Genomic DNA, 57,671 nt, shown 5'->3' with positions numbered 1-57,671 from the left:
ATTTTGCGATATTGAATTAGACAATAAGATTATGAGTTCAGCAAGAGTCACGTTAGGATTACTGATTGCTAAACTCAGCGCTGCTGCAACAGCAACTTCTTGGTTATGGTTTTTACAAGCATGTTTCAACGCCGCAATGGTTTGTGTGGAAGGGTAGTAAGACAACATGTTTGCGGCATCAATGCGTTCTTTCGTCGTTCCTTTTTTTAATAAAGTGCGCAATTTTTTTTGAAATACTTCATTTTCAAACAGCGGTAATACCGGTTCAAGCTCATTGAACTGTTTTTCAGCAAAAAAAGCGGCAATTAAGTCAACGGAATTTAATGCATATTTCGATATTTTGCTTGCATAAAAGGCGTTTACTTTACTTTTTTGTGCAATCAAATCGATTAATTTTAGTTTTAAATCATTAAATCTTTTCCGATGATATCTTCGGTCAAGATAAATTATTGACGTGATAAAAACAATTATCAGACCAGCAAAAATCATACTGACATTGTAAATATTCATATACCGTATTAAAATGTCCATTTTATACCACATCCTAATGTTTTCTTGTTGTACAAATTACGGTTGCGGTTGGTGTCTTTTCGACCTTCAGCAGTGTAGTTAAATTGAAGACTTAATCTGTCAGAAACATCATACGTTAGACCCACGAAATGTGCTTTCGCCTTGATTAATGAATGATTATAGCGGTTAGAACGATCTGATGTTTCTTGAGCATTTGAGTAACCGATAAATAGATGCAATTTTTCGATTGGTGTTGCGGTTAGCTTAATTAGAAAACCGTTGGTATGATTATTATCCTGATCATAAGTATTGTACCACTTACCGGCAATTGATAATCGGTCATTCAAGAAGTATTGCTCAATCCCTGGCGTAATACTTTTGATATTTCCGTCGTTGTAGTGGTCGAACTTTAAATCCAATGTGATATGAAGGGAATTAAAATATTTATTTGTTGATGATAATAATACATAGTCAGCACCACTTGCTAAAGTATAACGTGCAAAGAATTTTTTCGACGTCGCGGTAAAGCCTGATAAGTAGCCGTAAGCACGATCATTTAGCGTATGCCAAAATGTTGTACCAATTCTTTGATCATTCATATTAAAACGATGAGATTGAGCAACATGACCTGTAATCGTACTTGTTTTAGATAGTTTGTAAGATAGCGCAAACTCCATTTCGTTCCAGTCAGCATAAGATTTTGTTAAATGACTATGAGTACCAGCAACATTGAGTGTCCAGTAATGAATCGATTTTTTGATGTCAGTGATTGTTTTTTTTAATGTTAACAATTGGGTATCATTGGGTGATTGCGTTAAATAGTGATTGAGTAGTAATTCAGCTTCACTTGGATTATCAATATTTTGTGATAACACAACGCTGACCAATCCGTATTGGGCATCGACATAATTGGGGGCTAAGACTAAAGCCTTTTGAAACGCTTGTTTTGCTTGATCTAAGTTTTTCAGTGCATAATAGTTAAATCCAAGTTGGACAAGTATGTCTGAATTAGTTGGTGATAGTACAAGCGCAGATTCTAATTTTTGCGCAGCGAGATTAAAATTTTGCATTTTTTTTGCTTCAATGCTTTCATTTAATAATTGTTCTGCTTTGATTGCGTTATTTCCATAAATTGGGTTTGCTAATATAGTAGAACTGTAGGCAAAAAAACTTAGCATTAAGACTAACTTATAAGACATAAAACCACCTTAATTCAATATATTTCAAAATCTATGTTTTTATTTTTATTTGTGTATGAATCAAAGCACTATTGAAATTATGTAAATTAATCAATGAGTTGTTCTGAATCAGCAAAAAATAGAAATCTTAGGTAATATCACAGGATGATGTAATTTTAATTACATGGTTTAGGTTATCCAAACGCGTGGATTATATAAAATACATATAACAAAGAATAGAAATATTTGGTGTAGTTTTGTTTAGTTTGATAGCTATTGTTTATTTATGTTTTTTTGCCCTTAATTGTTGAATTAAGACTATAATAGTTTTTTAAATGGGAAAATTATATGAATAAGATGAAAATTAAATTGATTATTTTTACTGCGTTAGGATTCATTATTTCCAACTCTTCTAGCGCAATTGATAATAAGCTTGTTCACCCTGTATTATTGGAAAAGGTACAACAAAGTGAACGAGATAAACGTCAATATGAAGTGATTGAGTTACCAAACAAAATGCAGGTGTTACTGGTGTCTGATCCCAATGCAGTCAAATCGCTTGGCTCACTAGCACTACCGGTTGGTTCATTGCAAGATCCAAAAGCACAGCAAGGCTTAGCGCATTATACTGAGCACATGGTACTTATGGGCTCAAAAAAGTATCCTAAACCAGCAAGTTTTTCTAAATTTTTAAGCCGTCACACCGGCAGTTATAATGCAAGTACTGCCGCACATCGTACCGCATTTTATTTTGAAGTTGAAAATAGTGCTTTTGATAAAGCATTGGATTATTTAGCTGATGCCATTGCCGAGCCTATCTTAGATCCTAAATTTGCCGATAAAGAACGCAATGCCGTTAATGCCGAATTGACTATGGCACGATCCAATGATGGTTTTAGAATTGAACAAGTTAATGCTGAAACCATTAATCCCGAACATCCTGCATCACAATTTTCAGGGGGTAACTTAGAAACATTAAGTGATAAGCCAGACAGTAAACTACAAGATGCCTTAGTCAATTTTCATCACGATTATTATTCTGCCAATATTATGGTCGGGGTCATTTACAGTAATCAATCGATAAATAAATTGGCAAAATTAGCCGAAGATACCTATGGAAAGATTCCCAATCGCCATACTATTGCGCCAAAAATTGATAAGCAGGCAATGACGTCGGATACGTTAGGTAAACAAATTTATATGATTCCTGCACAACCTAAAAAGTTGTTGTTATTGCAATTTCCCATTGAAAACAATTTAGCTAAATTTGCCGATAAAAGTGATGAATATATCACTTATTTAATTAGTAACAGTAGCCAAAATACATTATCTGACCAACTTCAAAAACAAGGATTAATCGAAAGTATATCCTCCTCGATTTCACCTAATCGATATGGCAATAGTGGTATTTTTAGTATTAATGTCAGTTTAACCGATGCAGGGCTTAGCCAGAAAGATAAAGTTATTGGCGCTATTTTTAATTATTTGCAGTTAATTCAAAAAGAAGGTGTAACCGAAGCTTATTATGAGGAGTTTAAGAAAGTCTTAGATTTAGGATTTAAATATCAAGATATTGAACGGGATATGTCCTATGTTGAATGGTTATCGGATCAGATGTTGCTATATCCAATTCAAAATGTTCTTAATTCAGATTATATTGCAACGCATTTTGATAAGTCTGCAATTATCGCCCGACTAAAAAGTTTAACTGCCGATAATGCCCGGATATGGACGATTTCACCGAATCAAGCAACCAATAAAACCGCTTATTTTGTTGAAGCGCCTTACAAAATTGATAACATTACTAAAGAAGAAAAATTAAATTGGACAGCGTTAGGTAAAGATTTCTCGTTTACCTTACCAGCGCTCAATCCTTATATCCCCGATGACTTTTCGATTGTAAAGCAAAGTGAAACTCCATTACCAGCCGTTGAGTTTAACAAACGGGGAAATCATATTCATTTAGCTAGTCAATATTTTAAACAAGATCCGAAAGCTGCCATAGTGGTTTCATTGCGCAATAACGAGGCATTTAAAGATGTAAAATCACAGGTCATTTTTTACTTACTTGACTATATTGTCAGTCGAAATTTAGCGCAGTTAGAATTTCAGGCTGGTGTCGCAGGTATGTCTTTATCATGTTCGGGTGATAATGGACTAATGATCACTGCAACAGGCTTTAATCAACATCTGCCAGATATGATAACCGCTGTCTTAAATAGCTATCGAAATGTTAATATTGATGAGCAAAGTTTAGCATTAGCGAAATCCTGGTATCTTCAAAAACTTGATGCCGCCGATCATGCTAATAGTTATTTATTATCGATGCAACCAGTTAAAGCTTTATCTTATATTCCTTACTTCGAACGCAGTGATAAACGCCGAATAACAGTGGATATCAGTGTGAATGATGTATTGGCTTATCGAGATAAGTTACTGTCGAAATCCGTTCCTTATATGATCAGTTTAGGGAATATATCGAACGATAATTCACTCAAACTTTATCAGGAAATACAAAAAACGTTGGATGCGAATATCGAGTTTGAACCAAAACCAACGATAAAAATAACATCGACACAGACAGCAAAAATTACGCAACATGCAACTTCGAGCGACAATGCTTTAATGATTGGATATATTCCAGCGAATTATAGTGAAATCGAGGGACAAGTTTTAAGTTATACGCTAACCAAAATGATTGAACCTTCTTTTTATGAGCAGTTGCGCAGTAACGAGCAGCTTGGTTATGCCGTGTTTACCATTCCGTTTACCATAGGTGAGTCGTCAGGATTAGGATTTTTAATTCAAAGTAATCAGTATGATCCTGATTATTTACTTAAACGCTATCAAGATTTTTATCCTAGCATGTTAAGTAAATTGAAAGAATTATCCGATCAAGATGTTGAGCAATATAAAAAAGGCGTGCTCAATGAATTGACAATGCCGCCACAAACTCTAGAGGAAGAATTAAATCTTTATCTGTCAGATTATCGTTTATCACGCTTTAAATTTGATTCACGTGAGAAAAAAATCAATCAATTGAAAAAAATTACCCAACAAGATTTGATTAACTTTTATACCCATTCTGTTATGGAGCATAAAGGTTTAGTACTAGCGTCGCAGGTACTGGGTAAACCATTAGAAGGTTCCAAAGTACCACAAGCTATTAATGGTAATGAGTTGACGGATTTTGACAATGCTTCAAGTTTACAACATTCTTTGTTAAGTGAAATGACTAAATAATTTTGATGTTAATAAGGTTTGTTAAAACAGAATGTAAAATCACATAACTGAAATAAAAATAAGGTAATTTTCACCGAAATTACCTTATTTTTTTATCTGAATTTTTAGTTAAATTGAATATTAATGGTAATAATCAATAGTATTATCTTCATTATGGTGGTCATTTGAACCCGGTATCGCTCGGGATCGTTCGATTGGCACGTAACTACCACTTGGCGTTTCAACTTGGCATTCACTTAAATAGATTGAGTATTTGGTGTTGGCATGCATACTTTCACCACGAAAATAACAGTGAACCGCACTAAATAAGTGATTTCGACACAATATTGCAATAGCAAGCCAAACCACAAGAATAGCAATAGCCACCCATTTTAAACGCCGCCAAAGAAACGACCAAAATCCTTGTTTACGAAAACGGCAATAAACAAAAATGAGGATAATAACGGCAACAAATCCTAACGCTTCAAATAACCAAAATAGCCACATACCATTTTCTCCTGAATTAGCTATAATTTGTGACTATTTTATACTAAGTTACAACCATGATCCATTGCGAATGATACCCACAGCTATGCCTTCAATAGCAAAATTTTGTTGTTCAAGATCAACCAAAATCGGAGAAAATTCACTATTTTCGGCAATCAAATGTACATATCGACCTTGACGAGATAAGCGTTTAACTGTCACTTCATCTTCAATGCGTGCCACAATAACTTGTCCATTTTTAACATCCTGAGTTTTATGCACCGCCAGTAGATCACCATCCAATATACCGATATCTTTCATTGACATTCCCTGTACACGTAATAAAAAATCGGCATTGGGTTTAAATAAATTGGGATCCACTTGATAATAACTTTCAATATGTTCTTGAGCAAGAATCGGTGAACCGGCTGCTACTTGACCAATAAGCGGTAGACCTTCCGCTTCATTTTTTTCATGATTTTCAAGTAACAGGCGGATACCTCTTGATGAGCCGGCAATCATTTCAATAGCGCCTTTTTTGGCTAAAGCTTTTAAATGCTCTTCTGCTGCATTAGCTGAACGAAAACCTAATATTTTAGCTATTTCTGCTCGTGTTGGTGGCATTCCGGTAGTCTGAATATTATCTTTGATTAAATCATAAATTTGCTGTTGGCGTTCAGTTAATGGTCTCATTCGATTTTCCTGTTTATTTATACAGATATATGTGATTATATACAGCTAAGTTAATAATGCCAACCCTTTCTTTCATTGATTTTTATTTTATTTCTGCTCAACAAGGTTTAATTGTGTTTATTAAGGTGAATGTTATCTGACTTTTGTTACAAAATAACGGAGGTTGAATTTTAACCTGTATATCAACAATAAATGATAATAGTTTAAATATATTCATAATGTTATAAAAAATGATTGTGCGTTTAATTTTGTATATTGGATTGGACTGTTTTACGATGTGTTTTCCTTGTTTTGTTTCAGAGATTAAGGTTATATAATGAAAGTCAGTAGTATGATATACTACGCAAAATTGTTTTTTTGATTGGAATTGTCTCATGCCTTATGTTGTTGCACTCAGTGGTGGAATTGCCAGTGGTAAAAGTACCATTGCACATCTATTTGCTGATTTAGGGGTTCCAATTATTGATGCTGATATTATTGCTCGCCAAATTGTAAAAAGTGGCACCTTAGCATTTTCTCAAATTGTTAAACATTTTAGTCAAGAAATTGTCTTACCTAACGGTGAATTGGATCGTCGTCAATTAAGAGAAATTATTTTTAATAATGACCATGAACGTCTTTGGTTGAACAGTTTATTACATCCGATTATACAGCAAGAAACCCAAGCTCAAATTGAAAAGCAAACTGCTGATTATGTCATTTGGGTGGTACCATTACTTGTTGAAAATAATTTACATCATTTTGCTGATCGCGTATTAATGATAGATATACCTGAATCATTGCAATTAGAACGTCTTATGAATCGTGATCATATTGTTGAGTCATTAGCCCGAAAAATGATATTTTCACAGGTTTGTTCTGGCAAACGTTTGTCGTATGCTGATGATATTATTATTAACAATGATGATTTAGATTCATTAAAACAGCAAGTTTGTAAATTACATCAACAATATTTAAAAAATTCAAAAATTAAGAATGGATAAGTATGAATAATATTATTTTTGAACATCCTTTAAATGAAAAAATGCGTACTTGGTTACGATTAGAATTTTTATTAAAACAAATTAATACGCATTGTCATTTGAATGAAAATAATGCGCTGCTCTTTTTCCATGCCTTATCTGAACTTCTTGAGATAATAGAACGTAGTGATGTCAGAGGGGAACTCATTAAAGAAATTGAATCACAAAAACAAAAACTGATTTCATGGATGAATATTGATGGTGTTGATAAGGATCTAATCAGTGATTTAATCCTCCGATTCGATTCGTTTTTAGTCAAATTTAATGCAACCGCTCGTTTAGGGCAGTCATTAAAAGACGACCGTTTTATTACGTCAATAAGGCAACGTTTAACCATTCCGGGTGGGTGTTGTAGTTTTGATCTGCCTTTCTTTTATTTATGGTTGAAACTGTCTCAAGAAACACGAAACCTTCAGGTAAGAAATTGGCTGCAACAGTTGTCTTTATTAGATGAGGCATTATCTTCTTGTATGCAACTTATAAGACAGCTGGGCGAGTTTAAAAAATATCATTGTAGTAACAATTTTTTTCAAGAAACTAACGGAGAAATTAACTTAATTCGTGTTCGTGTTTCATTAGATAAAAATGTTTATCCTCAAGTATCGGGGCATATGTCACGGTATAGTATCCGTTTTTTACCCCTTGAAACTTGCGAAAACACAACACATGATTCGATTGAATTTGAACTAGCTTGTTGTTAGTTATGGTAAAGTCTATTTTTGAAGAAACTGAAATGAGTAATCAAACACACACTTTTGTAAATTGTCCGACTTGTCAAAAACAAGTTGAATGGTCAGACGTTAGTCCTTATCGACCTTTTTGTAGTAAACGTTGCCAACTTATTGATCTCGGTGACTGGGCAACGGAAGAACACCGTATTGCTGATAAAGAGATAAGCGAACAAGATCGTTGGAGCGAAGATGATAAATTCAATTCTTCAGGTAATCAGTAATGAAAATTTTGGGTATTGAAACATCTTGCGATGAAACAGGGGTGGCGATTTATGATGATCAACATGGATTGCTTGCCAATCAACTTTATTCACAAGTCAAGTTACATGCTGATTATGGTGGAGTGGTACCGGAACTTGCATCTCGTGATCACATTCGTAAAACCGTACCACTGATTCAAGCGGCCTTAAAAGAAGCTAATTTAACTTCGCGCGATATTGATGGTGTGGCTTATACGGCTGGGCCCGGATTAATTGGAGCATTAATGGTGGGAGCCTCGATTGGGCGATCACTCGCTTATGCGTGGAATGTGCCTGCGATTGCCGTCAATCATATGGAAGGTCATTTACTTGCTCCCATGCTTGAAGATAATCCGCCAGCGTTTCCTTTTGTGGCTTTATTAGTTTCAGGGGGACACACTCAACTTTTCAGTGTGACTGGAGTAGGGGAATATCAGTTACTTGGTGAATCCATTGATGATGCAGCAGGTGAAGCATTTGATAAAACTGCTAAATTACTAGGGATTGATTATCCTGGAGGAGCGAAATTATCAAAATTAGCTGAGCAAGGCTTATCTTCTCGATTCCATTTTCCTCGACCGATGACAGATAGACCAGGTTTTGATTTTAGTTTTTCTGGTCTTAAAACAGCCACAGCCAATACCATTCATCAGCATAGTCAAAATAATGCGATTGATGAACAAACCAAAGCCGATATTGCTCGTGCTTTCGAAGATGCGTTAGTCGATACTTTGGTCATTAAATCCCGACGAGCACTTGATCATACGGGATTTAACCGTTTAGTCATTGCTGGTGGTGTGAGTGCCAATAAGCCTTTGCGTGACAAATTAACACAATTAATGCAACAGCGAAAAGGACAAGTTTTTTACCCTAGAGTTGCGTTTTGTACCGATAATGGTGCGATGATAGCTTATGCTGGTATGATTCATTTGCAATCTAAAGAAGGTAATGAACTGGCTATTGAGGTAAATCCTCGATGGGCTTTAAATATATCCAACAGTTAGTGTTGGATATATTTAGTTGGTTTAGAAAAGAGCATGTTTAATTATCTGAATTAGTGAGTTTATTGGTGTTTTCAGATTGCATTGCAACGAGTTTTTCTAGATTTCTATTGATGCTAAAAGTCACACAGATTAATTCGAAGCCAATACGTGTAACAATAGCCCCGCTAATTAAACAGAACAATCCATAAAAAAAATTACCTTGGAATATATTGAATAAACAACTCAGAACGACGCAAGCTAACGATAACCAGTACAGAATGGTTAATATACTTGGCATGATTAAACGATTAAAGAAAAGTAAATCTATAGGTTTAAAATCTTTCATATCTTTCCCCAATGTAGTTTCACATAAATTTAGGTTATTAAAGCATATAAAAAGCTAAACTATAGGATGATTATCTAAAATAATCGTTGTATATTAGAGTACATTTTTTAGAGGAAATCAATGCAATTAAAGATTAAATATTTATGAAAACTTATATTACTGGCAAAGATGCCGCCCTTGAAGATTCAATCCACTATTTCCATCAACAATTAGCTAAATATCAATTAGACGTTAAAGAGGCGTCTTGGCTTAATCCCGTTGCTAATGTTTGGTCAGTTCATATACAAAATACCCAATGTCCTTTATGCTTTGCTAATGGTAAAGGCGCAAGTAAAAAAGCCGCACTTGCATCGGCTTTAGGTGAATATTTTGAACGGTTATCAACTAATTATTTCTTTTCCGATTTTTATTTGGGAAAACAAGCAGCAACGGCTAATTTTGTTCACTATCCAACGGAAAAATGGTTTGCAGTGCCTGAGGATAATACTTTGCCAGAAGGCCTGTTATCGGAAAAATTATTACAATTTTATGATCCAGAACAAGAATTAAACGCAACCGATCTCATCGATTTACAGTCAAGTAATCGTGAACGTGGTATTTGTGCTTTACCATTTGTTTCTCAAACAGATCAAACAATTGTTTATGTTCCAGTAAACTTGATTGCTAATTTATATGCTTCAAATGGTATGTCAGCCGGTAATACACGTAATGAAGCCAGAGTGCAAGGTTTATCTGAAATTTTTGAACGCTACGTTAAAAATAAAATTATTGCTGAAGCAATTAGTTTACCGACAATTCCAAAAGAAGTGATTGATCGCTACCCAAGTGTGTTAGCATCAATTGAATCACTTGAAAATGAAGGATTTCCACTTTATTGTTTTGATGCGTCTCTCGGCGGTAAATATCCTGTGATTTGTGTGGTGTTGTTTAATCCTCACAATGGCACTTGTTATGCTTCTTTTGGTGCTCACCCTAATTTTGGTGTTGCACTAGAAAGAACGGTGACCGAACTATTACAAGGCAGAAGTTTAAAAGATCTTGATGTTTTCTCACCACCAAGTTTTGATAATGATGAAATTGCGGATTTAAGTAACTTAGAAACCCATTTTATTGATTCAAGTGGTTTAATATCATGGGATTTATTTAAACAACAAGCCGATTTTGAATTTGTAGATTGGGATTTTTCGGGAACAACGGAACAAGAATTTAATAATCTTATGGCTATTTTCCATGAACAAAATACCGAAGTATTAATTATGGACTATGAGCATCTAGGGGTATATGCTTGCCGTATTTTGGCGGTCGGTATGTCCGAAATTTATCCGCCTGAAGATCTTTTAATTGCCAATAACAACATGGCGATACATCTTCGTGATCTTATTTTATCACTACCAGTAAAAAACTATTCTGCTGAACAATATCTTGCCATTATTGAACAATTGGATGAAGAAGGATTAGATGATTTTGCACGAATTCGTGAACTGCTTGGTATCGCTACAGGCAAAGATAACGCTTGGTTAACATTACGAGTTGGTGAGCTAAAAGCAATGCTTGCATTAGCCGCTCAGGATTTAGAACAGGCTAAATTGTGGATTGATTGGACGATAGAAATGAATGAATCTATTTTGTCAGCTGAAAGAAATCATGATTATCGTTGTTTACAAACGTTGGTGAATTTTATTCTTCAACGTGATGCAAGCCAATTCCGTGATTATCAAAAGGCCTTTAATAAAATGTATGGTCAAGCTTGTGTTGATAAAATGTGGCAATATGCCCTCGGCGAAAAAACATTTTACGGTCTAAAAGACGCTTTAGTAACCGCTAAATCAGTTGATGATGATGTTGAACAATTTGCCATGCATCAAAAATTATTAGCTGTGTATCATAAATTGCATCAAGCTATGCAATAAAGTGCTATAAAGTTAATTAATTCATCCACCCAATTAAATTGGTGGATGAATTAAACGTTAAGCTTGTCTGGCAAAGTCGGCAGCTTGCTTAACCAGTTCTTCACTCGGTCTTACTCCCGTATATAAGTAAAACTGTTCAAGGGCTTGTAAAACTGCAACATCTGCGCCTGAAATCCTTATTTTGTTTAATCGATTGGCATAACTCATCAAAGGTGTTTCAACCGGCATGGCAACCACATCAAAAACAATATCGGCATGGTTAATCATGCTGTCTGGAAAAGCTAAATGATTTTCCTCATTTCCGCCCTGCATCCCAATAGGCGTGACATTAATTATCAATTTTGCTTGTTCGGGTGAAATTTCAATTTCATCTTTTACCCAACGATAATTGTACCGTTTTGCTAACGCTTCTCCTTTTTGTTGATTACGTGCAGCAATAATTCCATGGGTAAAACCTGCATCGAAAAAGGCGCCAATCACGGCATTAGCCATACCACCACTGCCTTTTAATACAAATGGGGTCGTGTTATCAATGTGATGTAAAGCAATCAGTTTTGCAACAGCGATATAGTCTGTGTTATAGCCTTTCAAATGATAGTCAGTATTCACAATAGTGTTAACTGAATGGATAGATTTAACGGATTCATCGAGTTCATCAAGAAATTCAATGCAGGTTTCTTTATAAGGCATAGAAATGGCGCAGCCACGAATTGCTAACGCTTTAATGCCATATATTGCATCTTTTAAATTATTAGTCGTAAAAGCTTTATAAAGATAATTGAGATCGAGTTTCTCATATAAAAAGTTATGAAATCGAGTTCCAAAATTGCTTGGTCTGGCAGCCAATGACATACAAAAAATCGTATCTTTATTGATAATTCTTGCCATTTTTATTGTTCCTTGTGATCATATTCATCTATTTTTTTTAATTTTAACACTTTCTCGATTTAAACGTATTGAATTATGGTAGCAAATAATACAGGCCCTAACATACAACAAGAAAAAGCCACCGTTAGCACAATGATTTATCTTTATTGTCACAAACAGCATCATGTTCCTAACAATCAGCTATGTGATGAGTGTAATGATTTATTAAAATATGCAATGCAACGCTTAACCTTATGCCGATTTGGTGAGGATAAAACAACCTGTGAACGTTGTCCAAAACATTGTTATCGTAAAGATTATAAACAAAAAATAAAGCAAGTGATGCGTTTCTCAGGCCCAAGAATGATGATTTATCATCCTATTATGGCCCTCAAACATCTTTATAAAAATTTGACTAAGCAATAATTTTCGCAATCAATTTTGCGACATCATTTAAGGTCACAAAGGATAAATGTGAAGGCGCTATTTTAAAAATTAAAAAACGTTAAAATCCATATTTACCATTAAACAGGTTTAAATTTATATCCGTCTGTTTTAAAAAGTAAAAATTGGTTATAATGGCACACTATATTATATATTTCAGATAACTCGTAAAATATCGTGATTATGATAATGGGTGTTCACAATTAAAAGTAGAGATAATCATAAATAACTATTATCTGTTTTATTTAATGACATAAAACATAAGGATGATGAATATTTAAACATTTTTGATCCATACGCAAATGAATGCGCTCACAATCAAAGTTATCGGTGATCATTTCATTAGCTGTTAAAAAGTTTAAATATCTAAAGCCCTTTTTTAAGGTAATTTAATAATGAAGAAGATATCAATAATTTTTATATTATTAGCACATTTGTCGTTTGTTATTCAAGCCCAAGAGTATCAATATAATGATTTTGGTATCACCAAATCCTTTGAATTTGGACCAAGTAATTCTAAAAATTCATCAAATCAGCAACGTGATATTATAGAAGCGATCTATTTTGAGAAAGGTGTACAATTATCATGGAACAGTAGTATTGACGATTTTGATATTGATTTCTTTTTTGTTAATAATAAAAACGATAAAAAAACGGTGGAAATTCTGGTAAATAATATCCAAAATACAGAGTGGGTTTATTTACCAACCAAATTGAAATTAAATGAATTAACTAAGGGAGATATTGCTTTTTTGTATCTTATACAACTTAAGAATATCGAGCCGAATAGTTGTTTGCATCACTATTTTGATGTTTACGGTTATTCAAATTCAAAGTATCCTGAAGGAATTTTGGATTATTTAGATTACAATCGTTTAGAAGTTCAAAATAAAATGCGTATTTGTTTATTAGATAAAGGCTATTTGTAGTCAAGTTTAACTAAGTATTGATAAGTCATTGTCTCGGTATGCTCAAAAAGAGAGCGAAATCTTGTACCGTCAATAAGTCGCACCATTTAATGAATTTTTTGCCTTTCCTTGATAACCTAAATTTTTTAAAGTGCAGTGCCTTTAGTGGGTATCGTTAGTTTTAGGGTATCAACGCCTTCTAGTTGCAGAAGTTTAATTTTTTTATCAATGCCACCTGCATAACCGGTTAAACTGCCGTTACTACCAATGACTCGATGACAAGGAATAATAATGGATAGTGGATTACGCCCAACTGCACCGCCGACAGCTTGGCTTGACATACTTGCAAGTTGATTGGTTTTCGCAATTTGTTTAGCTATATCGCCATATGTGATGAGTTCACCATAAGGAATTTTACAAAGAATATCCCAAACTTGATGACGAAAAGGCGTACCAATCGGGGCTAAATCAAGTTGATTGATAGCCGGATTTTTTCCAGAAAAGTAGTGATCAAACCATTTTTTTGTGTGGTTAAAGATGGGTAAGTTAGGTTTGCTTTCAAGGGGAGCATTGACGGTATCACCAAAATATTTTTGTCCTTCAATCCATACAGCAACAAGTTGATTGTTTCGGCTTGCCAGCGTAATTAACCCTAATGGTGAAACGTAATCGGATGAATAAAACATATAAACCTTAAAATTTGGAGCTCAACATTGAAATTAAATTATGCTTGTTTATTCACTAAATTTCTAGTTTTTTGTTGATATTGCCAATTACATTTTGTTATTTGGCTTACCTAAGCAAGCCAAATAAAATTAAGACGTTATTTTGTGCTTTGTTTTCCTTTTTCGACATAACTCATATCGCCAAAACTTTCGACAATAAATTTACCTTCATCGGTATAACGAATTTTGGTAACACTGGCATTGCCTAATGGAGAGGTGATTGGAGCATCAAGCAGATCTTCTACCATAGACATAATCGCAATACCATGTGAAACAACTAATACATTACCACCGCCTTGTGCTTTTGCTGATTCAGCAATGGTTTTTAATGCGACTTCCATTCGTTTTTTAACTTGCTGATAATTTTCTGCTTGTCCTGATTTTTCAACTGCTGCCACGGCATCTAACATTTTTTGTAGTGTTATTTTACCTTTAGCAAGATCAGCCATTAAATCCTTGTCAGAAGGATATCCTAAATGTTGCGCAGCAGGAGTCCACATATTGGGATCTAGATCGCCTTCAAAATCGCCAAAGCAGGCTTCACGCAGTGCTTCCATTTCATTAATTGCCAACGTATCACCTTTACTTTCTAAGATAATACGTGCAGTTTGTCGTGCACGGCCTAAGTCACTTGAATAGGCAGTAATAAATTCGACATCTTTTAAGCCTTGTCCTAATTGTTCAGCAACTTCTATACCAGACTGAATTAATGGTGTATCAGACCATCCTTGAGCACGATGAACGTTGTTAAACATGGTTTTACCATGACGGGTTAAATAGATAGTCACTTCACTGGCAAAAGTTTGTGAAATTGATATGACCATAACAAAAAGTAGGCTAATAAATTGAATTGATTTTTTCATGTTTTATCCTTTATTTAACAAAAATTTTAAAATAAATTAAATCGATAATCGATAACGGTTTCCGCTGATAAGGTTGGGGAACGTTGTGCTCTTCCATGTTTCAGGTTTGGTGTCGCATCTGAGGCACTCATCGTTTTGTAAGACCATCCATAACCAAATTTAGATAAAATCGAGAGATTTTTAAACATGCCAGAACTCGGTTTCCAAATATTAAAAATGTTGATCTCACCATTTTTTAATCGGTCATGCTTATAATTAAATTTAGCATAGTTCATATACAATCCAGTGGTATTATCCTTAATAAAATCATAATTTAATACGGCGGTGAAAACAAGTTCCCCATCGCGCATGTAATCTGCTGCTGCGGCGGCAAGTCCATTAAAACGACCACGGTTATTTTTACCGATATGGCGTCCATAATACCCAAGAGCGTTATGTTTATTTGCATCGGTATAGGCGAGCCCCACTTTGATGCTCCAGTCTTCTTCTTTCCATTCAATGTCGGTTGCATAGTGCCATGCATGGGAATCGAACTCTTTTCTATTTTGTTTCATGGCATCATAATTTTTCATCGCATAGCTACCATAAAATTGTGAACCCAAAGTTAAATTTTTAACGGGTTTATAAGATAATTCAATTGTATGCCGCCTTAAGTAATCTTTGGCAACCCCATAAGAATAGTCGATTTTGGTATCACTATCTTTATAAGCCATTTCAACTGTTGAGATGTGATCAATGACTTTTTTACGATCGTTTGTTAAAAAGTGAACTTTTTGGGCGGATTCACGGGGTAGGGCACTGTCTAAACGACCAAATGAAAAGGCAAAGTCATCGTATTTTAATATGCCACTAAATCCGAGATAGCTGTTTCGTGTTAAATGTTGTGAAGAGCTAATGATGCCTAAATCTTTCACACTATGCCAGCCCACTTTCCCGTTAAAATTTATCCTATCTTCACCCAGTTTTATTTTTATATAACGCTGAGTAAATTTATTAAAGCCATGCGCATTGTGTTTACTATAACCTTTACCGTGGTTATAAAGTAGATTACGGGTTGCAAAATAGTCACTTGCACCCAGTTTTATTGCATTGTCATAAGTAATATCAAATCCAAGTGTATCAAACAGATAACCCGATTTATAATTGAACGTGAAAACTTGTCCCCAAGCACTGTGTACTTCTTTTGGTTGAGCCGCATTTTCTTTTAAATATTTCCAATGATTACGGGTAGAAAAATCAAGTTTACTATCGGTAATAAAAGCATTCTCTATAAAGCTAGGTTGTAAATGATTATTGGATATTGGGTTTGCGAGAACGGAATAAGACATGACATTAAATAATGCGAAGGTTAAATATCTTATTTTCATTTTTATATCCTTTTTTTAATTATCAAAAACCTAAATAGCCGGTTAAGCGAAGTTATCTCTAATGCTATTTAGGTTTTGCCTGCTGTAAGCAGTAACTTTCCAATTTTAGGTGTGACACAAAAGTTAAGATTTTAAAATTTCGCCTTTTGATGCAATCACCGCTTGATACCAGTAGAAACTTTTCTTTTTATAGCGTTTTAGCGTTCCCGAACCGTCTTGACTTAAATCGACGTAGATAAATCCATAACGTTTAGTTACTTCGGCTTTTGAAGCACTAATCAAATCGATTGGCCCCCAACTGGTATACCCCATCACTTCGACACCATCATCGATAGCTTCACGAATTTCCACAAGATGATCGTTCATATAGTTAATACGATAATCATCATTTATCGTGCCATCTGCTTCTAGTTTATCTTTTGCGCCTAAACCATTTTCAACAATAAATAATGGTTTTTGGTAACGTTCATAAAGCATATTTAATAGATAACGGATTCCTGTTGGATCGATTTGCCAACCCCATTCCGATGCTTTTAGATAAGGATTTGGTACCATATCTAAAATATTGCCTTTTGTTTTTTGTGATTCATCTGAAGTTGCGCAACAACTCATATAGTAACTGAACGATACAAAATCGACCGTTTCTTTAAGATCTTGTCGATCTTGTTCGGTAATCGTTAAATTAATATTGTTTTCTCTGAAAAAACGTTTCATATAAGTCGGGTAATAACCTCGAACTTGAACATCACCAAAAAATAGCCAACCATGGTTTTCTTGAAGTGTAGCCCAAACATCTTCAGGCTTAGGTGTTAAAGGATAAGCAACAGCGCCTAATAACATGTTACCTATTTTGGCATCGGGAATAATTTGATGACATAGTTTTACCGCTTGACTGCTGGCGACTAACTGATGATGAATGGCTTGATAGATCTGTTCTTTATTACTGTGTCTATCCAATCCGACACCGGTAAAGGGTTCGTGTAATGACATATTGATTTCATTGAACGTTAACCAATATTTCACTTTATTCTTGTAACGCTCAAATACGGTTTTGGCATAACGAGTAAAAAATTCGATGACTTTACGATTTCCCCATCCACCATATTGTGTGACAAGGTAGTAGGGCATTTCGTAATGCGATAAGGTGACAAGTGGGGTGATGTTGTGTTTTAACATTTCGTCAAACAGTTTGTCATAAAACGCCAGTCCTTTTTCATTTGGTTGTTCTTCATCACCATTTGGAAAGATTCGAGTCCAAGCAATTGACGTTCTTAAACACGAAAATCCCATTTCAGCAAATAAAGCGATATCTTCAGGATAGCGATGATAAAAATCAATGGCACGATCTTTAATGCCGGTAATTGTGTTTTTATTACGATCGATGATGTCACCAAATAAACCGTTGGGTGTACAATCTGATGTAGATAAACCTTTGCCATCTTCACGATAGGCTCCTTCAACTTGGTTGGCAGCAATTGCTCCGCCCCAAAGAAAATCATTCGGAAATTGTGTTAACATGTGTTACTCCTTATTTGCTGATAACGTCAATAAAACGTCACCCTTTTCAATAGTCTCTGATTGATGAATAGTCTGGATCTTCTGATAGTCATCACTGTTAGTAATGATGATCGGCGTGGTAACTTCAAAGCCTGCTTGTTTGATTGCCTCGATATCAAAACTGACGAGTAAATCGCCTTTTTTGACTTGGCTACCGGCTTGAACATGTGCTTGAAAGTGTTGACCGTCTAATTTAACCGTATCGATCCCGATATGAATTAATATTTCCACGCCAGAATCAGTTTGAAATCCGATAGCGTGTTTGGTTCTGAACAGTGATACGACTTCACCGTCATCAGGGGCATAAGCTTTCCCTTCTGTTGGAATAATAGCAATGCCTTTACCCATTAGTTCACTGGCAAAGGTGGGATCATTGACTTGATTTAATGGTATTATTTTTCCTGTTAACGGACTGAAAATCGTGACAGGATGCAGATTAACCGGATTAGAAGGGTTAGGATTTTTTGTTGCTACAGCATCATCTTGAACTGTCGGTTTTGTTTTTGGCATACCAAATAAATAGGTTGCAATCAGCGCTAACGTGAATGACAGAATACAACCAACGACGACCGCATAAAATTTTTCATCAATGCCTGTTGGTGGAATGAGTTGTAAGAAGGAGAAAATATTAATAAAACTAAATGAATAAATGACGCTGTGATAATAACCAACAATGCCTCCACCTACAGTTGCTGCAAGACAACCAATAACAAATGGTCTTTTTAATGGTAAATTGACACCATAAATTGCCGGTTCGGTTACCCCAAAAATACCGGATAATACCGACGAACTTGCTAAAGCTTTAAATTCAGGATCTTTGGCTCGAAATCTTACTGCTAATACGGCACCAACTTGTGCGAACACAGCAGGGAACAGAATCGGTAACATAAAGTCATTTTGATAAACCGATAAGTTATTTAAGGCAAATGGAACAAGTCCCCAATGAATACCAAATATTACCATGACTTGCCAAAGTGCCGCTAAAACCATGGACGCTATAACCGGACTGAGTTCATACATGAAGATGATACAACTTGCGATAGCATTACTGACATACGTTACCGCAGGGCCAATTACCGCAAAAGTTAATGGAACAGTGATAAGAATTCCGAGCAGGGGAGCGATAAATTTTTTAAATGAATCATGCATGATTCTATTGAAAGTTCGTTCTAGTAAAGAATAGAACCAAGCTGCCAAAATAATCGGGAAAACCGATGATGCATAAGGAATTAATTGTATTGGTATTGAAAACATTTCGGTTTCTAACGAAAATTGACCGCTAGGTATCATATTGGCGATACTTGGATGAACTAAGGCTCCACCTATCGCCATTCCAACATAGGGGTTGCCACCAAATTTTTTTACCGCAGAAAAACCTAAAATAATAGGTAAATAATAGAGTGGGGCATCAGCAATGGCATACAAGAATTCATAGGTTGGTGTTTGTGCACGGACAATATCCAAAATTTGTAATAAAGAGATTAAACCTTTTAAAATCCCACCGGCAACTATTACGACTAGAACAGGAATAAAAATGCCGGAAACGAGATCAATTAATTTCGATAAAAAACCTGATTTTTTATTTGGTTGTGCCTCGGCATTGGATTTCTCATTGAGGTTGGTTAGTTGCATAATATTGTTATATACATCTGCAACATTATTACCGATGACAACTTGAAATTGTCCACCACTTTGTACAACCGTTATCACCCCTTTTTGTTTTTTGAGGATATCTGCATTGGCTTTATTATCATCTTTTAATGCAAATCTTAAACGAGTTGCACAGTGTACCAGACTGATAATATTGTCTTGACCACCAACATATTCAATAATTGATTCGGCAAGTTGTTTGTTTTTCATACCTTATCCTTTTTTAAATGCAAAAAAAAACCTAACCACCTCAAGTTGAGGTGATTAGGTTTTGCTTACACAACATAAAATGCTATGCAATAACAATCCAAAATTTATTCGCTTAGGCTAGCATAAATAAAAGATAGTGAATATGATTTCTCATTTTAATATGTTCAAATTGTGAACTACATCACATTATTTTTTGAGCTCAGTGCGTAGTCGTTCGATATGAATGGTTAAATACAGACTTTCATCATCGGTAAGTGGATGTTGATATTGTTGAATTAAATGGAGATCAATCTGTTTTGTGCATAGATATGCCTGCTCATACTTTTTACGAATTAATTCATATAATGAGGTATCTTGTTGAACCGGTTGAGTTTGACTCAAAATGCGTTGTGAGAAGAATTTTAAGTGTGTCACAAAGCGTTGATAAGAAAGACAATCTTCATCATACTCAAAATTAAAATGGTATTTGACGATATTAAGAATTTCACGCATGATTTTCGTCATTTTGACAATATTGGGCATCGTATCATTAAGTTGAGCATTAATAATATGAAAGGTAATAAAACCCGCCTCATCTTCAGGTAATTCAATGGATAAACGTTTTTTGATGACCGATAAAGCATATAAACCTACTTGAAACTCTTTAGGATAAAGTTTTTTTGTTTCCCATAAAAAACTATTCGGAATATCAAATCCTTGTTTATGGCGCTCTATAGCAAAATGGATATGATCTGTGAGTGAAATATATATACTATCTTGCAGTTTTCCATTCAGGACTTGCTTGGCGTGATTGATGATGATTTCTGAAGTAGTGAATATTTCAATGGGTATTTCAGATAGTAATTCAGCAAATCTTGGTAGCGTTTCTTGGTTGTTGAGGGAAAATTGTTTTTCAATCAGTTTAGGATCAATCAAGTCTCCCTCACGTTTTTTAAATCCAATGCCACGACCAGTGACAATGAGTTCATTGCCTTTGGAGTCAAGCGTAACGACTACATTGTTATTGAGAATTTTATAAACTTTCATCTGTCACCGTCTGATTGTAAACTTTAGGTATTATGAATAGCCATCAGAAAATGAAAAGAAGAAATATAAGAAAATGTGATAGGCATCATATTTTTAGTAAATTTCGATTACCTAACTTAAATAAAAGTTAATAAAAAACCCGATATTACAATCTAATATCGGGTTTTATTATTTTTCGATTATTCTGCAAGCAGTTTATTCATGGTTTGAATAAATTTACTTGGATCACTTAACGATCCTTTCTCTGCCAGTAGAGCTTGATCTAATAATAATTCAATCCATTCGTTAAATGCCGTTTCGTCTTGTGTATCAGCAATACGTTTTACTAATTTATGATCAGGGTTGATCTCAAACGTATATTTGATTTCAGGCGCTTTTTGACCGGCAGCAGCAAAAAGTTTTGCCATTTGCGTGGTCATTTCATCCGCTGCAGTGGTCACTATTGCAGGTGTATTGGTTAAACGATGCGTTAATTTAACTTCTTTTACTTTATCACCTAACACTGCTTTGACACGTTCAATAAATGGTTCAAGCTCTTTTTCTGCTTGTTTTTGTTCTTCGCTATCTTGATCGGCAAGTTTTTCAATCGATTCGTCAGATTTACTGATTGATTGGAACTGTTTTCCTTCAAATTCAGTTAAATTACTCATCATCCACTCATCAACACGATCAGATAATAGTAAGACTTCAATGCCTTTTTTGCTAAATAATTCCAAATGTGGACTATTTTTAGCCGCACCATAACTATCAGCGGTAATGTAGTAGATCTTATCCTGACCTTCTTGCATACGACTAATATAATCGTCTAAGGAGATGGTTTGCGCATTGCTATCCGAATGCGTAGTAGCAAAACGGAGCAATTTCGCGATAGCTTCACGGTTAGCATAGTCCTCACCCGTACCTTCTTTTAACACTAAGCCAAATTCGCTCCAGAACTGTTGATATTGTTCTTTATCATCTTTAGCCAGTTTTTCTAACATTTGTAATACACGTTTTGTACATGCATTGCGTAAACTTTGGGTGATTTTGTTATCTTGCAATATTTCACGTGATACATTCAATGGAAGATCATTAGAGTCAATTAAACCTTTTACAAAGCGTAAATAGTTTGGCATAAATTGCTCTGCATCATCCATAATAAAGACACGTTGTACATAAAGTTTTAGACCGTGTTTGTTATCACGATTCCACATATCCCACGGTGCTTTTGAAGGAATATAAAGTAAACTGGTGTATTCTTGTTTACCTTCTACTCGGTTATGGCTCCAACTGAGTGGATCGGCAAAATCATGAGAAATATGTTTATAAAACTCTTTGTACTCTTCGTCGGTAATTTCAGATTTACTCCGAGTCCAAAGGGCTTGAGCCTTGTTTACTTTTTCCCATTTTACGTCTTTGCTTTCTTCGTCGATGGTTTGTACTTCAACAGGGAGTGAAATATGATCAGAATATTTACTGATAATTGAGCGTAAACGCCAGTCATCTAAAAACTCTTTTTCATCTTCTTTTAGATGTAAAATAATTTCAGTACCACGTGTCTCTTTATTATCATCAGAAATCGTATATTCACCTTCGCCAGCCGATTCCCACATAACCGCTTCATCAGCGTTAGCTGTTGCAGCACGAGTTTTGACGGTGACTTTATCTGCTACTATAAATGCAGAGTAAAAACCAACACCAAATTGACCAATTAGTTGGCTGTCTTTAGCTTGATCGCTACCGATTGATTCCAAAAATGCTTTGGTGCCAGATTTGGCAATCGTACCTAAATTTTCGATAACTTCATCACGTGTCATACCGATACCATTATCGGCAATGGTTAAAGTTCCTGCTTCTTTATTCACAGAAATACGTACGCCAAGCTCAGCATCACCAGCATAAAGGCTAGGATTTTCAAGTGCTTTAAAACGTAATTTATCAGCCGCATCGGATGCGTTCGAAATTAACTCTCGTAAAAATATTTCTTTATTGGAATATAAAGAATGTATCATTAAATGAAGAATTTGTTTAACTTCGGATTGAAATCCACGAGTTTCTGTACCTTGCTTACTCATTGACTAGTTCCTCTAATATATTTAACTGATTCAATTAACAATTTATACCGATAACCTTAATTAATAAAGCTATCCATGCTTTCAACGTCTGCAAGAGCAGATTTGATCGCAAAAGGGTATAACTGTTAAATGAATAACACTGTCATAATAGTTTGATTTATTGTTGTATTGTTATATGGGAATGAAAATGAGGTTTTCAATAGAGATTAAGTAATTTTGGTAATTGTTTGCTGTTTTTTTGTTAGCTTGGTGGGAAGAAAGCCTTGAAAATATCAAGGCTTTGCAGATGATAATTAACTATTTCCCTTCTGGAAAAAATCCAAAAACAAGAATAGCAACAATTGCCACTGGAATAATAAAACGGGTTAAGATTGTCCAAATGTTAAACCAGAAAGCGTTTAGATTAAGTTCTTCACGAATTCGTTTTTGATTCATCATCCATGCAGCAAAAATAATGGTACCTAAACCGGTTACTGGCAACATGATTTTACTGGTTAAGTAATCAAGTAAATCAAAAATATTTTTATCAAATAATGTGACATCTGCCCATTTATTAAATGAAAGAATACAAGCAATACCTAAAGCCCAAATAATAATACTGGTGACAATGGTTGCCGTTTTGCGTCCCATATGGGTTTTTTCTTCGAGTAACTCTACAGTCGGTTCTAATAATGAGATTGACGAGGTTAATGCAGCAAACGTTAAGAATATAAAGAATAATATGCCTAAAATTGAACCGCCAGCCATATTGCCGAATGCAATTGGTAGTGTCACAAAGATGAGACCAGGGCCAGAACCCGGTTGTAAATCATTAGCAAAAACAAGCGGGAATATTGCTAATCCTGATAAAACCGCCACAATCACATCCAAAATGACCACTGTTCGGGCTGTTGAGAGTAGATTGACATCTTTCCCTAAATACGAGCCATATGCCATCATAATTCCCATACCTAAAGATAGACTGAAAAATGCGTGACCTAAAGCAGCTAATATTGCCGTGCCATTTAAGGCAGACCAGTTAGGTGTAAATAAGAAATCACAAGCCTTCCAGAAAGAAGAACCGCTGGCATATGCGGCATACCCAACCAGCACTAAGAGTAATATACCTAAACCAGGCATCATAATCTTACAGCCACGTTCCAAGCCAGCTCCAACGCCGAGAGCGACAATAAAGGCCGTTGCAAACATAAATACTGTATGCCAGATTAATAAACTATTTACATCGCCCAGAAAATTAGTAAAGAGATTTTCAGTTATTCCACCATTCGCACCTTCAAATGTGCCTTGCGCTGCTAGAACGATGTAATCTGTTGCCCAGCCACCAATCACACTATAAAAGGAGAGAATTAAGAATGAACCAAGTACCCCAATTATCCCTACCCAGCCCCATAATTTTGAACGACCTTCAGAAACGGCCACATCTTGCATGGTATGAATCGGATTTTTTTGCCCTCGGCGCCCGATCAACCATTCTAAAACAAGGATAGGTAGCCCAATGATAAACATAAAGAGTAAATAGGTGAGCACAAATGCTGAACCACCCATTTCACCCGCCATATAGGGAAATTTCCAAATATTACCTAAACCCACAGCAGAGCCAGCTGCTGCTAGCATGAATCCCATGCGTGAGCTCCATTGGGAATGACTTTTCTTCATAGTACCTGTACTCATGAATTTTCCTTTGATTCTTAATAAATAGTTTAATTTGCGTTTAGTAAAATTATGTCTTAATTAAAACTTTAAATCATGCCATGAAATCAAACTATTCACAAGAAATCATTACAGTCATTGACAATATTGTTTAAAAATTTAACTAGAATTGGCGTCAATCATTGAAATGAATCAAATGATTCGATTATTATTAGATCCAACCGATGAGTTTCAATATACCGATAAGGTTAAAAAGTAACCAGGAAGGTAATATCATAATCCAAATACTGATACCAAAAAAGAAGGCTAAAATGAAGTTATAAACGCCTACTATAAAATATATTATATTTGTTTGGAGATCTTGATAACTGTATCCAAAAGCACCATCGGTTATCATTAAAATAAACATTGGAATCAGTGCAAAAATAAACATGATAAAACTGCCTATAATTGGTATATCCATTATTTTTATTAAACTAGGTCGAGTTGTTCTTAGCGCGATTATCATAATTTGTCTTCCTTATATTATATTTATACCGTTTTTATGAATTAAATTAATTGTCTATTTTTTATTGGTAAAAAGTATATCATTTGAACGCTTAAACTAAGTGGATTTTTTTGTTAATAAAAAGCGGGCAGTGTAAGCTATTTTATTGATAATTGATTGGAGTTAGCATATAGTAAAACCCATTTTTTACACTTTAAAAACGCCAGCATGTCACAAAATATCGATATTAACGAAATAAATAAATTTTCACAATTAGCCGCACAATGGTGGGATCCAAATGGTCAATGTAAACCTTTACATATCATTAATCCATTACGTGTTGATTATATATTGCAGCAATGCGAATCTCTTACTGGCAAAAAGGTGTTAGATGTCGGGTGTGGTGGTGGCATCTTATCAGAAAGCCTTGCTAAACTTGGTGCGCAAGTGACCGCTATCGATCTGGCGGATGAGTCTTTAAACGTTGCTAAAATGCATGCAGAGCAAAATGGTCTTTCTATCGATTACGAAAAACAAACCGTTGAAGCGCATGCAGAAGAACGATCAGAATATTATGATGTGATTACTTGTATGGAGTTATTAGAGCATGTCCCCGATCCATTCTCCATCATTAATGCTTGTGCTAAGTTGCTAAAACCCAGTGGCAAACTATTCTTATCGACAATTAATAGAAATACCAAAGCAAAGTTATTACTTATTTATGGTGCTGAATACATTGCTCGGCTTGTACCAAAAGGAACACATGATTTTAATCGCTTTATTCGACCTTCAGAATTAATGGACTTAGTTGAGCAATCTAAATTAGCGGTTAAAGGCATTATTGGTATGGAATATCATCTTTTAAAAAATCAATTCAAATTAGGTCACAATGTGGATGTAAATTATATTTTAATGGCGCAAAAAGAAGTTTAAATTTAAAAGTGTGATCTTATTCTCATTTCTAATAAATAGTGTAAATTTTCCTCTAACATTCCCACATATATCGATACTATGTGGGTAAATACTTATTGTTAATTTATTCGTACTTACCCATAAAAGCGATGTGTTCAAATCTTAATTGATTTGCAATTTACTAATTATGTTTAAAGTATTTAAGTCTAGCTGTGTCAATTTAACCAGATTGGATGTTGTTGATTAAGAGGAGTTGATTATGCCATTAATCATTATTGCTTTTGGTGTCTTGATGTTATTGATTCTCATGTTACCTTTACGAGTTAATGGTTTTATCGCATTAATTTTGGTGGCACTTAGTGTCGGTGTTCTGGAAGGGATGCCCGTTATGGAGGTCATCAAATCAATTAAAAATGGTGTCGGTGGCACGCTTGGCAGCTTAGCATTAATTATGGGATTTGGCGCAATGTTAGGCAAATTACTCGCCGATTGTGGAGGTGCACAGCGGATAGCAACAACGCTCATTGCCACTTTCGGCGATAAAAAGATTCAATGGGCAGTGACGCTTACGGGATTTATTGTTGGATTTGCTCTGTTTTATGAGGTTGGTTTCGTTTTATTGTTACCCTTAATTTTAACTATAGCTGCAACCTTAGGTATCTCTCCGCTATATATTGGTATTCCCATGGCGGCGGCTTTGTCGGTTACACATGGTTTTTTACCGCCGCACCCTGGACCAACAGCGATTGCACAAATATTTAAAGCCGATATGGGAAAAACCTTACTTTATGGCACAATTATAGGTATTCCAACCGTCATACTAGCTGGACCTATTTTAACTAAATTACCTTTTATTCGTGCGATTAATCATCCTGTTGAAGAAGGCTTATATAATACTAAAACATTTACTGAACAGCAGATGCCTAGTTTTCGTGTTAGTCTTTTTACCGCATTGATTCCAGTTATATTAATGTCAATCCGAGCCATAAGTGAAATGACGTTAAATAATGGGCATTGGTTGCTACCCTATGTTGAATTTTTTGGGGATCCAGTCATTGCAACGCTGATATCAGTATTAATAGCCATATTCACTTTTGGTTTATTACGTGGCCGTAGCATGTCAGACATCAATACTAGCTTAGTTGATTCAATTAAAATTATTGCAATGATGCTATTGATTATTGGGGGTGGTGGGGCATTTAAACAAGTTCTTGTCGATAGTGGCGTGAAAGTTTATATCGAACAGATAATGCATGGATCGACTGTTTCCCCCATTGTTATGGCGTGGCTAATTGCAGCCTTATTAAGATTAGCCTTAGGGTCGGCAACGGTTGCAGCACTAACGGCAGGTGGGATTGTTTTCCCATTAATTGCTTCAACGGGTGTTAGCCCAGAATTAATGGTTATTGCAACGGGTGCGGGTAGTGTCGTTTTTTCGCATGTAAATGATCCGGGCTTTTGGTTATTTAAAGAATATTTTAATCTGAGCATTACCGAAACATTGAAATCATGGTCTTTACTCGAAACAGTGATATCTGTCAGTGGATTAATCGGCTGTTTGATCATTAATCTTTTTTTATAAGGTTAGTTTGTATGAGATATAATTATTTTTGATGAAATAATAAGAAGGATAACTGTTCAAACTATTTCAAGAATCAAAATACCGCTGGTCTTTTATCGCAAAAGTCAGTAGAATACATCGGCAATATTTTATCAACAATTCAATTCAATGGTGAATATTGTCATGTCTCGTATAGTTAAAGAAGCACTTACATTTGATGATGTGTTATTAGTTCCTGCCCACTCCACGGTATTACCCAACACTGCTGTTATTTCTACTCAGCTAACCCAAACAATTAAACTCAATATTCCGATGCTGTCAGCTGCAATGGATACGGTGACTGAATCCGATTTAGCCATCGCCCTTGCGCAAGAAGGCGGAATTGGTTTTATCCATAAAAATATGTCAATCGAAGCTCAGGCTAACCATGTAAAAAGGGTGAAAAAGCATGAAAGCGGTATCGTCCAAGATCCCGTGACCGTTTTACCTACTGCCACGATTCGAGATGTTATCGAACTTGCTAAAGAATATGGTTTTGCCGGTTTTCCTGTGGTTACTCAATCTCAAGAGTTAGTCGGGATTATTACCGCTCGAGATGTTCGTTTTGCGACTGATTTATCGTTACCGGTAACGGCAGTCATGACACCAAAAGAACGACTTGTTACGGTAAAAGAGGGCGAACAACGTGAAATTGTGCTGAAAAAAATGCATGAACACCGTGTTGAAAAAGTGTTAGTTGTTGACTCCAAATTTCACCTTAAAGGAATGATAACGGTTAAGGACTACAATAAAGCAGAACAGAAACCGCACGCTTGCAAAGATGAAAAAGGGCGTTTGCGCGTAGGGGCGGCAGTGGGCGCTGGTGCAGGCAATGAAGAACGGATTGCTGCATTAGTTGAAGCAGGGGTCGATGTTTTATTGATTGACTCATCTCATGGACATTCAGAAGGTGTATTAGAGCGTATTCGTCAGACAAGGCAGGCGTATCCGGAATTACAAATTATTGGGGGGAATATTGCTACAGCGGAAGGCGCAAAAGCATTAATTGATGCAGGGGTTAATGCCGTTAAAGTCGGTATTGGGCCGGGCTCTATCTGTACTACACGTATTGTGACTGGAGTCGGTGTGCCACAAATTAGTGCCATTATGGATGCAGTTGAAATGGCACAACGACATAATATCCCTGTTATTGCTGATGGTGGTATTCGTTTTTCGGGTGACATTGCTAAAGCCATTGCCGCAGGTGCATCATGTGTTATGGTTGGCTCAATGTTTGCTGGAACAGAAGAAGCCCCTGGTGAAATCGAATTATATCAAGGTCGAGCTTATAAATCTTATCGAGGTATGGGATCACTTGGCGCAATGGCGAAAGGTTCATCTGATCGTTATTTCCAATCTGATAATGCCGCTGATAAATTAGTTCCTGAAGGTATTGAAGGCCGTATTGCCTATAAAGGCCTATTAAAAGAAATCATTCACCAACAAATGGGAGGATTACGTTCTTGTATGGGATTAACTGGCTGTGCCACTATCGATGAGTTAAGAACGCAATCTAAATTCTATCGAATAACCGGCGCTGGCATGAAAGAAAGCCATGTTCACGATGTGCTAATAACCAAAGAGCCACCAAATTATCGAGCTGGATCTTAATTTTTTATCAGTATAAAAGCATCATTAATCATTGATGCTATTCAATAATAGTAAAAATCCCAACAATTTCAGCGTTGTTGGGATTTTTAATATCTCATGGGGATAGTTTGCTTTAATAAGCTGCTTTATAACGCTTTGCGTTAATTACTCAAGTCCCAGCACTTTACGTCCATTTCGAGTGGCGACGTTAACCACATTATCTAAATCGGTATATCGACATCCGGTTACTAACAGTTTTAGCTCTTCCCACATGTTACCCGTTGAAAAGGGGAGCATATAATCACTGACATTATCGGTACCAATCGCAACAGGAATTCCAGCGGCGGCTAATTCATCAACAGGAGTTAAGGAGTTACGGGTTGGGCCTTGTTCTTCACGCCTTGGACTGTCAATCCACGCAAACGGGCAGGCAATCACCATCATTTGGGCTTCTTTCATTTTTTTGTATAATTTTTGACGATATTCTAAGCTATGGGCAGTAATTGAAATGCTATGAATTGCCACTACACGACCATGCATTGCATGTTCTAAGGTTTTATCTGTTAATTGCTCTGTTTCAATCTCATCGGATGAATTAAATTGATCTACATGAACATGCACCATTTTGCCTAAAGATTTGCCCGTTTGCATTAATACATCCAGATGTTTAAGTCCCATACCTTCACCATGATCACGTTCATCACGGCGAGGTAAGCCACCAATAATATCGACAAGATCGGCACCTTTATCAAACCAATAGCGAGCCTCTTTATCAATCACGCCTTTTAAGGTCTGATTCACCAGTTTAATGGTGATATCGTTTTTATAGGTTTCTCGTGCTCGTAATGCGCCTTTGATTGCACGTTCTTCAGCGATAGGGTCAATATCCACAAATGAGCCCATGGCACTAACACCTTGTTCAATCATTCGTTCAACAGCCATACTAAAATGACGATAATAGTCTTCTTCGGTCATGGCGGCTTTGACTTTGTCTAACGTATCCCATTTTTCAATCAATGTCTGTTTTTGGTACACATCAAAACTGTCAACGGTAATTGTAAAAGCACGATCAGCGTGCATATGTGCATTAACCCAACCGCCATTTTGCTTGATTTTGTTCATTAAAAATGCTTTTAAACTTTGATCTCGACTGGTTAATAACATCTTTTTATTGTCTGTCATAATATGCCTCTACAAATAAATTACCTAAAGTTGGTTTAAAAATTCAAAAATAACAGCTAAAAAAAATCCTCCATAAAGGAGGATTAAAAATAGAACCAACAATGTTTAAAATCTGGATTGTTGATTCACATGGCTTCATAGTTTAAAGACTCTAGCAGGTTATTTAGTAGCAGAAATTCTAAACCTATCTTAATTAATATCAAGCGTTATAACAGTGAAAATATGCAAATAAATGATATAGTTAAAGTATTATTTTTTAGATTTTCTTGTCATCATTTGATGGTCATTAACAATTTTGGTTTTATTTTGGGTAACATGATTAGGATAACGGATTAATTTTTATCAATAAGCGATTGTCAAAAAAATGAGATTTTCCATAATGCTTTTTTATTGATGTTAAAACAACTTATGTTAGTATAAAGTTGATAAAGTTTGCCTAAGATAAGAGGTTATTATGAGCCAGTTAAATATTGTTGCTACGCTAAAAATCAAGTCAGAAAATCATGCCGCTTTTCAAACGCTTTTTAAAAAACTTGTTGAAGCAAGCCGTAAAGAAGCGGGATGTATTCGTTATGAACTTAATCAAAGCATCGATGATCCCGATGTTTATGTCGTCATTGAAACATGGGCTTCGAAACAAGCAATTGATTTGCACAATCATACACCACATTTTATTGAATTCGCCGCATTTGCTAAAGAGCATTGCGAAAAACTCGAAATTTGTATTGTGAAACCTGTGTTATAAGATTAAACCGAACAAGCGATTAACCAAATTGTGTGAGAAAGAAAATTGGTCAAGAAATATTATATTAATAACGCGGATGCGATAAAGTTTGGAGTAGTTTAATCAGGTCAATCGGTTGCCAAAACTTTTGTTGACAACCGATTTAATAAAGTGATGAATGGCGTTATAACATCAGGCATCTATTCTGTTGAAATTACATTTTTTCAACGGTTTTTATGCCTAACATATCTAATCCTACTTTCAGTGTTTTAGCTGTCAAAGAAGCCAGTTTTAAGCGACTTAATTTTAGGTTTTCATTTTCAGCTGTTAAAATAGGGCAGTTTTCGTAAAAACTTGAAAAAAGCGTTGCAATGTCATAAAGATAAGCACAAAGCACGTGAGGCGTTCCTTCATTTGCTAACACTGAAATAGTTTCATCAAATTGAATTAGTCGAGTGGCTAATGCGCGTTCTTTTTCTGTTTCTAAAATAATACTTCCCGATAAGTCATCTTCTGAAATATTGGATTTTCTAAATACCGATAACACACGAGTATAAGCATATTGTAAGTAGGGTGCCGTATTACCTTCAAAAGAGAGCATATTGTCCCAATCAAAAACATAATCAGTGGTACGATTTTTAGAAAGATCAGCGTATTTAACCGCACCAATTGCAACGGCATCGACGACTTGTGCTAACTCTTGTTCAGTGAGTTCTGGATTTTTACTTTGAATTAAGACTTTTGCCCGTTCGGTCGCTTCATCTAAAAGATCATTTAATTTAACCGTATCACCTGATCGTGTTTTAAACGGTTTACCGTCTTTTCCTAACATCATACCAAACATATGGTGTTCGAGTTTTAAAGAATCAGGCACATATTTGGCTTTATGTACAATTGTCCAAACTTGTTCTAAATGCTGATGCTGACGTGAGTCGGTATAATAAAGTATGCGATCGGCATGTAGTGTTTCATAACGATATTTGGCACAGGCGATATCGGTTGTTGCATAAAGGTAACCGCCGTCGCGTTTTTGAATAATCACGCCCATTGGTTCGCCTTCTTTATTTTTGTATTCATCTAAAAATACAACGATTGCCCCTTCGCTTTCTACCGCTAATTTTTTATGTTTTAAATCTGCCACAATGCCGGGTAACATTTTGTTATAAATGCTTTCGCCCATGGTGTCTTCAACGGAAAGTGTGACATTTAAACGTTTGTAAGTCGCAATATTTTGCGTCATGGTAATATCGACCAATTTTCGCCACATTTCACGACAATATTCATCACCACCTTGCAGTTTTACGACATAATTACGTGCTTTTTCAGCAAAAACTTCATCTTCATCGTAATGTTTTTTGGCTGCTCGATAAAACGATTCCAGATCGGATAGTTGCATATCATTTGCATGTTCATTTTGCATTTTTTCCAGATAAGCAATGAGCATCCCAAATTGTGTTCCCCAGTCACCGACATGGTTAGCACGGATAACATTATGTCCAAGAAAAGTTAAAACTCGTACAGTGGCATCCCCGATGATTGTTGAACGTAAATGACCGACATGCATCTCTTTGGCAACATTCGGTGCTGAGTAGTCTACAACAATCGTTTGTGCTTTTGCAGGTAAGGTAATATTCAGTTTATCACTACTCAGTGCAACTTCATTTTGTTGAGCAATCCAACTATTTTTTAAAAAGATGTTAATAAAACCGGGGCCAGCAATTTCGACTTTTTCGGCAATGTCATCAATATCTAGATGTTGTAAAACCTTTTCTGCCAACGCTCTTGGTGGCATTCCTAGTTTTTTGGCGGTTGCCATGATGCCATTAGCTTGATAATCGCCAAATTGTACTTTAGCTGATTGTTTAATTAAGGCATCACAGTTATTATCCGCACCGGCCATTATCATTGCTTGCGAAACACGTTGAGTTAGTAATTGTTGAATATTCACACTAAACCTAATCAATTATCATAAATGCCCAATATAATACCGATAAAGTAAACACTTGTCACGGCTCAGATGATGTCGTTTACTTTAGTTTAACAGGGTTTTGATTTCCTGTTAGGGGATTTTTCAATCAAAAGCATGATTGAAAAAAATGACCGATGTTAATCGGTCAATTAGGTGATAAACATTGTCAAAATTTGACTAACATTTTAGTCGTTGAGTGTGTGCTTGATCTTTGTTCCCAATATATTTTCAATATAATTTTGTAGTCGTTGCTTTTCATGTTCATTATTTTCATACCAGTTACGTGAAGATAAGCGAAATATATGCGGAATGGTTCTAGATAATACCGATTGTCGCCAAATGTTTCTATATCGTGCATTGGATAATAACGGGTGAATTGGCGCATCGCACTCAATGCCGATACAATAAAGTTTAGTGCTCGGATCTTCAATAGTAAAATCTAATGTAAATACGCCACTGCCTGAGTGGCGGCTATAGGATAAATTGAGCGAACGAATAAAAGTTTCTACATCGTCAAGCAGTCCGTCATCGTGTTGCGTTGGTATTGGCAAATCAGATTGCTTATGTGCATGTTCGATCAGGTTAAGTAATAATTCAGCAAAAGTAAAATTACCTTCAGATAATGCTTTAGAATAAGCTAAATAGTATTGTAGGTAATCACGAGGGGAGGTTGGAGCACGTTTATTGGCTAGCGCATCAGAAACATCTTCAATAGGCATTGAGGAGATCAAAATGACTTTTTGGCGAGCTCGAGTGATTGCTACATTTAAGCGCCTTTCGCCACCTTGTTGCCCTAGTATGCCAAAATTTCGCCTGAAAATACCTTGTTTATTACGACCAAATGTCGTTGAAAAGATGATAACATCACGTTCATCGCCCTGCACATTTTCAACATTTTTGATAAAAATTGATACATCTTCACCCTGATCGAATCGTTGATTTTCTTGTTCAAAAATGTCTGAAAATTTTTTATCTAAATTGGCTTTTTCATAAAAACATTTTTCAATCAGATCTGCCTGCTTTTTGTTAAAGGTTACAACGCCTATGGATGGACGATGAGTCGCATCTTTTTTCCAAATGTTATCGACCATTTCAACAACTTTTATTGCTTCACTATAATTGCGTTGATCTTCATATAGACCATTTACCCAAATATATTCAATTGGTTTGATTTGCTTAATGATATTAGCTGAATGTCTGACAGGTACGTTTAGTTGGCTATGGTAAAAAGCGGTATTGGAATAGTTAATCAGCTCACGATAAGCGGAACGGTAATGAATTTGTAAATAAGTTGTTGGCAACACAGTGCGAGAAAGTTGTAATAAATCCGGACAATCCATAATTTCTTTTAAATTCCAACGATTGAGTAAAGGATTTTCGTTAACTTCTTCTGATAGTGCTTGAATAGTATCATCATCAGCCTCTTCGTCTATGTCAGCGTCTGTTTGTACACCAAAAAATGTAGTGGGTGGCATCTGTTTATCATCACCACTGACTATGGCAATTTTGCCCCGATAAAGAGTAGGTATAGCGTATTCAATGGGCATTTGTGAGGCTTCGTCATAGATGACCAAATCAAATAATCCCGCTTTTAATGGCAATAAGCGACTTGCGGTGTCGGGATTCATTAACCAAATTGGTCTTAAGAACATTAATCCAAGCGGTATACCTTGCTCGATGAATTCACGTAATCGTTTGGCGCGTTGACCTGTTAGCCTTGTTATTCCTTCCCACCTTTTGGGATCAGCTATCTGATTACATTTTATATTATTAAGTAGTAACTGTTTATTCAATTGATGGAGCTGTTTATCTTTAGATTTTAGCTGTTCAATGGTTTGATTGATAACTTGCTGATCAATCTGTAATATCGGGTTTTCTTGTTCGATGTACAATTTCCAAATCGTTTTAGCTTCATAATCCAATAGTTGTCTGAATTGATATTGTTGATTTTCTGGGCTTAATAAGGCTAGTTCGGATTCAAAAGGTCTTAGTTTTGCCAATACTTCAAGTGCAGTTTCAGATAATTGAATCGCTTCTTTACGAAATGATTGATACGCTTTTAATGAAGGTAAAACATGGTAAATAGCGTCAATAGTTGAAGGTGTTGGTTGATTTTTAACAATCGCCTGTAAACAGTTTTGATACAGGTTTTCATTTAAAAATTGATTGAGCAAGGATAAATGTTGTTCTGAATCTTGTCGATACTGATAACGAACAAAGGCCGCTTCGTATTCATTAATTAAATCTTGAAAAGCGTCGCTACTTTTCAATAATGATTGCTCCACATACTGACTATAAGGTGCTTGGTGAATTTTATCAGCCCATGCTTTGACTTCTTCAAGTTCCGATAATGTTTCCTCGATCAAGTATTGAGTGGTATCAAGATTAAGCGTTAAATTGTGTTGAGGTAATTGCAAATCAACAAAGATACTCAGTAACGTTTTGCGAATTGGCCGATATTCAGACTCCAATAATAGCGACTCATAAAGCATTGGTATGCGGTTAATGTTTGCTTCCTCACCGTGCATAGCTAAAAAGTTAAAAAGTCCTTTTTTTGCTAAATAGCGTTGCAAACTCAGGCATTTGTACCAAGCATTAGGGGTTATGAGTTTTCTTGCTTTACTCAGTAAATCTTCTAGTATCTTTGGCTCTAAATAACAAAATTTTTGAGACAGGTGGCACCAAGCCTCTGAGTTTAAATAAGATAGCTGATTTTGCAAAAATTTTAACCCATTGATGAGTCTATCACCTTCTAAATTACCTGTTTGGATATTTTGAATTTTGAACAAAGGTAACCATTTTAATAGTCGCTCCCGAAGATTTTCCGTGATATTTAAAAAAGCTTCACTCTCTTTTTTGAGCCACTGTTGATGAGGGAGGGGATCATCAATATCAAATTGGATAGGTTGGTTATCAAGATTTGCTGTTCTAACGTGTTCAACTTGAATAAATTGAGTCAGTGATTGATTAAATAAATTTATCGTAATTGGATCATTTGAAAATTCTGTTAATTCTGATAATGGACTATGTTCAAATTTTGCCGGTAACCACAGTGAAAGTAAGGGTGAACACTGATCTTTAATCATTGATAGTTGTTTGACATCAAGATTCTGAAATATTTTGCCTAATTCCGGTACGGTTAATTTGGGTGGATTGTTGGCAATCGTGATTAAATCAGCGATTAACTCCCGATAACTTAAACCACAGTGGGTCTGTTGAGTATATAATGCCTCATCATATTGATCGAGCTGTGCTTCCAGTTTTGTTACTGTTTTTGCCAGTTTGATACGCGCTTTAATGTAGTCATCTGAAGGCAGGTTTTTGTCCAGCAAATCAAGCTGTTGACGAATACTATTGATCAATTTGGAGCGATCAGCATTAATATCGTTAATCATTATACTGCGCGTATCAAGGCCTTCGGCAGTTAAACGCTTATGAACAACTTCAAGGGCCGCTTTTTTTTGACAAACAATCAGTACCGTTTTATGGCGTCCAATTGCGTCGCCAACCATATTAACAATGGTTTGACTTTTTCCGGTTCCTGGTGGGCCTTCAATTAACAAACCGGGGGCTAACCGTGCTTGTAAAACAGCGTTTTCTTGGCTTGGGTCACTGGCAACCGAAAAAAAACAATTTTGTACGTCTGGTTTTTCAATTTGCTCATCGATTTGAGAATGGGATTTCAGTTTTAGTGCGGTTTCAAGTGCTGTGTTGTCGTAGTCGAGTTTTTTTAATTGACTAAGTTCTTCACCAATTGATTGTCCTATAAAGTTGGCATCAAATAACACAGCGGAACAAGCAAAGTAGATTTTACCTTTTTCTGGTTCAAAGGATGTTGGTAAATCATCGATTTGACTCGACAAAATTTGTCCTAACGACTTTAATTCATTCATAACCTCAAGGGTATTTAACGTTGAACGTAATAATAAGTCATCAAAAACATGTTTCCATTGATTAAAAAGTGTTTTGCCCAAAATCCCTTTAAGTGCGGGATTAATTCTTATTTCTTCTCGTTGACGATCAAAGGCGAGTGTAAGTCGTTTCATTGATGCCATATCGTCATTCATTTTTATGGGCCAAAGTAATAACGGTGCTATTCTGGGTAACCGATTGCCACTGGTTTCTTGATAAACTAAAAAAGGAAAGCCCATATAAAGACTGTCAATGCCCGTATCCCGTTGATAAATAGTGGTTGTCCGAAATAAGTTGCGTAATTTAATTTCAAGAAGTTCATTCGTTTCGAATACGGCTTTAATATCGATTTGTTGCTGACGAGGTTGTCGAGCAAGAATATGATCAAGTAGTTTATTTGACGGTAAAGATGCGGTTCCTAATAAGTTAAGATCAATACGTGGTGTAAAACGACCTAGGTTCATCCTAACTAACGGGCCTTGCAAGATACTCATTGATACTTTTTTATGAAAGAAATCGATAATTCGAGATGAGTATTTTTTTAACGGCGGTTTAATCCAATGTTCATTAGGAATGCTCAATAAAACCAAGAGCCGACAAAATGGTATACGTTTTTCAAAACGATACTGCTGTGTCCACTGATCGAGCTCTTCATGACCCAGTTCGGCAAATCCTTCTATTCGCTCATCCAATAGTTGATATAGTCTTAATCTAGGTTGCTTAAAATAATTTGCTAACTCTTCATCGCTTAATATATCAATATCATAATCATTGGCTAATTGTTTACATTCATTGATGACGTTATTTGCCGTTTTAAATTGATCTTCTTGTGCACTGAGTAAAATGATTAGATCATCTTCACTAATATTGTTACGTTCCATTAATGATAATAATCCAAGATTATTGGCATCAGGAAAGAAAGATGAGCGTTTAGTCCACATTGCCATTAATTGGTTTTTAGAACAGGCTAATTGAAGTGTTTTTAGTCGGTTTTCATCCAATTTGATTTGTAAATTTGATGCACGTAAGCGAACATTATTGGCTCGTATAGATAATCGCCATAACCCTAGTTTAGATTTATGCTCTTTAATAGGCATAGTTTCACTAATTAATTGAAATTTTTTTAATGGTTTTGTATGAATAGAATTTTTGAGTGAAACGGATAATAGGTCATAATGATATGTTTTATCATCGATCATTTGGTTACTTAGCATTTCATTATCGAATCGTTCAGTTTGGCAATGACCACAGTGACGCTCTAACTCCATTTTGTATTCCTTATATTCAACTCAATGTTGATGTTATTTTTATCATTTTTATTTATATTGAATTGTAGAATGACAATGATTATTTATAAAGACTAATTTTAATACAGTCGATAGAAAACACGCATTTTAGCCCGATTTGGGTTAGCAAATGGCATCTATTATTTTGTTAAATATACAATTCAAAAAAATCCCGAAAACTCTTATTGGTTTTTAATTTATCTATATTAAATCAACATCAATCTATTTTGAATTCATTATGACCTCTTAAGTAAACCGGCTTTGTGCGATGATCTTTTAAAAAACGAGCTACTCTAGTTATTCATCATTTATATTTTTACGGATTGCTTAACTGGATGCTGTCACAGGAATATGACGAATCTTAGGGTTATTAATGAGTAACCAATCGGGTAAATTACTTTCTTTTTCAACTAGCCAAATAATGGTATTTATAAATAATCGATCGTTTGAACCTTTAGGTTTTGGGTATTCAAGTTGTGAAAGTGCAAAAGAACGCGCAAAAAGTTGATGCTCACTAAAACTCATATTATGACGATTTTTAGACAAATGTGATTCATAATCAATTATCAACGCAACAGGCTGTTGATCATAGTTGACTAGTTGATCTAACGTGTTACTTAAATGATTTATTTTTGCGGAATCTTTTTTGGGAACAGCATTTAATCTTAGGCGTTTAAACAACGTATCGCTTTTAATTGCGGGTAAGTCTGGTGTTTGAATTTCTTCGAATCCAACATCTGAATTCCACAATAAGACGTGATTAAATTTTGCATTTTTTAATATTCGATAAATCGACAAGACTAATGTTTCGGATATGATGGTTTCAGTATCAATTTTCGATTGTTGTCGATCATGAATGTTTCCGGATAAAACGAATTGAGGTTTTGAATTTAGATAGCGATTTAAATCACGCATCCAGCGAGGGCTCTTGAAAGATTGAGACATAATTAATCCTTTAATAAAAATCAAATAACTGACTTTTTTATTATATACAAAGCAATTGAGTAACATCTACTATTTTTTTAATTAATAACTTATTTTTATTTGGATTTCTTGAATACTCAATCCGTTAAACAGTGATTAAACTTAGGTAATAATCATAATAAGAGACAATTAAAATCGCTTTAAAATTATCTAATTTTTGAGCATTAATTCGTTACCTTTTTACCTTAACAGTGATTAAACTTGCTTGTTATTATTCATGCTATCGCAATTACAACTGTTTACAATTAATGAGGTAAACACTAAACTATTTATCGTTCTCAACGGGGTGCCCAAATGGCTGAGAATGTTGGTTAACATAACCCGTCGAACCTGAACTGGATCATGCCAGCGGAGGGATTTGAGTTATTGTGTCTGCTCAAACCTTTTGTCTTTTATTTACTATTTTGGAGGCAAAATGTTTCGTAAGAATCTTCTTTTGTTTTTTGTTTTTTCAGCTTTTTTCTTGATTGATACCGCCAATGCTAAGCCAACTTTAACCGTTTATAGTTACAATTCTTTTATGTCTGAGTGGGGCCCAGGTGAGGCCATTAAGCAAGGTTTTGAAGCGGAGTGTGATTGTCAGTTGGATATCATTTCGTTAGGGGATGGTGTATCTATTTTAAATCGGATCCGGCTCGAAGGGAAAAAGACCAATGCCGATGTTATTTTAGGCTTAGACAATAACATTTTACAGCAAGCTAAGTTGGCCAATATTGTTATTCCTCATCAAATCATTAAACCTGATAATCTTAACACTGATTGGTGGGATAATGATTTTCTTCCTTATGATTATGGTTATTTTGCTTTTATTTATAACAAAGATAAAATCAAAAATCCTCCCCATAGTATGCAACAACTTGTTGATAATAAAGCCAATTGGCGAATTATTTATCAAGACCCAAGAACCAGTACGCCAGGACTAGGTCTACTGTTTTGGATCAAAAATATCTATGGCGATGATGCTGCCAATGTATGGAAAAAGATCGCTAAAAATACGGTAACCGTCACCAAAGGCTGGAGTGAATCTTATGGTATGTTTTTGAAAGGCGAAGCTGATTTTGTTTTAAGCTACAGTACATCGCCGATTGCTCATATTATGAAAAATGATCATCGCTATGAGGCAGCCATTTTTGATGAAGGACATTACCGTCAGGTTGAAGTAGCAGGTATAATCAAATACAGTCAGCAACCTGAGTTAGCACGTCAGTTTTTACAGTATTTACTCAGACCTGAAATACAACGTCAGATTGCTGAAAAGAATGTGATGTACCCGATTATTCAAACGACATTACCTGAGGCTTATCAGCAAATAAAGCCTGTCACTAAGGCGTTAGAATTTGGATCTGAGCAAGTTGAAAAAGGACAAAAAGCTTGGATTCGTGAGTGGCAATCAGCGATCAGTAAGTAATAATAGACATTAACATGTTGAATTTCAGAACGTTAATACCGGGTATTCTTGCCGCCAGTAGCATAATGGTTGTACTGGGTAGTGCATTATTATCCATTGGTTATTACGCAATAACTTCAGGTGAGATAAACAGTTATATTGACAGCTATTTATTACATATTTTGTGGATAACTGTTTATCAAGCCACACTATCAACATGTCTTTCTATTTTCTTTGCTATATTAATGGCAAAAGTTTTATCCATGGTTGAGTTTTGGGGTAAAGGTCTATTGTTGCGAATAATGCCGGTGACGTTTATTTTACCTGCACTAGTTGTTGTGACAGGGCTTTTATCCGTTTATGGGCAGCAGGGATTACTGTCAATCTTTGTTGGATATATCGGCTTGCCATTTTCATGGTCAATTTATGGATTACAAGGAATTTTATTAGCACACGTATTTTTGAATTTTCCTTATGCTTGTTGTCTATTTTACCGTACGCTGATGAGTGTGCCTGTTGAACAGAAACAGCTAGCCGCTCAATTGAATTTTTCTGGTTACACTTTTTTTCGATTGGTTGAATGGCCACATCTTCGTCGGCAAATATTGCCTATGGCTTCGCTGATTTTTATGCTCTGTTTTTCAAGTTTTGCGATTGTATTGGCTTTAGGCGGTGGCCCCAAATATACCACCATTGAAGTAGCAATTTATCAATCCATTCGTGATTTTGATTTTATTCAAGCGGTTTTGCTTTCCTTATTGCAATTGCTTTGTTGTGTAGGTTTTATGGGAATAATGCAAAAGTTTAATAATAATAAACAAGTCACAATGCGCTTTATAAAGCAAAACTACCGTTTTCCTGTTTCTGGCTTGGCTGCCTTGCTAAGTTCAATCGTGATTATTATAGGGGGATTATTTATTTTACTTCCTTTGATAAATGTCGTGATTGATGGTGTTTATTTTTTCCGTTTGTCACTGTTTACGCCAACCTTTCAACATGCAACACTGTTTTCACTTTTCATTGCATTGGGGTCAGCCATCGTAACCCTGTTAATGGCACTATTTATTCTTTGGACAAATAGTCGATTGCTCATTTATCAAAAGGTAACGTGGAGTAATCGATTAATGTTAGCCAGTTCGTTAATTTTAGCGATTCCCAGCATGATTTTAGCGTCAGGACTGTTTATATTATTTTATCAGTATGCAGGTAATACTTGGTTTATCTGCATTTTATTAATATTGTGTAATGCTTTAATGGCATTACCTTTTGTCATTAAAAGTCTGGCTACCCCCATGTTCGATGTCACTAAGCGTTATTGGCTATTAAGCCAATCCCTTTGCATTGACGGGGTTAACCATTTTTATTTGATTGAATATAAAGCGTTAAACAAATTAATGTTAAAAAGTTTTGTTTTTTCGGCTATCTTATCTTTAGGGGATTTTGGCATTATCGCACTATTTGGTGGGCAGTCAGTCATCACATTGCCTTATTACCTCTATGAGCAGCTATCACATTATCATTATCAAGATGGTAGTGTCACAGCGGCAATATTATTAATTATCTCTTTTAGTTTATTGGTTTTGGTGGATGATGATCACACTCAATCATATTAATTATCATTATGATAATTTTAAAATGTTTTTTAATTTTGGTATTGCCGCAAAAGAACGGGTCGTCATTGTTGGGCCAAGTGGTGCTGGGAAAAGTTCATTATTGAGTTTAATCGCCGGTTTTATTTCACCTGATTCAGGAAAAATAATACTCGATGATCAAGATATGACGAATGTCACTCCCGGAAAACGCCCGGTATCTATGTTGTTTCAACATAATAATTTGTTTGACCATTTAACGGTTCAAGATAATATCGCTTTAGGATTAAAACCTTCTTTAAAGCTGAATATTTCACAAATGCAAATTATTGATGATATTTTAGAAAAAGTTGGATTAACAGGATTTAATCAACGTTACCCTGAACAATTATCGGGTGGTCAACGTCAACGGGTTGCTTTAGCGCGGTGTCTAATTCAACATCGTCCGATTTTACTTTTAGATGAGCCTTTTTCAGCGCTGGATCAATCATTACGTTTTGAAATGCTTGAATTAGTTAACCAAATCTGTGAAGAATTTGAATTAACATTAATGATGGTGTCCCATTATCTGGATGAATCATTGTACTATTTTTCACGATGTTTAGTTGTCGATGAAGGGCAGATTATTTTTAATCATTCACCCAAAAAGTTAACCTGTTCAGAACATCAACATGTTGCTCAGCTATTAGGCTTGAAGTCGATTTAATCCGCTAAAATTAATCTTTAGCTAAGCAGTATATTCATTGAAAATATGCTTCATATTGCTTTCATAGCATTATTGATTACCGTTGGCTTTTGTTAGTTTCAATATCGAATGTGAGTGCTTAAGGTTTTATTAATCTACCCAATGTATCTTATAAAAACTTATTCATCATGATTCGTTATTGATATTTATGCAAAATTTGAAAGAAGATCAGAAATTTAGTTTTTCCTCGTTATTTTTGATTATATTATTTTTTACCTATTTTTCATCCGCTTTGCAACTCTATATTTCTCTGTCGGGACACTCTAATTTTATTGGGTTAAGAGATTCTATTATTTATAGCTTAATTTGGGTCATACCGGTGTTATTTTTTCCTAATTATACTCGTAAAATTGCAGCCATTTATGGGATTATAGTTGGCGGATTGTCTTTAATTTCGTTAGCATATTTTGTGATTTATCGGCAGGAGTTTTCACAAAGTGTTTTTTTTATAATGGCTGAATCAAATTTCAACGAATCTAATGAATATATTCAGCAATACTTGAGTTTTAAATTGATTGCCGTATTAGTCGTCTATATTTTAGTGGCGCTATTTCTTTGGAAACAAGTCAAACCGGTTTATGTCCAAAATAAAACTAAGTGGATGGTTTCACTATTGATTGCTATTTATGCTTTGATGCCACTAGTAATCAGTGTAATGGTAAAAAAAACCTCCTTAGAGAAAGCGGGAGCACATTTATTAAGCCGTATGGAAACGACAGTACCTTGGCAATTAATGAGCAGCTATATTGCATACCGTTCACAACTTTCTAATATGGAAAATATTTTGAATAATTTGCAATCTTTGCCTTCATTAGAAAATTTAACAGATAGTAATGGGGAGACACCAAGAACATTAGTCTTAATCATTGGGGAATCGACTACCCGTACAAGAATGGGGATTTACGGTTATAACCGAAATACCACCCCGATGATTGAACAATTTAAAAAAGAAAATCCAAATTTATTGGTTTTCAACGATGTTGTCTCATCCAGACCATATACGATCGAAATTTTAGAACAAGCCCTGACTTTCGCCGATGAGCGGCATCCTGATTTATACTTAACACAACCTTCACTCATTCATCTTATGAAACAAGCAGGGTATAAAACATTTTGGATTACCAATCAACAAACAATGACTAAACGAAATACGATGTTAACCATGTTTTCTAAGCAAACAGATAAACAATATTATATGAATAACGATCGTAACCAAAGTGCCAGACAATATGATGATGCTGTGATTCAGCCTTTTAAAGAGGTGTTAACCGATCCCGCTAAAAAGAAATTTATCGTTATTCATTTACTTGGTACGCATATGAAATATGAATTTCGTTATCCGAAAAGTAGTGAATATAATGTTTTTCAAGATAAGACAGGCATTCCATTCAATATTGACGATGATAACGCCAAAGTCTACAACAGCTATGATAATGCAATTAGCTATAATGATTATGTAATAACGACATTGTTTAATACTTTTAAACAGAGCCATGATAACGGTTTTATGTTGTATTTTTCCGATCATGGTGAAGAGGTTTATCAAACACCACCGTATGATGTCTTAGGACGAAATGAAAAAGCACCAACCAAACCGATGTATACCATTCCCTTTATACTTTGGCAATCACCAAGTTGGTTGAAAACACATCCTAATGATTATCAAGCTTACGTTGATCGCAAATTTAGCTCACAAGATTTAATTCATACTTGGTCTGATTTAGCAGGCTTAAGTTACAATTTATATCAGCCTGAAAAAAGTTTAGTTAATCCTAACTTTAAACCATCAATACGTTGGATTGGCGATCCCTATGATAAAAAAGGTTTAGTGGATTTTGATAAATTGGTTAAGTAATTGATATCCTGATTGCACAAGCATTTAAGGTATGATATTGTATATTTATACAGTTATATTTTAGATGCTATCATTCAGATTATGCGAAAAATCATTCATGTTGACATGGATTGTTTTTATGCGGCAGTTGAGATGCGGGACAACCCTCGATACCGTAATATCCCCATTGCTGTTGGGGGTGACCCACGAAAAAGAGGCGTTGTCGCAACAGCTAATTATCTTGCTCGACAATTTGGTATTCATAGTGCTATGTCAATGGCACAAGCGGTAAAACTGTGTCCAAATCTTAAAGTCATTCCGGGTAGACATGCTGTTTATAAAGAAGTTTCAAACCAGATTCATCAAATTTTTCAGCGTTATACCCAAGCAATCGAGGCCTTATCACTTGATGAAGCTTATTTAGATGTGACTGATTGTCAACTTTGCCATGGTTCGGCAACATTAATTGCCAAAGACATTCGCCAAGCTATATTTAATGAACTGGGTTTAACTGCGTCAGCTGGTGTTGCGCCACTTAAATTTTTAGCTAAAATTGCTTCAGATATGAACAAGCCTAACGGTCAATATGTGATTACACCTGACGAAGTTGATTCGTTCATACAGCAACTCCCTCTTAAAAAGATTCCGGGGGTGGGGAAAGTCACCGAAAAAAAACTGGCTGAACTAGGGTTATTTACTTGTCGAGATGTGGTGAAGTATGATTTAACCAAATTACTTAATCAATTTGGTAAGTTTGGTCGAGTGCTTTATGAAAGATGTCAAGGCATTGATGAGCGTGAAGTCTGTAATGACAGGCAACGTAAATCAGTGGGTGTTGAACGTACTTTGGTTGATGATATTCATACTTGGGATGACTGTTTACTGCAACTCGATCCACTTTATGATGAGTTAGAAAAACGATTAAGTAAAGTCAGAACAGATTTATCGATTGCCCGACAAGGGGTAAAATTTAAATTTGATGATTTTCAACTCACGACACAAGAACATGTCTGGGCAAAGTTGGATAAACAAGATTTGATTGAACAAGCGTACAAAGTTTGGCAAGAACGACGAAATGATAGGGGGGTTAGGTTAATTGGCTTTCATGTTACCCTTATTGATCCACAATTAGACAAACAGTTAATCTTCCCTTTTTAGCTGTTTAAAGCACTAAGGTGTTAAGCTGAATTTATGGGGATGATTGAAATATCATAAAATCCCCATAAATAAGTTTGGCTTAACTAAGTCGTTATTTTAAGTTTTCACCGTTGGTCTGAATGACTTGTTTATACCAATCAAAGGAATCCTTCTTATACCGTTTCATGCTACCATTACCTTCGTTATCACGATCAACATAGATCACACCATAACGTTTTTTCATTTCGCCAGTAGTAAAGGATACAACATCTATAATTCCCCATGCGGTATACCCAATAACATCGACCCCGTCATAGTCCATTGCTGTTAACATTGCTTTGATATGTGCACCGAGATATTCAATTCGAGGTTGGTCATGTATTTGATGACCATTTTCAAGTTGATCAATTGCCCCGAAACCATTTTCTACAATAAATAACGGCAATTGATAGCGATCATATAAACGGTTTAATGTATAGCGTAAGCCTTCAGGGTCAATTGGCCATCCCCAGTCACTGCTTTTAATATAAGGATTTTCAACCGCATTTGGTAAAGCACCATTGACGATATTGTCACGGTTATCATTTTTGACATCGGCTTTAACGACAGTAGACATGTAGTAACTAAACCCAATGTAATCAACTGTGCCTTGTTTCAAACATGCTAAATCTTCTTGCGTAATATCAAGTTTATAACCTTCACGCTCAAACTCTTTTAATGCATAAGCAGGGTAATAACCTCGGACATGAACATCAGGGAAGAAGAATCGTTGATGCATTGCAATTTCTGAAGCCATCATATCTTCAGGATTACATGAGTATGGATAGATTGGTACATGAGAAATCATACAGCCAATTTGAAAATTTGGGTTGATTTTTTTACCCGCGATCACGGCTTTAGCACTGGCTAAGAGTTCGTAATGAGCAACTTGGTAAAGGACTTCTTGCGGATTTTCACCTGCTTTGACTTGTACACCAGAATTAGTCCAAAAGAAAATAGGATTACTCGTATCCATTTGATTGTTAATTTCGTTAAATGTCATCCAGTATTTAACTTTGTTTTTATAACGCTCAAAGCAGGTGATCGCAAATCGTTCAAAAAACTCAACCGTTTTACGATTACGGAATCCTCCATATTCACGAGCAATATGCAAAGGAATTTCAAAATGGGATAGGGTAATGACCGGTTCAATTCCGTTGGCAATTAATTCATCAAATACCGCATCGTAAAACCGTAATCCCTCTTCATTAGGTTGTAGTTCATCGCCTTTAGGGAAAATTCTTGTCCAAGCAATCGAAGTACGAAGACATTTAAGTCCTAGATCCGCAAATAGTTTAATATCCTCTTTATAATGGTGATAAAAATCAATTGCGGTATGGTTTGGGTAAAATTTTCCTGCTTCAATATCTTGCGTAATTTGTCTTGGCACACCGTGTGCACCTGCTGTCATAACATCGACGACACTTGGGCCTTTACCGCCCTCATTCCAACCGCCTTCAAATTGGTGGGCAGCTAATGCACCACCCCATAAAAAATTTTTTTGCTTCATATCTGTGTTCCTTGTTATTGCTTAATGTCAAATACGATATCTTGAGTTGTAACGTCTGTTTTATCGGTTAAAGTGATTTGCTGATACTGCGTACTATTAACAATAATAATTGGGGTGATTAATGGATAACCCGCTTTTATAATTGCGTCTGTATCAAAACTGATAAGCAAATCACCTTTTTTAACTTGTTGATTTAATGATACATGATAATTAAATTCGTTATTTGTTAAATTAACTGTATCGATACCACAATGGATTAATAGTTCTACACCATTATTTAAGGTCAAACCAATTGCATGCTTTGAACGCTCAAATACTGCAGTAATTTGCGCATCATCAGGGGCATAAACGTGATTATCCGTTGGCTCAATTGCGATACCTTCTCCCATTAACTTTTGCGCGAAGGCAGGATCAGGGACTTCACTCAGTGGCAGCGCTTTTCCTGTCATTGGGCTGGTAATTTGAATTTCATCAAGTAAAATATTTGGCGTATCATCTTCGATTGAATCGTTTGAGGATAATTTTGTTTCACCCGTCCCTAAAATTTGTATCAATAATACAGGTCCAAACAGGGCAATTGCTGAACCGAGTAATACGCCAATAAATGATCCTGGGTGTTCAGGGTTAATCGCATTAACTATAGTTAACGGACCCGGCAAAGCGGCATAGGTATAGTAATAAGGTGTAAAAAATCCAGCAACAATTCCGCCTATTGCTGCACATGCACAGCCATAAATGAATGGTTTTTTGAAACGTAAGTTAACACCATATATAGCCGGTTCAGTAATACCAAAAATACCGGTAACAAATGCGGATAAAGAGACCCCTTTCATATCTTTATTTTTGGTTTTGATATAGAATCCTAACGCCGCGCCCACTTGACCAATAACAGCAATTGTTTGGAAAGCTTGGAATGAATCTTGACCGTATTGATTAATATTTTCAATGATAACGGGTGTGATTCCCCAATGAACACCGAAAATAACAAATACTTGCCAGACTGCACCGATTAATCCACCTGCCACAGATGGTGCAAGATTAACAATCCAGTTATACCCATTAGCAATATAATGTGCAGCATTTGCAGTCAGCGGACCGATTGCAAGCAAAGTAAGCGGAACCATAATGACTAAGCAAATAAGAGGCATCAGGAGTGGTTTGATGATGCTATGTAAACGTGGCTCTAAAAATCGTTCTAAATAAGATAACAACCAAACTAAGAATAAAGGGGGTAAAACCGTAGATGTATAAGTAGTTTCAGACAATGCCAAACCAAATAAATTAACTTCTTGTCCTGATTTGATGAGTGCAGCCAGTTCAGCCCATGTTGGTGATAACAAGGCTGCACAACACGCCACGGCGATATAAATATTACAGCGAAAATGTTGTGATGCAGTAATCGCAATAAAAATAGGTAAAAAGGCGAAGGGTGCCCAAGAAATAAAATTGAATACTTGATAAGTACCTGTTGTTTCAAAAGCAGGAATGGCTAATTTAATTAAGATTAAAATCCCTTGTAATATTCCCGATGCGGCTAAAACATAAACGAAAGGCGCAAAAACGGCTGACATAGTTGCAATGATAAGATTTAATATATTTTTATTTTCGGAACTTGCAACTTTATTATCTGTTTTAATTAATTGTATAAAAGCATTGTAGACCTTATCGACATTTGTGCCAATCACCACCTGAATTTGTCCACCTTTTTCAACAACGGTTATGACGCCAGGGAATTTAGCAATATTTTCTTTAGCATTTTCGGGTGTTTTTTGGGTTACCAAACGTAAACGTGTTGCACAACGAGCGACTGTGACAATATTATCTTCACCACCCAGCTCATTCAAAATATCAACAGCCAACTTATTATAGTCTCGAATCTTTGATGACATTGTTTAAAGTTCCTTATAAAAAATACAGTTAGCTTATCTTATCGACAAATTGAAAATTGTTAATTACCAATTTTATTGTTTGTGATCTAGATCTAATTTTAAATTTGTTTGCTTTAATATTAAAATAACCTGTATAAAATGGGATATGCCTATCTAAAAAACAGAGAAGGGAAATAAATGTTAAAATATCAGGATGTTGCAGAAAAAATTAAACGAACAATTTATCAACAAAAATTGCCAAAAGATACCCAATTACCCAATATTGAAGGGTTAATTAACCAATATCAAGTCAGTCGGACAACCATTATTAAAGCCTTAAATCAACTTGAACGCCATGGCGTAATCTATCAAATACAAGGTAGTGGTATTTTTGTCAGACAGCCTAAAAAAAGTGGATATCTCAATTTTCTAGAGAGTCACGGCTTTAGTGTAGATTTAAACGATCTTCCTGGTGCATCGCAAGTATTTAACGTAGATGTTATTGAACCAGACAAAAAAGTAAAAGAAAATCTAAGATGTAGTGATGATGAACACGTTTATTACATCAAGCGTTTGCGATATGTGGACGGCGAAATATATGGATTTGAACAATCTTATTATCGCAAAAAACTGGTTTCATATTTGAATAAAGAAATTGCTGAGCATTCAATATTTAGTTATGTGAAAGATATCTGTAAAATTAGCATTGGTTTTTCAGATAAGTATTTCAAAGCGATAAAATTAGACGCTGAAATAGCGGAATACTTAGGCTTACAAGCAGGCGATCCGGCGTTATGTGTTGAAGAGATATTTTATACATCGGCAGGAGAACCATTCGATTTCTCAACAATTATCTACCATTATGATAATGCTAAATTTTATGTACAGAGCCATTCTAAATGAATCGAAGTTTTAAAAGAGTAGCTTGAAAAAATGGATGATTGATTTAGTAAACTATTTGTACAATAAATACTTTAAATTATAAATAAAATGGTAAGTATATTCGGGGTTAAACGCTCTCCGACTATTTACCATTTAATTAAAGAGCTAACTAAGGAGAGCGTGTTCAATTGATGATAGGTTTATCTTGAAAGTTTATTGTATAGGTTTAAGTGTTTCAAAAGTACCTGATAAAACAAGATTTATTTTATACTCTGTTGGAGCATAAATATTAACATCAGCCCTCATATTTCCATCAGCATACAATCTTTTCGCATAACGTTGAGATGGATTGTATTCGGAATGCAAATCAAATTCTCCACCGCTTATATCAAGTTGTATTGGTGCACCTAACAGATATTGTTTTGCCAGTAGTCGTTCAACTTTATTTTTAAGTTTAGCTAATAATATTGCTTCATGCTCTTCAACTGCTTTTTGAACGGCTTCTTTCGAAACGGTGTAATAAGTATCATCATTGACAACCATTTTTAATTCTTGAGCTTTAGCAATAATTTTACCAATAAGGTCAAGCTTAGTTGTTTTGACCATAAGATTATGCTGAACATAATATTGTTTTACAGTAATTCTTTCCGGTGATATTTTATCCGTATCTGAATTGGTTATGGTGAAATCAGTTAATTGAAGTTTTTTTAATTCATCGGTAATGGTTGAATATTTTTTATAAAGATTATCTTTGGCGTTATTTAAAGTTTGGGCTGTTTCGCGAATATTGAAAGCATAGAGATTTTTAACTTTATCGCTTTTTACTTGATGAATATCATTGATATTATATTTATCTAATATTTTATTGAGATCAACAAAGCTATCGTTATTATCAATCTTTATAACAATATTCATATTTGCTTGATATTTTGAATTTTCTTGACTATTTTCTTGATTTATCTCTCTCACATTGTTTTGATAACCAATTGTCTCTAAATTGTCTTCAGTTAAGCCCAACTTCAATAATTCATCTTTAAATTGTTTCATTATATTTACATTGAGATCTGAGGCATCGTTAGGTGTTGCGGCATCAGTTAGTAAAGTTACAGAAAATTGTACTGTGTCAGGTTTTAATACGACAGTTTCAGAAATTTTGGCTTCAACTTTTCCCACAGGTATTAAATTTTTGCCATATTTTAATTCTTGTAATTGAAGATAAGTATTATTGACATTCAATTCTTGATTAACTGAGTTAGCAGCATAACTATTAAAGGCGATACCAATATTGAGTAACATGGCAAATAAAATTGTTTTTTTCATCTTATTATCCTACAGTTAAGGTTTATTTGTTTATAAAAATACTTGTTGAATTGCTAATAAAAGGCTACATAAATCTAATCTAGATTATAGATAAAAAGCAGATTAAATGTCTAAAAAATGTATGGGATTGTAAAAAGATGTAAAAGCGTTTTTCAACGCTTTTATTTCATTAGCTGATTGTGTAAGAGTTTACTTTAGTTTATACCATATTGCTCACGATAAGCTTCAACTAGTTTTACTTGATCTTGTCTGGTTGGATCTTGATAAAGATATTGGATCAAATCATCAAGTGTAATAATTGAAATCACTTCGCAATGATAAGTTTGTTTAATTTCTTGAATTGCAGAAAGATCGGCACGACCTTTTTCTTGTCGGTCTAAGCAAATTAATACGCCAGCTAATTTTGATTTATTATCTTCCAATATTCGCATCGATTCACGTATTGCGGTTCCGGCAGTAATAACATCGTCAACCAGCATAACACGTTGCTCATAAATCGAACTGCCGACTAAATTGCCTCCTTCACCATGATCTTTTGCCTCTTTACGATTAAAGCAGTAAGGAACATCAACGTTGTGATGTTCAGATAATGCAACGACAGTTGATGATACAATCGGAATCCCCTTATAAGCAGGACCAAAAATTACGTCATATTCGAGCTTGGCATCTAATAAAGCCGCAGCGTAAAAGCGACCTAAAAGCGCTAAATCTTTACCGGTGTTAAACAAACCCGCATTAAAAAAATAAGGACTTTTTCGACCTGATTTTAAGGTGAATTCGCCAAATTTCAATGCTTGCCGATTTAAAGCAAATTCAATAAATTCACTTTTGTATGATTTCATCAATCCTCTCCAATTAATCTTTTAAGGCCTGTCTTTGTGCATCAATAATTGTTGCAATGCCATTTTTGGCTAATTCTAATAATTTTAATAATTCGTCATGACTAAAAGGTTCACCTTCGGCAGTCCCTTGAACTTCAATAATTCGTCCGTCATCAGTCATTACTACATTCATATCAGTTTCAGCATTAGAATCTTCAATATATTCTAAATCACATACAGGTTGACCATCGACAATACCGACAGACACCGCTGCGACCAATGATTTAATCGGATTTTGTTTAACTTTACCTTCGGCAATCATTTTATTTATCGCATCATTTAGCGCTACACACGCGCCAGTAATTGAAGCTGTTCTTGTACCACCGTCAGCTTGAATGACATCGCAGTCTAAGGTAATGGTATATTCGCCTAAAAGTTTAAGATCTATCATTGCTCTTAATGAACGAGCAATTAATCGTTGAATTTCCATTGTGCGACCTGTTTGTTTACCTTTTGCCGCTTCCCGTTGCGTTCTTGAATTAGTCGCACGAGGCAACATACCATATTCAGCCGTGACCCAACCTTGATTTTGACCTTTTAAAAAACGGGGTACGCTTTCATCGACAGTTGCATTACACAGTACTTTTGTTTCACCGAACTCTACTAATACAGAACCTTCTGCATGCTTAGTGTAATGACGGGTAATTTTGATAGGGCGGACTTGTTCCGCAGATCGACCTGACGGGCGCATGCATTTCTCCAGCAGTTATATTTAAAAAATTATTTGAATTTACCATTTAGGAGGACATCAACAAGAAAAGGTTGATGTTTAGCCTAAGCTAAGAGCGCATTATACAGAATTTGTGATACAATGCCCAGCAAGTTTTTTACTAAATTTAGGAAGCCATTATGATTTCCAGTATGACCGCTTATGCCAGAAAAGAAGTAAATCAACCATGGGGGACCGCTTCTTGGGAGCTTCGTTCGGTCAACCAACGTTATTTAGAAACTTACATCCGTTTGCCTGAACAGTTTCGCTCACTTGAGCCTATTATTCGTGAACGGCTTCGTCATCGTTTAACGCGGGGTAAAATTGAATGCCATTTGCGTTTTGAATTGGATCCTGCTGCTCAACATCAAGAATTATCTTTAAACCAAGATCTAGCTAAACAAATTTTAAATGCAGCTAATTGGATTCAGTCAGAGCACAAATCCGGCGAAGTCAATCCTATCGATGTTTTACGTTGGCCAGGTGTATTATCAGCTAAAGAGCAAAATTTAGATACCATATCGCAAGAACTTTTAGCAATATTAGATTCGACAATTGATGAATTTATTACTGTACGTGAACGTGAAGGTAAAGCATTAGGTGAGCTTATCATCCAACGGCTCGAAGGGATAACGGAACAAGTTGAAAAGATTCGTCAGTGGATGCCACAGATTTTGGAATGGCAAAAAGAGCGTCTACAAACTAAATTAGCTGAAGCCAATATCGAATTAGATAGCTCAAGGTTTGAACAAGAAATTGTCATGATGGCTCAACGTATTGATGTTGCTGAAGAGCTTGATCGTCTAATGACACACGTTAAAGAAACTTATGCAATTTTGAAGAAAAATGAAGCCGTTGGACGTCGACTTGATTTTATGATGCAAGAATTCAACCGTGAATCGAATACCATTGCTTCAAAATCTATTAATGCCGATGTCACGGCTAGTGCCATTGAATTAAAAGTTTTAATAGAACAAATTCGAGAACAAGTACAAAATATCGAATAATTTTATTAATTAGATATAACAACGTAATTCTTCTCAATATCAATTGATTTTATTATCAAAATATTGAGAAGTTAATGAATTTAAAAATAGCTCGATTTCAACATTTAAAAAAATCCCTTTTTCTTTCCTTTTACTCATACTAAAATACGCCGCTCTCAAAAAAGCTTTGATATGTTTTATGAAAATAATGACGGTTTCACTTGCTGTCAATAATATAAATTATCTAATTTTTCTATTGAAATAATCAAAGTAGATTTATCTATAAATATAAGGAAAAATAATGAACACCTCAACTGAACACTATCAATTTTCAAATAAATTCAATCTGGGCTCTACGATTGTTTTAACTTTGCTGGGTATTTTTGTGGCTATTTTACTTGGCGTTGTATATGCCATAATCTCTCATTTTTCTCCACTAATTCTTATTGATATCGGTCTTATTGTGGGGATGTGTTATGTGATAATCATGTTGCAATCTAATTTATCTCAATTAGCGAAGATCCGTAATGTCAAAATCAATATATTAATGACTTTTTTAATCTGCTTGTTTGCCTATTATTCAAATTTGGTTACTTTTGAAGTTTTGTTATTTGACACTAATTATTTGTCCAATTGGATTTCACTGTTTTTATCGCCTATTGATACTATAACTTTATTAATAGATGATATCATTCCTTATCGTGAAATCACGATTACTAAAGGTAGCTCATCAAAAGGTTCAATTTCAGGGATGTTATTAGCTGGCGTTTATCTGATTGAATTCTTAGTCTTCTTTTACCCAATTTTAACAGCTTTATTCATAGAAGATGCCTTTTGTGAAGATTGCCAAACTTGGTACAAAAAATATTTTTTCCATTCTTTGTCTAGTGAAGAATTAGAAAACAATATTAATAATAGTCGTGTAGGTAATTATGCCGATGCATTAGCCAATGTAGAACTTCAAAAAGATATTCGGGATTTGCTCGTTAAAAAGACTGACGATAAAATGTCAATGCTAAATTATGAATATTGCCAATGTCCAAAATGTCAGCAAAAAAGTATTTTAACCATTACGAAAAAAATGTTAAAACAAACGGATAAAGGGCCTGAAGTTGAAGGTGTGAATGATGGAATACTTGTCAATCAAGCTTATCTTGATCACCAAACAGATCAACTTTTTTCAACAAAAATCTAGTATCACAACGATTAACTATTCTCTTTTAAAATCAGGTACTCTTAAGAGTGCCTGAAAACCCATATTTTAGCTGAAGTCTATTTCCTCAACTCAGTACATCGAAAATGTTATCTTCCCAATGTTAAATCTAAAAAAATAATGTTGTTATAAAAATCGTTTAATTAATAGCGCTGTAAATGTTAAAAAAATTTAATAAATATCATAGAGAAAAAATAAAATAATGGCTTACCATTTAAATTTTATTAAAAATTTATTTGCGTTGTCTATGTCAGCTAGCCAAGTTATCAACCGTTATAAATTGAGAAGTTTGGTGTGCAAAATAGGTCCAATGTTTATCACTTTTTAAGCGAAAATTAGATTAGCGGTTTTTACGTTTATCTGAAAATTATCTCATCAAAACTTTTCATTGTTTTTTCATTGAATTAATTAATATTTAATAAACAAAAACAATAGATTAAATAATGCTTACAATATTTATAAGAAATTTTCGATCGATTGAATATTGATTGATCATTTAATCCGATCAATAATATTTTTACATAACTTTCTAAAAGACTAGTGGTTATGTTTAATATCGTAAAATCAAGGAAATTTAATAAATGAATAAAATCTACAAAGTTTTAAAAAATAGACAAGGAATAAGCTTGGCAGTATCGGAACTAGCCAAAGGCAAAACAAAATCTTCAGTAAGTAAAATTGCAGCAGCCATCATGATTACAGCTGCGATGTCTGAAAGTGCATTAGCTGCACCAATTCATATTAATTCGAATGAAACAATCAAAGGTAATGGTACTGGCACAATTCAAAGTGGTCAAATAACCAATGAGGAATATTCATTAGGATCAGGGACAAATGGAAAAGGACGTCTAACGATTAGTGATGGCGGTACGCTATCGTTAGCAAGAATTTTAGTTGGTCGAGGCGCAGGAAATTCAGGTGAATTAATTCTTGATAATGGACATCTTATTAATGCTCAGGGTGTTGCATACTTTGGTTTCCAAGGTGGTGATGCGAATGTATTAATCACAAATGGTGGTACTTTCACTAATACTGCTTGGGCTTCGCCAAGTATAGGAAGTGAAGCTGGTTCTAATACCACCCTAACAGTGAAAGGTAAAGGAAGCGCATTCATTCAAAAATCGAAAATTCAAGTATTTGTTGGCGCTAATGGTAATGCCAAAGTTGATGTCATAGAGGGCGGCTTATTTGATGCAAAAAATACGCTATTGCTTGGATTTGCAAATGGTACTGCAATTTTTAATGTTATAGGTAAGGATTCAACATTAAATGCGGCCACTATGCGTATAGGGCCAGAAAAAAATGTAAATACGGGTCATGCTGAGCTAAATATTTTAAATGGTGCTAAAGCCAATATTGGTGATACAGTCAACGGTACTTTAGTTGTTAGAAATGGCGGTAAAGTATTTGTTGATGGAACTGATTCTGCATTGAATGTGGTTAAGGATATATCAATTGGTAATAAAAGTGAAATCACGGTTTCTAATGATGCCAAAATAAACACAACTAAAAACGCTAATGGTGAAAATGATGGTATAACCATCAATGAGGGCGGTAAATTAAATATTGGTGGTAAACCAAATGAAGCGCCACAAAAAGCGGGAGCAATTGATGTGCCGGTTATCCATTTTGCAAATCAAGATCCATCATTACCAGCGGGTGAACTTAATTTCAATCATACTAATAATGATTATCAAGTAGGCTGGGATATTGATAGCAAAGCAAATGGAAAAGGCAATGTCAATGTAATCTCTGGTGATAACTTTATTAGTGGTAAACATACTTATGAAGGAAACACCAATATAACTGGTGGTTCTTGGAACGCGAAAGCCGAGAATGTCTTTAGCGAAAAATCTAACTATAACGTTGATAAGAAAGGTTCACTTAATTTAGAAGATCATAACCAAACAATTGGCAATTTAGTCAATGGTGGAACTATCGATTTAGGTAAAGATTCAGCAAATACAGTATTAACTGTCAATGGTGATTACCGTGGTGAAGATGGCAAACTGAATATGTATGTGGATACAGAAAAAGGTGAGTCAGATAAACTTGTCGTAAAAGGTAATACGTCAGGAAAAACCAATATTGATATAACTGAAATCGGCCGAGGAAATTCAGAACGCGGTAAAATCAATCTAGTTGATGTTGTCGGTCAAGATGATGCTATCTGGAATATCATTGAGAAAAAAGATAGTGAATTTGATTATACAATTGGACGTGATGAAAATGGCAAATTAGTCATTGAATATACCAACGCATTTTCAAATGTTTATAAATCACC

General features: G+C 35.1%; 45 protein-coding genes and 1 riboswitch (1 of these 46 running past the window's edge). Of the genes, 21 read left to right on the top strand and 24 right to left on the bottom strand.

Annotated elements, in window-relative coordinates; all coding sequences use genetic code 11:
• On the bottom strand, nucleotides 1-531 hold the 5' portion of the coding sequence (locus ACGH6P_RS06955; RefSeq protein ID WP_411597080.1) for a hypothetical protein. 393 nt of this gene lie to the left of the window's left edge; only the first 531 of its 924 coding nucleotides appear in the window; it begins with the start codon at nucleotides 529-531; its stop codon lies beyond the left edge, outside the window.
• Nucleotides 519-1,709: a YaiO family outer membrane beta-barrel protein gene (locus ACGH6P_RS06950; protein WP_411597079.1), complete on the bottom strand. Its 1,191-nt coding sequence runs from the start codon at nucleotides 1,707-1,709 to the stop codon at nucleotides 519-521. Before ACGH6P_RS06950 ends, ACGH6P_RS06955 begins: the two co-directional genes overlap by 13 nt.
• A 327-nt stretch (nucleotides 1,710-2,036) precedes the next feature.
• On the opposite strand from ACGH6P_RS06950, the gene ptrA reads away from it, so the two are divergent.
• Nucleotides 2,037-4,931: a pitrilysin gene (gene ptrA, locus ACGH6P_RS06945; protein WP_267359263.1), complete on the top strand. Its 2,895-nt coding sequence runs from the start codon at nucleotides 2,037-2,039 to the stop codon at nucleotides 4,929-4,931.
• 120 nt (nucleotides 4,932-5,051) lie between these two features.
• Here the strand turns inward: ptrA and ACGH6P_RS06940 are convergent, their stop codons facing one another.
• Nucleotides 5,052-5,417, bottom strand: a complete 366-nt coding sequence (locus tag ACGH6P_RS06940; RefSeq protein WP_267352199.1) for a hypothetical protein — start codon at nucleotides 5,415-5,417, stop codon at nucleotides 5,052-5,054.
• A gap of 48 nt (nucleotides 5,418-5,465) precedes the next feature.
• Complete coding sequence (gene lexA / locus ACGH6P_RS06935) at nucleotides 5,466-6,089, bottom strand: transcriptional repressor LexA (protein ID WP_267352198.1); 624 nt, start codon at nucleotides 6,087-6,089, stop codon at nucleotides 5,466-5,468.
• Nucleotides 6,090-6,463: 374 nt separating this feature from the next.
• Here lexA and coaE point away from each other — a divergent pair, with 374 nt between their 5' ends.
• The 4 genes from coaE to tsaD are packed head-to-tail and all read left to right on the top strand — an operon-like array spanning nucleotide 6,464 to nucleotide 9,085.
• Nucleotides 6,464-7,072 (top strand): dephospho-CoA kinase, encoded by a 609-nt coding sequence (coaE, locus tag ACGH6P_RS06930; RefSeq protein ID WP_411597078.1) that lies wholly within the window; start codon nucleotides 6,464-6,466, stop codon nucleotides 7,070-7,072.
• A gap of 2 nt (nucleotides 7,073-7,074) precedes the next feature.
• Nucleotides 7,075-7,812: a cell division protein ZapD gene (zapD, locus tag ACGH6P_RS06925; RefSeq protein WP_267359265.1), complete on the top strand. Its 738-nt coding sequence runs from the start codon at nucleotides 7,075-7,077 to the stop codon at nucleotides 7,810-7,812.
• Between the two features lie 32 nt (nucleotides 7,813-7,844).
• Nucleotides 7,845-8,063, top strand: a complete 219-nt coding sequence (yacG, locus tag ACGH6P_RS06920; protein ID WP_065557965.1) for a DNA gyrase inhibitor YacG — start codon at nucleotides 7,845-7,847, stop codon at nucleotides 8,061-8,063.
• Nucleotides 8,063-9,085: a tRNA (adenosine(37)-N6)-threonylcarbamoyltransferase complex transferase subunit TsaD gene (gene tsaD / locus ACGH6P_RS06915; RefSeq protein ID WP_411597077.1), complete on the top strand. Its 1,023-nt coding sequence runs from the start codon at nucleotides 8,063-8,065 to the stop codon at nucleotides 9,083-9,085. The genes yacG and tsaD overlap by 1 nt, the downstream gene beginning before the upstream one ends.
• A gap of 37 nt (nucleotides 9,086-9,122) precedes the next feature.
• Here the strand turns inward: tsaD and ACGH6P_RS06910 are convergent, their stop codons facing one another.
• Nucleotides 9,123-9,410: a DUF4282 domain-containing protein gene (locus tag ACGH6P_RS06910; RefSeq protein WP_267359269.1), complete on the bottom strand. Its 288-nt coding sequence runs from the start codon at nucleotides 9,408-9,410 to the stop codon at nucleotides 9,123-9,125.
• Nucleotides 9,411-9,553: 143 nt separating this feature from the next.
• On the opposite strand from ACGH6P_RS06910, the gene ycaO reads away from it, so the two are divergent.
• Nucleotides 9,554-11,320 (top strand): 30S ribosomal protein S12 methylthiotransferase accessory factor YcaO, encoded by a 1,767-nt coding sequence (gene ycaO, locus ACGH6P_RS06905; protein ID WP_267352194.1) that lies wholly within the window; start codon nucleotides 9,554-9,556, stop codon nucleotides 11,318-11,320.
• Between the two features lie 57 nt (nucleotides 11,321-11,377).
• Here ycaO and ACGH6P_RS06900 read toward each other — a convergent pair whose 3' ends face one another.
• Nucleotides 11,378-12,199, bottom strand: a complete 822-nt coding sequence (locus tag ACGH6P_RS06900) for a shikimate 5-dehydrogenase (RefSeq protein ID WP_411597129.1) — start codon at nucleotides 12,197-12,199, stop codon at nucleotides 11,378-11,380.
• 84 nt (nucleotides 12,200-12,283) lie between these two features.
• Between ACGH6P_RS06900 and ACGH6P_RS06895 the strand changes: the two genes are divergently transcribed.
• Entirely contained in the window at nucleotides 12,284-12,613 is a 330-nt protein-coding gene (locus tag ACGH6P_RS06895) for a nitrous oxide-stimulated promoter family protein (RefSeq protein WP_267352192.1), read from the top strand.
• A 413-nt stretch (nucleotides 12,614-13,026) separates the two neighbouring features.
• The gene (locus ACGH6P_RS06890; RefSeq protein WP_411597076.1) at nucleotides 13,027-13,560 is read left to right on the top strand and encodes a hypothetical protein; all 534 of its coding nucleotides are present in this window, start codon (nucleotides 13,027-13,029) and stop codon (nucleotides 13,558-13,560) included.
• Nucleotides 13,561-13,685: 125 nt separating this feature from the next.
• On the opposite strand, the gene ACGH6P_RS06885 is transcribed toward ACGH6P_RS06890, so the two are convergent.
• The 9 genes from ACGH6P_RS06885 to ACGH6P_RS06845 all read right to left on the bottom strand — a co-directional run bounded on the left by ACGH6P_RS06885 (nucleotide 13,686) and on the right by ACGH6P_RS06845 (nucleotide 25,149).
• A complete protein-coding gene (locus tag ACGH6P_RS06885; RefSeq protein ID WP_411597075.1) occupies nucleotides 13,686-14,225 on the bottom strand; it encodes a methylated-DNA--[protein]-cysteine S-methyltransferase in 540 nt (179 codons plus the stop codon).
• 137 nt (nucleotides 14,226-14,362) lie between these two features.
• Nucleotides 14,363-15,127 carry a histidine phosphatase family protein gene (locus tag ACGH6P_RS06880; protein WP_267377806.1) on the bottom strand — a complete coding sequence of 255 codons (765 nt, stop codon included), beginning with the start codon at nucleotides 15,125-15,127 and terminating at the stop codon, nucleotides 14,363-14,365.
• A 26-nt stretch (nucleotides 15,128-15,153) separates the two neighbouring features.
• Nucleotides 15,154-16,494, bottom strand: a complete 1,341-nt coding sequence (locus tag ACGH6P_RS06875; RefSeq protein WP_411597074.1) for an OprD family outer membrane porin — start codon at nucleotides 16,492-16,494, stop codon at nucleotides 15,154-15,156.
• Between the two features lie 123 nt (nucleotides 16,495-16,617).
• The gene (locus tag ACGH6P_RS06870; protein ID WP_411597073.1) at nucleotides 16,618-18,012 is read right to left on the bottom strand and encodes a glycoside hydrolase family 1 protein; all 1,395 of its coding nucleotides are present in this window, start codon (nucleotides 18,010-18,012) and stop codon (nucleotides 16,618-16,620) included.
• A 3-nt stretch (nucleotides 18,013-18,015) separates the two neighbouring features.
• Nucleotides 18,016-19,911, bottom strand: a complete 1,896-nt coding sequence (locus tag ACGH6P_RS06865) for a beta-glucoside-specific PTS transporter subunit IIABC (protein ID WP_411597072.1) — start codon at nucleotides 19,909-19,911, stop codon at nucleotides 18,016-18,018.
• A 186-nt stretch (nucleotides 19,912-20,097) separates the two neighbouring features.
• Complete coding sequence (licT, locus tag ACGH6P_RS06860; protein WP_411597071.1) at nucleotides 20,098-20,937, bottom strand: BglG family transcription antiterminator LicT; 840 nt, start codon at nucleotides 20,935-20,937, stop codon at nucleotides 20,098-20,100.
• Between the two features lie 179 nt (nucleotides 20,938-21,116).
• On the bottom strand, nucleotides 21,117-22,991 hold the full coding sequence (gene htpG, locus ACGH6P_RS06855; RefSeq protein ID WP_411597070.1) for a molecular chaperone HtpG: 1,875 nt from the start codon (nucleotides 22,989-22,991) through the stop codon (nucleotides 21,117-21,119).
• A gap of 297 nt (nucleotides 22,992-23,288) precedes the next feature.
• Nucleotides 23,289-24,662, bottom strand: coding sequence for a sodium-dependent transporter (locus ACGH6P_RS06850; RefSeq protein WP_267359292.1), 1,374 nt, complete (start codon nucleotides 24,660-24,662; stop codon nucleotides 23,289-23,291).
• Nucleotides 24,663-24,852: 190 nt separating this feature from the next.
• On the bottom strand, nucleotides 24,853-25,149 hold the full coding sequence (locus tag ACGH6P_RS06845; RefSeq protein ID WP_267369671.1) for a hypothetical protein: 297 nt from the start codon (nucleotides 25,147-25,149) through the stop codon (nucleotides 24,853-24,855).
• 207 nt (nucleotides 25,150-25,356) lie between these two features.
• On the opposite strand from ACGH6P_RS06845, the gene ubiG reads away from it, so the two are divergent.
• The 3 genes from ubiG to guaB all read left to right on the top strand — a co-directional run bounded on the left by ubiG (nucleotide 25,357) and on the right by guaB (nucleotide 29,251).
• The gene (gene ubiG / locus ACGH6P_RS06840; protein WP_267352183.1) at nucleotides 25,357-26,061 is read left to right on the top strand and encodes a bifunctional 2-polyprenyl-6-hydroxyphenol methylase/3-demethylubiquinol 3-O-methyltransferase UbiG; all 705 of its coding nucleotides are present in this window, start codon (nucleotides 25,357-25,359) and stop codon (nucleotides 26,059-26,061) included.
• Nucleotides 26,062-26,299: 238 nt separating this feature from the next.
• Nucleotides 26,300-27,622 (top strand): gluconate transporter, encoded by a 1,323-nt coding sequence (gene gntT, locus ACGH6P_RS06835; RefSeq protein WP_411597069.1) that lies wholly within the window; start codon nucleotides 26,300-26,302, stop codon nucleotides 27,620-27,622.
• A 162-nt stretch (nucleotides 27,623-27,784) separates the two neighbouring features.
• Entirely contained in the window at nucleotides 27,785-29,251 is a 1,467-nt protein-coding gene (gene guaB, locus ACGH6P_RS06830; protein ID WP_411597068.1) for an IMP dehydrogenase, read from the top strand.
• 144 nt (nucleotides 29,252-29,395) lie between these two features.
• On the opposite strand, the gene ACGH6P_RS06825 is transcribed toward guaB, so the two are convergent.
• Nucleotides 29,396-30,412 (bottom strand): amidohydrolase family protein, encoded by a 1,017-nt coding sequence (locus tag ACGH6P_RS06825; RefSeq protein WP_220215296.1) that lies wholly within the window; start codon nucleotides 30,410-30,412, stop codon nucleotides 29,396-29,398.
• Nucleotides 30,413-30,866: 454 nt separating this feature from the next.
• On the opposite strand from ACGH6P_RS06825, the gene ACGH6P_RS06820 reads away from it, so the two are divergent.
• Nucleotides 30,867-31,157: a putative quinol monooxygenase gene (locus tag ACGH6P_RS06820; RefSeq protein ID WP_267352180.1), complete on the top strand. Its 291-nt coding sequence runs from the start codon at nucleotides 30,867-30,869 to the stop codon at nucleotides 31,155-31,157.
• A 193-nt stretch (nucleotides 31,158-31,350) separates the two neighbouring features.
• Here ACGH6P_RS06820 and argS read toward each other — a convergent pair whose 3' ends face one another.
• The 3 genes from argS to ACGH6P_RS06805 all read right to left on the bottom strand — a co-directional run bounded on the left by argS (nucleotide 31,351) and on the right by ACGH6P_RS06805 (nucleotide 39,248).
• Complete coding sequence (gene argS, locus ACGH6P_RS06815; protein WP_267352179.1) at nucleotides 31,351-33,084, bottom strand: arginine--tRNA ligase; 1,734 nt, start codon at nucleotides 33,082-33,084, stop codon at nucleotides 31,351-31,353.
• Nucleotides 33,085-33,290: 206 nt separating this feature from the next.
• Nucleotides 33,291-38,285, bottom strand: a complete 4,995-nt coding sequence (locus ACGH6P_RS06810; protein WP_411597067.1) for an AAA domain-containing protein — start codon at nucleotides 38,283-38,285, stop codon at nucleotides 33,291-33,293.
• Between the two features lie 345 nt (nucleotides 38,286-38,630).
• Nucleotides 38,631-39,248: a hypothetical protein gene (locus ACGH6P_RS06805; protein WP_411597066.1), complete on the bottom strand. Its 618-nt coding sequence runs from the start codon at nucleotides 39,246-39,248 to the stop codon at nucleotides 38,631-38,633.
• Nucleotides 39,249-39,559: 311 nt separating this feature from the next.
• Nucleotides 39,560-39,662: riboswitch (TPP riboswitch) on the top strand.
• Nucleotides 39,663-39,702: 40 nt separating this feature from the next.
• On the opposite strand from ACGH6P_RS06805, the gene thiB reads away from it, so the two are divergent.
• The 5 genes from thiB to dinB all read left to right on the top strand — a co-directional run bounded on the left by thiB (nucleotide 39,703) and on the right by dinB (nucleotide 46,000).
• Nucleotides 39,703-40,695 (top strand): thiamine ABC transporter substrate binding subunit, encoded by a 993-nt coding sequence (gene thiB, locus ACGH6P_RS06800; RefSeq protein ID WP_411597065.1) that lies wholly within the window; start codon nucleotides 39,703-39,705, stop codon nucleotides 40,693-40,695.
• Between the two features lie 14 nt (nucleotides 40,696-40,709).
• The gene (thiP, locus tag ACGH6P_RS06795; RefSeq protein WP_411597064.1) at nucleotides 40,710-42,287 is read left to right on the top strand and encodes a thiamine/thiamine pyrophosphate ABC transporter permease; all 1,578 of its coding nucleotides are present in this window, start codon (nucleotides 40,710-40,712) and stop codon (nucleotides 42,285-42,287) included.
• 22 nt (nucleotides 42,288-42,309) lie between these two features.
• Nucleotides 42,310-42,969 (top strand): thiamine ABC transporter ATP-binding protein, encoded by a 660-nt coding sequence (thiQ, locus tag ACGH6P_RS06790; RefSeq protein WP_267352174.1) that lies wholly within the window; start codon nucleotides 42,310-42,312, stop codon nucleotides 42,967-42,969.
• Between the two features lie 187 nt (nucleotides 42,970-43,156).
• Nucleotides 43,157-44,863, top strand: coding sequence for a phosphoethanolamine transferase CptA (cptA, locus tag ACGH6P_RS06785; RefSeq protein WP_411597063.1), 1,707 nt, complete (start codon nucleotides 43,157-43,159; stop codon nucleotides 44,861-44,863).
• A gap of 81 nt (nucleotides 44,864-44,944) precedes the next feature.
• The gene (gene dinB, locus ACGH6P_RS06780) at nucleotides 44,945-46,000 is read left to right on the top strand and encodes a DNA polymerase IV (protein ID WP_267352172.1); all 1,056 of its coding nucleotides are present in this window, start codon (nucleotides 44,945-44,947) and stop codon (nucleotides 45,998-46,000) included.
• A 91-nt stretch (nucleotides 46,001-46,091) separates the two neighbouring features.
• Here the strand turns inward: dinB and ACGH6P_RS06775 are convergent, their stop codons facing one another.
• On the bottom strand, nucleotides 46,092-47,528 hold the full coding sequence (locus ACGH6P_RS06775; RefSeq protein WP_411597062.1) for a 6-phospho-beta-glucosidase: 1,437 nt from the start codon (nucleotides 47,526-47,528) through the stop codon (nucleotides 46,092-46,094).
• A 14-nt stretch (nucleotides 47,529-47,542) separates the two neighbouring features.
• Nucleotides 47,543-49,417: a glucose PTS transporter subunit IIA gene (locus ACGH6P_RS06770; protein ID WP_411597061.1), complete on the bottom strand. Its 1,875-nt coding sequence runs from the start codon at nucleotides 49,415-49,417 to the stop codon at nucleotides 47,543-47,545.
• 177 nt (nucleotides 49,418-49,594) lie between these two features.
• Between ACGH6P_RS06770 and ACGH6P_RS06765 the strand changes: the two genes are divergently transcribed.
• Nucleotides 49,595-50,299, top strand: a complete 705-nt coding sequence (locus tag ACGH6P_RS06765) for a GntR family transcriptional regulator (protein WP_267359312.1) — start codon at nucleotides 49,595-49,597, stop codon at nucleotides 50,297-50,299.
• 192 nt (nucleotides 50,300-50,491) lie between these two features.
• On the opposite strand, the gene ACGH6P_RS06760 is transcribed toward ACGH6P_RS06765, so the two are convergent.
• The 3 genes from ACGH6P_RS06760 to rph form a co-directional block, all read right to left on the bottom strand.
• A complete protein-coding gene (locus ACGH6P_RS06760; RefSeq protein ID WP_267352168.1) occupies nucleotides 50,492-51,598 on the bottom strand; it encodes an SIMPL domain-containing protein in 1,107 nt (368 codons plus the stop codon).
• A 194-nt stretch (nucleotides 51,599-51,792) separates the two neighbouring features.
• The gene (pyrE, locus tag ACGH6P_RS06755; RefSeq protein ID WP_411597060.1) at nucleotides 51,793-52,440 is read right to left on the bottom strand and encodes an orotate phosphoribosyltransferase; all 648 of its coding nucleotides are present in this window, start codon (nucleotides 52,438-52,440) and stop codon (nucleotides 51,793-51,795) included.
• Nucleotides 52,441-52,453: 13 nt separating this feature from the next.
• Nucleotides 52,454-53,170: a ribonuclease PH gene (rph, locus tag ACGH6P_RS06750; protein ID WP_220215281.1), complete on the bottom strand. Its 717-nt coding sequence runs from the start codon at nucleotides 53,168-53,170 to the stop codon at nucleotides 52,454-52,456.
• Between the two features lie 158 nt (nucleotides 53,171-53,328).
• Between rph and ACGH6P_RS06745 the strand changes: the two genes are divergently transcribed.
• From ACGH6P_RS06745 to ACGH6P_RS06735, 3 genes are all read left to right on the top strand, one after another.
• Nucleotides 53,329-54,195, top strand: coding sequence for a YicC/YloC family endoribonuclease (locus tag ACGH6P_RS06745; protein ID WP_267352166.1), 867 nt, complete (start codon nucleotides 53,329-53,331; stop codon nucleotides 54,193-54,195).
• A 280-nt stretch (nucleotides 54,196-54,475) separates the two neighbouring features.
• On the top strand, nucleotides 54,476-55,369 hold the full coding sequence (locus tag ACGH6P_RS06740; RefSeq protein WP_267352165.1) for a hypothetical protein: 894 nt from the start codon (nucleotides 54,476-54,478) through the stop codon (nucleotides 55,367-55,369).
• A 599-nt stretch (nucleotides 55,370-55,968) separates the two neighbouring features.
• Nucleotides 55,969-57,671, top strand: a 1,703-nt coding sequence (locus ACGH6P_RS06735) for an autotransporter outer membrane beta-barrel domain-containing protein (protein WP_411597059.1), incomplete at its 3' end; no start/stop codon positions are given.

The sequence above is a fragment of the Gilliamella sp. CG25 genome, assembly GCF_046635705.1.
GTDB lineage: Bacteria > Pseudomonadota > Gammaproteobacteria > Enterobacterales > Orbaceae > Gilliamella > Gilliamella apicola_I.
Note: the sequence above shows the minus strand (reverse complement) of the source record. Positions and strands in the feature narration are given on the sequence as shown.

What these genes read in the sequence shown, in the direction of transcription:
- zapD (WP_267359265.1), top strand. Translation starts at nt 7,075, where the DNA reads ATGAATAATATTATTTTTGAACATCCTTTAAATGAAAAAATGCGTACT.
- ACGH6P_RS06875 (WP_411597074.1), bottom strand. Translation starts at nt 16,494, where the DNA reads ATGAAAATAAGATATTTAACCTTCGCATTATTTAATGTCATGTCTTAT.
- thiP (WP_411597064.1), top strand. Translation starts at nt 40,710, where the DNA reads ATGTTGAATTTCAGAACGTTAATACCGGGTATTCTTGCCGCCAGTAGC.
- lexA (WP_267352198.1), bottom strand. Translation starts at nt 6,089, where the DNA reads ATGAGACCATTAACTGAACGCCAACAGCAAATTTATGATTTAATCAAA.
- coaE (WP_411597078.1), top strand. Translation starts at nt 6,464, where the DNA reads ATGCCTTATGTTGTTGCACTCAGTGGTGGAATTGCCAGTGGTAAAAGT.
- ACGH6P_RS06820 (WP_267352180.1), top strand. Translation starts at nt 30,867, where the DNA reads ATGAGCCAGTTAAATATTGTTGCTACGCTAAAAATCAAGTCAGAAAAT.
- rph (WP_220215281.1), bottom strand. Translation starts at nt 53,170, where the DNA reads ATGCGCCCGTCAGGTCGATCTGCGGAACAAGTCCGCCCTATCAAAATT.
- ACGH6P_RS06845 (WP_267369671.1), bottom strand. Translation starts at nt 25,149, where the DNA reads ATGATAATCGCGCTAAGAACAACTCGACCTAGTTTAATAAAAATAATG.
- ubiG (WP_267352183.1), top strand. Translation starts at nt 25,357, where the DNA reads ATGTCACAAAATATCGATATTAACGAAATAAATAAATTTTCACAATTA.
- thiB (WP_411597065.1), top strand. Translation starts at nt 39,703, where the DNA reads ATGTTTCGTAAGAATCTTCTTTTGTTTTTTGTTTTTTCAGCTTTTTTC.
- ACGH6P_RS06850 (WP_267359292.1), bottom strand. Translation starts at nt 24,662, where the DNA reads ATGAGTACAGGTACTATGAAGAAAAGTCATTCCCAATGGAGCTCACGC.
- ACGH6P_RS06910 (WP_267359269.1), bottom strand. Translation starts at nt 9,410, where the DNA reads ATGAAAGATTTTAAACCTATAGATTTACTTTTCTTTAATCGTTTAATC.
- gntT (WP_411597069.1), top strand. Translation starts at nt 26,300, where the DNA reads ATGCCATTAATCATTATTGCTTTTGGTGTCTTGATGTTATTGATTCTC.
- ACGH6P_RS06765 (WP_267359312.1), top strand. Translation starts at nt 49,595, where the DNA reads ATGTTAAAATATCAGGATGTTGCAGAAAAAATTAAACGAACAATTTAT.
- ACGH6P_RS06760 (WP_267352168.1), bottom strand. Translation starts at nt 51,598, where the DNA reads ATGAAAAAAACAATTTTATTTGCCATGTTACTCAATATTGGTATCGCC.
- ycaO (WP_267352194.1), top strand. Translation starts at nt 9,554, where the DNA reads ATGAAAACTTATATTACTGGCAAAGATGCCGCCCTTGAAGATTCAATC.
- thiQ (WP_267352174.1), top strand. Translation starts at nt 42,310, where the DNA reads ATGTTTTTTAATTTTGGTATTGCCGCAAAAGAACGGGTCGTCATTGTT.
- tsaD (WP_411597077.1), top strand. Translation starts at nt 8,063, where the DNA reads ATGAAAATTTTGGGTATTGAAACATCTTGCGATGAAACAGGGGTGGCG.
- ACGH6P_RS06885 (WP_411597075.1), bottom strand. Translation starts at nt 14,225, where the DNA reads ATGTTTTATTCATCCGATTACGTTTCACCATTAGGGTTAATTACGCTG.
- guaB (WP_411597068.1), top strand. Translation starts at nt 27,785, where the DNA reads ATGTCTCGTATAGTTAAAGAAGCACTTACATTTGATGATGTGTTATTA.
- ACGH6P_RS06775 (WP_411597062.1), bottom strand. Translation starts at nt 47,528, where the DNA reads ATGAAGCAAAAAAATTTTTTATGGGGTGGTGCATTAGCTGCCCACCAA.
- ACGH6P_RS06865 (WP_411597072.1), bottom strand. Translation starts at nt 19,911, where the DNA reads ATGAAAAACAAACAACTTGCCGAATCAATTATTGAATATGTTGGTGGT.
- ACGH6P_RS06805 (WP_411597066.1), bottom strand. Translation starts at nt 39,248, where the DNA reads ATGTCTCAATCTTTCAAGAGCCCTCGCTGGATGCGTGATTTAAATCGC.
- ACGH6P_RS06810 (WP_411597067.1), bottom strand. Translation starts at nt 38,285, where the DNA reads ATGGAGTTAGAGCGTCACTGTGGTCATTGCCAAACTGAACGATTCGAT.
- dinB (WP_267352172.1), top strand. Translation starts at nt 44,945, where the DNA reads ATGCGAAAAATCATTCATGTTGACATGGATTGTTTTTATGCGGCAGTT.
- ACGH6P_RS06895 (WP_267352192.1), top strand. Translation starts at nt 12,284, where the DNA reads ATGGTAGCAAATAATACAGGCCCTAACATACAACAAGAAAAAGCCACC.
- ACGH6P_RS06825 (WP_220215296.1), bottom strand. Translation starts at nt 30,412, where the DNA reads ATGACAGACAATAAAAAGATGTTATTAACCAGTCGAGATCAAAGTTTA.
- ACGH6P_RS06890 (WP_411597076.1), top strand. Translation starts at nt 13,027, where the DNA reads ATGAAGAAGATATCAATAATTTTTATATTATTAGCACATTTGTCGTTT.
- htpG (WP_411597070.1), bottom strand. Translation starts at nt 22,991, where the DNA reads ATGAGTAAGCAAGGTACAGAAACTCGTGGATTTCAATCCGAAGTTAAA.
- licT (WP_411597071.1), bottom strand. Translation starts at nt 20,937, where the DNA reads ATGAAAGTTTATAAAATTCTCAATAACAATGTAGTCGTTACGCTTGAC.
- ACGH6P_RS06950 (WP_411597079.1), bottom strand. Translation starts at nt 1,709, where the DNA reads ATGTCTTATAAGTTAGTCTTAATGCTAAGTTTTTTTGCCTACAGTTCT.
- cptA (WP_411597063.1), top strand. Translation starts at nt 43,157, where the DNA reads ATGCAAAATTTGAAAGAAGATCAGAAATTTAGTTTTTCCTCGTTATTT.
- ACGH6P_RS06770 (WP_411597061.1), bottom strand. Translation starts at nt 49,417, where the DNA reads ATGTCATCAAAGATTCGAGACTATAATAAGTTGGCTGTTGATATTTTG.
- ACGH6P_RS06740 (WP_267352165.1), top strand. Translation starts at nt 54,476, where the DNA reads ATGAACACCTCAACTGAACACTATCAATTTTCAAATAAATTCAATCTG.
- ptrA (WP_267359263.1), top strand. Translation starts at nt 2,037, where the DNA reads ATGAATAAGATGAAAATTAAATTGATTATTTTTACTGCGTTAGGATTC.
- pyrE (WP_411597060.1), bottom strand. Translation starts at nt 52,440, where the DNA reads ATGAAATCATACAAAAGTGAATTTATTGAATTTGCTTTAAATCGGCAA.
- yacG (WP_065557965.1), top strand. Translation starts at nt 7,845, where the DNA reads ATGAGTAATCAAACACACACTTTTGTAAATTGTCCGACTTGTCAAAAA.
- ACGH6P_RS06880 (WP_267377806.1), bottom strand. Translation starts at nt 15,127, where the DNA reads ATGAAAAAATCAATTCAATTTATTAGCCTACTTTTTGTTATGGTCATA.
- ACGH6P_RS06870 (WP_411597073.1), bottom strand. Translation starts at nt 18,012, where the DNA reads ATGTTAACACAATTTCCGAATGATTTTCTTTGGGGCGGAGCAATTGCT.
- ACGH6P_RS06940 (WP_267352199.1), bottom strand. Translation starts at nt 5,417, where the DNA reads ATGTGGCTATTTTGGTTATTTGAAGCGTTAGGATTTGTTGCCGTTATT.
- ACGH6P_RS06745 (WP_267352166.1), top strand. Translation starts at nt 53,329, where the DNA reads ATGATTTCCAGTATGACCGCTTATGCCAGAAAAGAAGTAAATCAACCA.